This is a genomic window from Lachnospiraceae bacterium JLR.KK002 (genome assembly GCA_036941025.1).
GTDB lineage: Bacteria > Bacillota > Clostridia > Lachnospirales > Lachnospiraceae > Petralouisia.
In genome coordinates this window covers 1,940,172-1,997,842 of sequence record JAYMNP010000001.1, presented here as the reverse complement: position 1 = coordinate 1,997,842, position 57,671 = coordinate 1,940,172, and the positions used below count along the sequence as shown (strand labels likewise).

Genomic DNA, 57,671 nt, shown 5'->3' with positions numbered 1-57,671 from the left:
GGCAGATGTTATGGAGCAGACGTCATTTCAGCATGAACAGAGTTCGTCCTGAAATGACGACAATATCACAGATTGCGATGCAATCTGTAACGAGAAGAGAGGGATGGGAATGGGAAAAATATTTCAATATCTGGGCAGATACAAAAGAGCGGTACTGTGCATTATTTTGCTTCTGGTTGCACAGGCATACTGTGAACTTTCACTGCCTCAGTATATGTCCGACATTGTGGACGTGGGAATTCAGCAGGGCGGGATTGCCCATGTATCGCCGGATGAAATGAGAGAAGAGACACTGGAAAATATCGTTCTTTTTCTGGAAAAAGAGGATGAAAAGATTTTGCGGGATTCCTATACGAAACAGGAGAACGGAAATTACAGGAGAAATAACTTAAACCAGGAGGAACTGGAAGCGCTGGATGAAATGCTGGGAGTGCCCCTGGCAGTTATGCAGTCCATGATGGAGAACATGAACCTGGATGGAAAAACTCTGCAGAAAATGGCAGAACAGGGTCAGATTACCAGAGAACAGATTCTGAAACTGGAACAGCAGGCCATGGAAGGAATGGGAGAGGGAAACAGCAGCCTGATTGCTCAGCGGGCAGGTCTTGCAGTCAGAAACGAATATGAAGCACTGGGCTGGAACCTGGGCGATTATCAGAACCGCTATATGTTTCGTACCGGAGGAAAGATGCTTGCCATGGCAATTGTGATGATGGCAGCCTCTGTCTTTACAGGTCTGCTTGCCGCACGCATTTCAGCTCGGATTGGTATGAAACTGCGCGGCCAGGTATTTCAGAAAGTAGTATCTTTTTCCAACTGTGAGCTGGAACAGTTTTCCACAGCCTCCCTGATTACCAGATGTACCAATGATATTCAGCAGGTGCAGATGGTGGAATTTATTCTGCTGCGCATGGTAATTTATGCCCCGATTATCGGAATCGGAGGTATTCTGAAGGTGATGAACACCAGAACAGGAATGGGCTGGATTATCGGGGTTGCTGTGGGCAGTATTATTCTGCTGGTAGGAATTCTGATGTCTGTAACCATGCCGAAATTTAAGAAAATGCAGACACTGGTGGATCGTCTGAATCTGGTTTCCAGAGAAATTCTGACAGGAATTTCTGTGATACGTGCCTTTTCCAGAGAAAAGTTCGAGGAAAAACGATTTGAGGGCGCCAGCCGGGATTTGATGAAAACCCAGTTGTTTACCAGCCGGGTTATGTCCATGATGATGCCGGCGATGATGCTGATTATGAACTGTATTACCGTATTGATTGTATGGTTTGGTTCCGAAGGCGTGGATCTGGGAAATCTGCAGGTGGGAGATATGATGGCCTTCATTACCTATACCATGCAGATTGTTATGGCATTTCTGATGATTACCATGGTATCAGTGATGCTGCCAAGGGCCGGAGTCGCAGCCAGACGTATTGACGAAGTGCTCCGTACCGAAGAAACAGTGAACGACCCTGTCTGTCCGGCGGCAGAACCTGAAGGGGGATGGAAAGGTGCAGTGGCTTTTGAGGATGTGTCCTTCGTCTATCCGGGAGCAGAGGAACCGGCAGTTTCCCATATTTCTTTTAAAGCAGAGCCAGGAAAGACCACGGCCATTATTGGAAGCACCGGCTGCGGAAAATCCACACTGCTGAATCTGATTCCCAGGTTTTATGATGTAACGGAAGGCAGGATTACTCTGGATGGTGTGGATATCCGGGATTTGAGCCAGAAAGAACTGAGAAATACGATTGGTTATGTGCCGCAGCAGGGATTTCTTTTTTCCGGTACAATTGCTTCCAATCTGCAGTTTGCAGGAAATGTGACAGAAGCGGATATGAAGGAAGCGGCAGAGATTGCTCAGGCAGAATCTTTTATTCTGGAAAAAGAAGAACGGTATGGCAGCCCCATTGCTCAGGGCGGTACCAATGTATCCGGCGGGCAGAAGCAGCGGTTGTCCATTGCACGGGCCATTGCTAAAAATCCCGGAGTACTTTTATTTGATGACAGTTTTTCCGCATTGGATTATAAAACCGACGTGGCGCTGCGGAAAGCGCTGACAAAGAAAACAACAGAGGCGGCTGTCATTATCGTGGCACAGCGTATCAGTACGATTCTTCATGCGGATCAGATTATTGTGCTGGAAGACGGAAAGATTGCCGACATGGGAACACACGAAGAATTAATGAAAAACTGTGAGACTTATCAGGAAATTGCAGCATCCCAGTTGTCAGAACAGGAGCTGAAGAAAACAGGCAGAGAGGAAGGAGGCGCTGTGGAATGAGCGAGCCGGGACGTCGAGGGAGAATGGGCCGCGGCCATGGCCCAGGCGCAGGTATGATGCCGGGAGAAAAAGCAAAAAATTTTCGGGGAACGATTGGAAAACTGATACGGTATATGGGAAACTACAAAATAGCCATTGTAATCGTTATGATATTTGCGGTGGCTTCTACTGTATTTGGTATTGCAGGACCTAAAATTCTGGGTCAGGCCACTACAGAACTTTTTAACGGGCTGGTAGCCAAAATTACCGGGACCGGCGGAATTGATTTTGGGAAAATCGGGGAAATCCTCCTGTTTCTGGTCTGTGTTTATATTGTCAGTGCGGTCTGCTCTTTCATTCAGAGCTGGATTATGACGGGCATCACTCAGAAAATATGTTTTCGGTTCCGGGCAGATATTTCCCGGAAAATCAACCGGATGCCTGTGAAATATTTTGAATCCCGGACAGTGGGAGAGGTGTTATCCAGGATTACCAACGATGTGGATACACTGGGACAGGGGCTGAATCAGAGTGTAACGCAGCTTATCACTTCGGTTACCACATTAATAGGAATTCTTGTAATGATGCTCAGTATCAGCCCTCTGATGACGCTGATTGCAGTGGTGATTCTTCCGGTATCCGCAGTTCTGATTGGAATTGTAGTGAAAATTTCTCAGAAGTATTTCGTGGCCCAGCAGAAGTATCTGGGGGAAGTCAACGGACAGGCAGAAGAGGTATTCAGCGGTCACAATATTGTAAAAGCATTTAATAAGGAAGAGGATATGCTGGAAACATTTCATAAGACCAATGATATCCTGTTTCAGTCTGCGTGGAAAGCACAGTTTCTGTCCGGTATGATGCAGCCCATTATGGGATTTGTTGGAAATCTGGGTTATGTGGCAGTGGCAGTGGCGGGAGGAATGCTTGCCATCCGGGGAACCATAGAGGTGGGAGAAATCCAGTCTTTTATTCAGTATGTCCGTCAGTTTACCCAGCCAGTTACTCAGGTGGCTCAGGTGTCCAATATGCTGCAGTCCACAGCAGCGGCGGCAGAGCGTGTCTTCGAATTTCTGGATGAAGAAGAGGAAGAAGATATGGAGAGGGATGATTCCGTACATCTTTCGGATATGGAAGGCAGGGTGAGTTTTGAACATGTACAGTTTGGATATGACAGTAACAAAGTGATAATTCATGATTTTAACTGTCAGGTGGAACCAGGGCAGATGGTGGCAATCGTGGGGCCTACCGGAGCCGGGAAGACTACCATGGTAAAATTGCTGATGCGGTTTTATGATGTGCTGGAAGGAAGTATAAAAGTAGACGGTCATGACCTGAGAGAGTTTAACCGAAGTGAACTGCGGGAAAACTTTGGCATGGTGCTGCAGGATACCTGGCTGTTTAAAGGGACTATTATGGAAAATATACGTTACGGCAGGCTGGATGCCACGGACGAAGAAGTCATTGCCGCTGCAAAAGCTGCCCATGCCCATCATTTTATTTCCACTTTGCCCGGCGGGTATGAGATGGAATTAAACGAGGATGCCAGCAATGTGTCTCAGGGTCAGAAACAGCTTCTCACCATTGCGCGGGCGATTCTGGCCGATAATCCTGTACTGATTCTGGATGAGGCAACTTCATCCGTGGATACCCGTACGGAAGAACGGATTCAGAAGGCCATGAATAATCTGATGAAAGGCAGAACCAGTTTTGTAATAGCCCACAGGCTGTCCACAATCCGGGATGCAGATGTGATTCTGGTGATGAAAGACGGTGATATTATTGAGCAGGGAAATCATCAGGAACTTCTGGCAAAGAACGGATTTTATGCAGACCTGTATAATTCTCAGTTTGAAGCAGCATAAAATTTTCTGTATATCCAGGGAAAAGTGAAAGGGATTTTCATAAAAAGAATGTCTTCAGTTATCTTTTACTGTATCAGAAATTTTTGGGTTCCCGATACAGTAAAAGAATATTCTGTAATTCGGAAATTTGCAGTTTCCCGCTGAAAGGCGGGTTGCATATGATAACAGTTACATGAAAAAAGAAAGGTTACGATATGTTATATTCCTTAAGAACTGCTGTATTGCGGGAAATCTGCCGTGTATGCATGTCCAGGGTTCCGTGTATAACGCGGAACTCTGCCCGGAACTCCGCATTTGTTTCTTTCTGTGAAACATAGAATTCTTCTGTCATGGCATAATTTCTGCTCACAATGTGCTCTATTCTGTCCAGCCGACCGTCAATCTGTTCAAGATGTGTCTGCACATTCCGCATTTCCGATTTGAGGGTGTGTACCTCTGATTCAAGAGTGTGTACTTCTGATTTCAGAACCTGCACATCGTTTTTCAGAATCTGCACATCGTTTTTCAGAACCTGCACATCGTTTTTCAGAACCTGCACATCATCTTTTAAAACCTGCACATCATCTTTCAGTTCCCGTATGTCATTTTTCATTTCATGTAATTCGGACAGAATTAAATCCAGTTTTTCGCTTTCAGTCATTTGCTCACCTCCCTGATTTTAAGATAATATGATTGTATCATGTTCGGGACAAAAAGTCCATGCGTATCTATTGACTTCTTCAAAATCACATGGTAAGATATACACCGTAGCACAAGATATAGTGTTGAAAAGAGAAAAACAGAGAATAATTCACAAGATATATATGAAACTGCAGATACAGAACAGGAGGAGAAGGAATGGACAAAATGTTTAAGGTCATCAAAAAGGATGGGACAAAAGAGGATTTTAATGTGCAGAAAGTGGTAGTTGCTGTCAATAAATCTGCCTATCGCGCACTGATTACATTTACAGAGGAAGAATTAAAATTCATCTGCCAGTTTGTAGAGGAAAAAGTGGAGTCCATGGGTATAGAAGAAGTGAAAATAGCCCAGATGCATAATATTGTGGAAGGCGCGCTGGAAAAGGTAAATCCGGTGGTGGCAAAGAGTTATCGGGATTATCGAAATTATAAGCAGGATTTTGTGCAGATGCTGGACGAGGTTTATAAAAAGAGCCAGTCTATTATGTACATAGGGGATAAGGAAAATTCCAACACGGACAGCGCGCTGGTATCCACCAAGCGCAGCCTGATTTTCAATCAGTTAAATAAGGAGCTGTACCAGAAATTCTTTATGACGACAGAGGAGATTCAGGCATGTCGGGACGGTTACATTTATGTTCACGATATGTCCGCGAGAAGAGATACCATGAACTGCTGTCTGTTTGATGTGGAAAATGTGCTGCGGGGCGGTTTTGAAATGGGAAATCTCTGGTACAATGAGCCGAAAACTCTGGACGTGGCCTTTGATGTAATCGGAGATATTGTGTTAAGTGCCGCAAGTCAGCAGTACGGCGGATTTACTGTGCCCAGTGTGGAAAAAATTCTGGAGCCCTATGCAGAGAAATCCTATGTAAAATATAAAGAGAAGTATCTTGGCCTTGGGCTGAGTCAGGAACGGGCGGAAGAAGAAACCATGAAAGATATCGCGCGTGACCTGGAACAGGGGGTACAGGGCTGGGAGTACAAATTTAATTCCGTATCCTCCAGCCGCGGGGATTACCCGTTTATTACCATGACCTTTGGGACAGGGACAGGGAAATTTGCGAAGATGGCCTCCATCGCCATGCTGGAGGTGCGAAGAAAGGGGCAGGGGAAGGAAAGCTGTAAGAAGCCCGTGCTGTTTCCAAAGCTGGTATTTCTCTACGATGAAAATCTTCACGGGCCGGGAAAAGAACTGGAGGACGTATTTGAAGCGGGAATCGAATGTTCCCGGAAAACCATGTATCCCGACTGGCTGAGCCTTACGGGAAAAGGCTATATTTCCAGTATGTATAAGCAGTACGGGGAAATCATCAGCCCCATGGGCTGCCGTGCCTTTCTGTCGCCCTGGTATGTGAAAGGCGGTATGAATCCTGCAGACGATACAGACCATCCTGTATTTGTGGGACGGTTTAATATTGGGGTGGTCAGCCTTCATCTGCCCATGATTCTGGCAAAATCCAGACAGGAAAGCCGGGAGTTCTATGAAGTTCTGGATTATTACCTGGAGTTAATCCGGCAGCTTCACATCCGGACTTACGCCTATCTGGGAGAAATGCGGGCAAGTACAAATCCTCTGGCTTATTGTGAAGGAGGTTTTTACGGCGGACATCTCGGCATTCATGACAAAATCAAACCTCTGTTAAAGACAGCAACAGCTTCTTTCGGAATTACGGCATTTAACGAACTGCAGCGGCTGTACAACGGAAAATCACTGGTGGAAGATGGACAGTTTGCCATTGAAGTGCTGGAACATATCAATGAGAAGATTACGGAATTTAAAAAGGCAGACGGAAATCTCTATGCTATCTATGCGACTCCGGCAGAAAACCTCTGCGGGCTGCAGGTAAAGCAGTTCCGCAAGAAATACGGTATTGTGGAAAATGTATCTGACCGGGAGTATGTCAGCAATGGCTTCCACTGCCATGTGACAGAAGATATTACGCCCATACAGAAACAGGATCTGGAATATCGTTTCTGGGAACTGAGCAACGGCGGCAAAATCCAGTATGTGAAGTATCCCATTGATTATAATAAAGAAGCAGTGAAAACCCTGGTAAGGCGGGCGATGGATATGGGATTCTATGAAGGGGTGAATCTGTCCCTGGCCTATTGTGACGACTGCGGACATCAGGAGCTGGAAATGGATGTATGCCCCAAATGCGGCAGCCATAACCTGACTAAGATTGAGCGGATGAACGGATACCTGTCCTATTCCAGAGTAAAGGGCGACACCCGGCTGAACGACGCCAAAATGGCTGAAATCAAAGAGCGCAGAAGCATGTAAGGAGAAATCTATGAGATATCACGATATAACAAAAGACGATATGCTGAACGGTGACGGACTTCGTGTGGTCTTATGGGTATCCGGCTGTTCCCATTGCTGTAAGGAATGTCAGAATCCCATTACCTGGGATTCCAATGGAGGGCTGCTGTTTGATGAAAGTGCAAAACAGGAAATTTTTACGGAACTGGCCAGAGATTATATTTCGGGAATTACCTTCAGCGGCGGAGATCCTCTGTATTTCGGGAACCGTTCCGATGTGCTGAAGCTAGCCAGGGAAATTAAGGAGAGATTTCCGGAGAAAACCATCTGGATGTATACCGGATTTGTATGGGAGACCATAGCGAAGCTGGAAATTATGAAATATGTGGACGTACTGGTAGACGGAGAGTTTCAGGCGGAGCGGAAAGATACCAGGCTGTACTGGCGGGGAAGCTCCAATCAGCGGGTCATCAACGTTCCTGCCACCAGAGCGGAGGGGAAAGTTGTGCTGCACTGCGAATAGTATTAATTTCTTGACATTTTTCTGTCAAACTATTATAGTATTCCTGAATTTATATGACAGAAGATGAGTTCGGAAAGTATCCGGCCGGCAGGAAAAATTTCCCGGAAATGTGCGGTACGGGTTCCGGGACGAACCAGAGCGGAAAGCCGGAAATAAGGAGAGACAGAGCGTATGAAAAAAGAGCCGTTTGTAACAAAAGAACAGTTAGAGGAAATTGTGAAGAAATATCCTACCCCCTTTCATTTATACGATGAAAAAGGAATTCGCGCCAATGCGAAGGCACTGAAGGAGGCATTTTCCTGGAATCCGGGATTTAAAGAGTATTTTGCAGTAAAGGCGACGCCCAATCCTTTTCTGATTAACATTTTAAAAGAATATGGCTGCGGCTGCGACTGCTCCTCTATGACAGAGCTGATGCTGGCGGATGCACTGCATTTTGAAGGGCAGGACATTATGTTTTCCTCCAATGCCACACCGGCCGATGAGTTTCAGTTTGCCAGCGATATCGGAGCAGTTATCAATCTGGATGATTTTACCCATATTGATTTTCTGGAAAAAACCATCGGATATATTCCGGAAACCATAAGCTGCCGGTATAATCCGGGAGGTGTATTCCAGATCAGCAACAGTATTATGGACAATCCGGGAGACGCAAAATATGGATTTACCACGGAACAGTTGTTTGAAGGATTTAAAGTATTAAAAGAAAAAGGCGCGAAGCACTTCGGAATTCATGCGTTTCTGGCCAGCAATACGGTGACAAACGAATATTATCCCACGTTGGCAAAAACGTTGTTTGAGGTGGCAGTAAAATTAAAGGAAGAGACAGGAGCAGATATCCGTTTTATCAATTTATCCGGCGGAATCGGTATACCCTACCGGCCGGATCAGGAGCCAAATGATATTTATGCCATCGGTGCAGGAGTACGGGACGTGTATGAAGAAGTTCTTGTTCCGGCGGGCATGGGCGATGTGGCCATTTACACGGAGCTGGGCCGGTTTATGATGGGGCCTTACGGCTGTCTGGTGACCACTGCCATTCATGAGAAACATACTCACAAAGAATATATAGGCTGCGACGCCTGTGCGGTAAATCTGATGCGTCCGGCCATGTATGGGGCTTATCATCATATTACGGTTGCGGGGAAAGAAGAGCAGGTATGTGATCACAAATATGATATTACGGGCTCTCTCTGCGAGAATAATGATAAATTTGCCATCGACCGTATGCTTCCAAAAATTGACATGGGAGATCTTCTGGTAATTCACGATACCGGAGCTCATGGATTTTCCATGGGATACAATTATAATGGCAAACTGAAATCAGCAGAAGTGCTGCTGAAAGAGGATGGAAGTACGCAGCTGATTCGGCGGGCGGAAACACCGAAGGACTATTTTGCCACATTTGACTGTTTTGATATTCTGAAAGATATGAAATAACTGTTCAGGAGATATTATGATAGAGCGCAAAGATATTCTGTCCATTCCGTATCTGAAGAAGACAACATTTACCGGAAGCCATGAAGGACTGCGCTTCCGGTTTGCTGTTGTGAAAAAAGAACTTCCTCCGGAGGACGGAACAGAAAAAGGAAAAGAAATGCAAAAGCTGCAGGTGGTTGCCTGGGAGGCGCCTTATGGATTTGATGCAACACCGGAGGAAAAAAAGCAGTGGATGGAAACGGAGTTTTCGGAAGAAGGCATACAAAATGCCATTAACTGGCTGAACGGACTCTGGGAGGCGGAACCGGGAAAATGGCAGGCAGCAAAAAGCAACTGGCAGGAAAGGGAATACTGATAGCAGTTTCCAATCAGCCATCTCTTTCCACAGAAAGAATATCTTCCACTCCACAGTCCAGGTAAATGCATATTTTCTCCAGTGTATCAAAACCGATACGGGTGGTTCTGTTATGATTCAGATTTCTGAGCGTTGTCACAGATATTCCGGTGTCTTTTGCCATCTGATTCTGTGAGATTCCCCTGTCATCTAAAATCTGGTTAAGCATAATTTTCATATATCATCACTCCATATTGAATATAAGACAGAGTTTTTCCAAAACTGTCCGGAATATGCATGTGAAATCGTTTGCGTGCTGGTAATTACTGAATATTATGTATGATGGATGAAGAGGTTTATTGTCTGTATAATGGGGTTAAAACCCTCGCCTTTAGGCGAAACCTTTAGGTAAACCCCATAGCTTCAAGTTTAGAAAAGGTGAAAACAGAGATACTAAACTTGAGGTGAAAGAAATGGAAAATTACAGAAAGTCAGCACATTGCACATACGATATCAAGTACCATTTAGTCTGGATAACAAAATATCGAAAACCAGTGATAACAGGAAAAATAGCGATAAGAACAAGAGAACTCATCAGAATCATCTGCCAGAGCAATGAAGTAGAAATACTGGCAGGACATGTTGGAAATGACCATATCCATCTGTTGGTATCCGTTCCGCCGCATTTGTCAGCGAGTAAGTTGGTACAGTATATAAAAGGGAATACGTCGCGAAAATTGCAGATGGAATATAAAGAATTAAATAAGCAATTCTGGGGTCAACACTTGTGGGCAAGAGGCTATTTTGTAGCAAGCAGTGGAAATGTAACAGATGAAATCATCAAGGAGTATATCAAGAATCAAGATCTGCAAGAGAGGAGCAATTCTGATAACTTTGAGATAGGATAAAAGTAATGGGATACCGATAACTTGCAGCATGCACAACTTTAGGCTGCTTTAGCAGCATGTTGAACCTACCGGCTTTAGCCGGTAGTGGTTCAGTTAATCAATATTGAAAATACAGATAACCGAGGTGATTTGTATAAAAGATATCAAAATAAGGCATATCGGATGTAAAAGTTTGGTGTGCCTTATTTTTTTGAGGATTCAATCTCTGGATATATTACTGCTAAAATATTATAAAAATATTGTAGAAATGGAGCAATGTTGTTTTTTGAATCTTATGGAAATATTGAGATTGCTATTGAATACTGGTAGAAACAGTTATTTTTACAAAATATAAATTTAAGTTATCTGGATTTAGGCAATGCTAATTTAAGTTATTCTGATTTAACTGGAGCGAATTTGGCTGGAGCAAATTTAAGCAAAGTGAATTTAACGGGTACGTATTTAGATTCATCAATCTGGTTAAAGAGTGATATGCAAAATATATCATTGGAACAATTGGAAAAAGCGAATTTTAAGTAGTGTCTGCTGATTAGGTTTAAAACACTTGATTTTACCGACTTTTACCGCATTTTATGGTATAATACCTGCAAGGATTTTGATAAAATCAAACCGTTTTTCTTGCAGTTATTCTGCATATTTTATGTATAAAGGGGCTAAATCAATGTACAAACCTATTAACAAGTTACACCACTCGTTTCTCGATTTCAACCAGCCTATGGGACTCCACATGAACTCGGATAACCGCTGGATCAAACTGGCTGACCGAATCCCATGGGATGAATTTGAAGTAAAATATGCCAGACTGTTCCCGAGTGGTACGGGTAATGTTGCCAAGCCATTTCGGATGGCGTTAGGAGCCCTGATCATCCAGACCAAGTTCCAGTATTCTGATCGTGAACTCGTGGAACAGATCACAGAGAATCCATATCTGCAGTACTTTATCGGACTTCCCGGCTATCAGGAAGAAGCTCCGTTTGATGCAAGCACACTGGTTCTTTTTCGCAAACGCATTTCTGCTGAAATGCTGATGGAAGTAAATGAGTATCTTCTTGCTCACAAAGATGATGACAACAATACACCACCATCTTCCGGAAACTCCGGCGATAATGACGCTTTGAAAGAAGACACAAACAAAGGAACACTGACACTGGACGCAACCTGTGCACCGGCAGACATCCGTTATCCCCAGGATATTTCACTCCTGAACGAAGCAAGGGAGAAACTGGAAACCATCATTTACCGTTTTTGCAAATCCTATGGTCTTCCACTGCCAAGACGCTATAGAAGACGTGCCAGAAAAGATTATCTTTCATTTGCCAAAAGTAAAAAACATAGTGCAAAGAAAATCAGGAAGGCACTGCGCAAACAGCTTGGTTACGTTGCAAGAGACATCGGATATCTGGAAAAGTTCATGAGCGACGGATATGCGATGACAGATAAAGAAATTAGTTTGTATCTGACTATCATCACGCTGTACGAGCAGCAGAAGTACATGTACGATAACAAAGTACACTCAGTGGAACATCGTATCGTAAGCATCTCGCAGCCATGGCTTCGTCCTATTGTCAGGGGGAAAGTAAAAGCCCCAGTTGAATTTGGTGCAAAGTTTGATCTAAGCCTTGACAGTGAAGGATACGGACGCATCGAAAAAATATCGTTTGAAGCATATAACGAGAGCACCTGCCTGATTGAAGCGGTAGAACGCTTCAAGGAACGCACCGGTTATTATCCGAAACGTGTGCTGGCAGATCAGATATACCGGACCAGAGAAAACAGGAGTTATTGCAAAGAGCATGGGATCCGTCTGTCAGGACCAAAACTGGGCAGACCAAGTGCTGCAGTAAAAGTTGATAAAAAACAAGAGTATCAGGATAATACTGACAGAATCGAAGTGGAACGTACTTTTAGCTTAAGCAAACGCTGCTATGGCATGGACTGTATTACCACCAAGCTGGAGGAAACGCAGTTAACTTCTGTCGCATTATCTGTATTTGTGATGAATCTATTCAAGATTCAGAGGCGAATACTTTATGCTCTTTTGTATCTGATCCGATTTTGGTGTAACTGGAGCAGATGTAAGAGTTGGAAGTTGCAAATATTTGCTTAATCAGCAGACACTAAGTATATCATAATTGAAGAGCAGTCTGAAAGAATGAAAATATATAAAAGAGATTTGTTTTTGGATGCACAATAATTTAAGGTAGTGTGGGGGTAGTGTAAATAAATTGTGTTTTTATGCCAGTAGCAAAGGAACAGATTCGACAGATTATTTCAGAAAACAACTTAAACAGCGTCACTGATGTCTATGCCCTGCTCAGGGACAGTTTTAAGGACATCCTGCAGGAACTCATGGAGGCAGAGATGGACGCAACCTTCGGCTACGAGAAGAACCGTAAAGGGGATTTACAGACAGACAACAAGCGCAATGGGCATTCCCCAAAAAACTTGAAGAGCCAGTATGGGGAATTCCAGATTGACGTGCCCAGGGACCGGAACGGGGAATTTGAGCCGAAGCTGATATCAAAATACCAGCGTGACATCTCAGGGATTGAGGAAAAAATGTATGATTTCATATAGTTGTTCTTCAGCTTGTGAGGTGATTTTTACAACATAAGTTTTATCCATTATTGTAACTCCTGTCTTAAATCTGCAAATGCATCAGCAACAGAGCGTGACTGATCAGCTTTGGCTTGTGATAAGCCTGTTTCCATTATGGTGTTAAATTCTTCTGTAGTCATGGAATCCCGTGTTACAGGTTCTTTGGGTATTGAGAGTGAAAAAGGGATGCTTTTAGTCAGGATAATTTGCTTATATAATGCATTGATCACAACAGAAGCTGGTAATCCAAGTTGTGACATGATGGATTCTGCCTGTTCTTTTACTTCTGGTTCGACGCGAGCGAGTACATTTGCACTTTTTGTAGCCATAATTTTAATACCTTTCCTTTTGGATTGATATTATTATATACTATTGTACAACGATTAGCAATACAAATTTTTGTATGGATTGAGGTTAAACGCCGTGTATTTTGTTTTAGAACGTTGACAATGGAAAAATACATATGGTGCAGTGCCTGAATCTTATAATTGTGAAATTAAATTTAGCCAATTTAAACGAGAGATAACGGGTTGCTCAAATGAACTTGTAAAAACAGGGAAGCAGTATATTAACCAGGCAGATACTACAATGGTAACAGATGAAATAAATATGGTTGTGGTAAAAGTGAATGATATAATAAATGAGAGCATAAGATTACTGCTTAAAAAAATAAATATGTCATATTGATATAAGTATCATATCAGCCATCAAAAATAAAAACGATGGCTGGTATTTTTTTATACCTGACAACAGAACATATATTCTATACAATTTAAAGCAGCTCTGAAAATGGGATTGCTTTAAGTGTTATTTTTTTACGGATTTTTTTGTGTTTTTCGCAGTTTTGAGAAAAATGTAAAAGCGAATGGAGAAGTAAAGAGCAGAAAATAATTAAATGATGGGAGGATTGATTATGGTAGGTTTATTTGGACATAACCAAAAGATTTATGAAAATATTCACCGTATGTATAACGAAGGGATTCAGCGAGTGGCAGTTGTCCAGCCAACTGGCAGTGGCAAAAGTCTTTTAATGGCAAAACTGGTTGAGGATAATTCGGACAGCAGATATTTTAAAGAGTTGTTAAAGGAGTTAAAAGTTTTTAATCAAAAAATGCCAAACTCCTTATCTCATAAGGAATCTGACACCTGAAAGAACTGCCGGCAGCGGGACTTGAACCCGCACGTGGTTACCCACAACAGATTTTGAGTCTGCCTCGTCTGCCATTCCGACACGCCGGCCTGTGATTATATATAGAATATGACAGCATGAGTATCTGCCTCAAACAAAAATATATTATCATAGTTGTAAGAAAAAAGCAAGTAATTTTAAGATGTTTTTCTCCTTTTCGGTGGAGCTGTCGGGAAATTTTATTTTCCGACAGCCCTACCATTTTCGTTACACTTCGTCCGGAGGAGCCTGCTCGCCGGGGAATTCCGGATTTTCTCCGTCCGGAGGAGCCTGCCCGTCCGGGAGAGCCTGCCCGTCCGGAGGATTTGATTTTTGTCCGTCCGGAGCATTCGGTATCTGTCCGTCCGGAGCCTCCGGCCTTTCTCCCTCCGGGGATTCGGGAGGCTGGAATCTGCCGGGCATACCGGAAGTATTTCCATAGACAGTGGCGTCCATGGTGACTTCCGTATCCACAGTCCCACAGCGAACCGTATAGGTACTGCCGGACGTTACATCAGGGTGGCTGAAAACAATACTGTCATATTGTTTGGGCGGTGTATAGGAAATTAAGGTATCACTCTGAGTGCTTATCAGGGATATTTCAGTTCCGGCTTCCTGAGGGGCAAAGGTGACCAGCATGGTTCCCTGAGAGGAGGTATCACCGAAATTCTGAGCCATATTGGAAAATCCTGCAGCAGCCAGGGTTCCGCCTGTGATTTTACCCTCCCCGTTATAGTCCAGAGCGCTGTTTCCGCCGTTTTCCGAACCGGAGATGTAAAGTTCTCCCCCTTCCACGTACAGATTTCCATTGGAATCCAGGCCGTCTCCTCCGGCATCGACTGTGAGAGTGCCACCTGTAATCCGGAGAAAAACGGAACTGTCAGCCTCTGTACTGGGCGGGCCGGCAGGAGAGGATTTTGAACCGCTGCCGTCTGAAGCATTCAGACCATCATCGGAAGATGTGATATTGACGGTACCATCCTGAATGAGAATGGTTTTCCCTTCAATTCCTTCATAACTTTTGGATATGGTGACAAATCCGTCTGCAAGGGTAAAATCAGCGTCGGTGTGCATACCGTCATCCCCGGCAGTAATATGAAAAGTTCCTCCGGCAATGTAGAGAAATCCCAGAGCAGGATCGTCCTCATTTCCGCTGTGTATGCCATCTGTTCCGGCGTCAATGGTAAAATCTCCACCGGCAATACAGACGCTGTCTTTCCCGCTCAGACCATGGCGGGCAGCCTGAATATTACAGGTGCCGCCGGTAATGACAAGGTCATCTTTGGATACAATTCCATGTCCGGAACTGCTGTAAATATTCAGAATGCCGGAACCGTTTAAAGTTAAATCGTCCTTTGAGAAAATGGCTGCATCAATGTTATTGTCGTCAATCTGAACGAACTCACCGGAAGCTGTCAGAGTATTTTCACTTTCCGGAGCCAGAGTGAGAAATACTTTGTCAGCCTGCCTGACGTAAATGGGAGCACCGGAATCGCACTGTATGGAAGCATTGTCCAGTACAAGCTGAACTTTATCGGTATCTGCGGCGTCCACAATTACCATGCCCTGTTCCAGGGTACCGGAGAGCAGATAAGTGCCTTCCTGGGAAATGGTAATGGTTGAGCCGGAGATGGCAACCGCTTCCGAATTGCAGGCGGCAGAATTCCCATTCAGGGAAACGACAATGGCTTCTGTCTGGTTGTAATCTGCTTCCAGGTCGCGCTGGCTGAACAGTTCTTCCGGATTGCGGACAATGGCGGTTTCTTCTGAGAAAGCGGATGAGGCGCTGCTGTCAGAATCGGAGTGCCCGGAAGTTCCGGTATCTGACCGGGCAGCTTTGTGTTCTGCACAGCCTGTCAGGGTGAGCAGCAGTGCAAGGGCAAAGATATAAACTGTTTTTTTCATGGTTTTCTCCTTTTATGCCTGCTGATGTTCTGATGTTGCGATACGCAGAATCAGAAAATGGCTGAATTTTTACAGTTCGCAGGGGGCAGTCTCCTGACGGGAAATTACGATTTCCAGATTGCCGTTGCGGCACCGCAGGGCGTCGATGAAATTCTTTTCTTCTGCCGGCTCTTTCAGCGTAATCTGCCAGGTAAGTTTAAAAAGGCTGCCCATGTTGGTGGTTTTTACACTGATCATCTCATGGCGGGACGTATAGATTTCCAGCGGTTCATCAAATACCTGCGTGTAGTCCAGATTTTCCGGGATGGTAATATGTAATATTTTGTTCCGGTCCGGGCGCCGGGGAATTCCGAGGCCAAAACGGGTATAGAACAGGCTGCCGGAACCCAGAATCAGAGAAAACAGCACAGCGTATGTCAGGTATCCCATACCTGCGGTGAGACCGGCGCCCATGGCCAGAAAAATGGCACAGATTTCCCTGGCAGAGCCGGGAACAGAGCGGAAACGCACCAGGTTAAAAGCTCCGGCCACAGCCACTCCTGCGCCGATACTGCCGTGAACCAGCAGGATGACTACACATACAATGGCAGGAATCAATGCCAGCGTAATGACAAAGCTCTGGGTATAACGGGTTTTGTAAGTGTAAACCATGGCCAGAAAAATGCCCATGGCCAGAGATACCGCCAGACAGAGCAGAAAATCCGCAGGCTGAAGGGAAAGGGAGGTCCCTGTTTCAAAAATGCTTTTGAACATGTCAGGAAACATAGCGCAGACCTCCTTCCGGACAGAGATATCCCTGTAAAATTGCTTCCCAGGCTTTTCCGTATTTGGAAAAAGAAGTCCTGAAAATTCCGAATTCGGAGAGGGTTTCGGTCAGCCATAAAGGCATGGCTCCGGCAGTTTTGATTTCCATCAGCGCGGTGTCAGGCGAAAGGATGGGGCTGCCGTAAATGCCGCTGCAAAGGGAGAGCTGTTCCCGACGCCAGAGAATGTTTTCGTCGAAGGTAATGCGCAAATCCGGCGCACTGATACCGGTGAAGGATTTCCGCTCACAGGACAGAAAAACAGCCGGGGCCAGATTTTTGTAAAAATTACGAAAATAATCAATTTCCCGGATAATCTGCGAAGAATCTTTAAAAGGGCGGCCCGGACAGAGACAGCGTTCGGCCTGAGACAGCGTCATGGGAATCCGGCGCTTGTATACCACAGATTTGTACTTTTTCTTCAGTTCCACAAACACGGTGCTGTCAGAATGGGCGGGGCCATAACTGCGCAGCCGCAGTTTTTCCTTATAGGCGGTTTTTTCCAGAGAGCGGCGGATTAAAAGGAAATCCGGGGTATCGAAATAGAGGCTGCAGACGGTGCTGTCCGGGTAGGAGTCCCCTGTCATATAAGGTTTCATGGCAGAGAGGACAGCAGCTTTCTGACGGGAATTCAGTAAATATTTCAGTTCATAGCGCTGAAAGGTATGTTGATAGTCCATAAGTGTTCCTCCTGATTTTGAATATAATCAGATTTTAGCACCCATACCCTAAATGAACCTTAAAATATATATGAAGAGTCTGTGAAAGTCCTGACAGGCCGGAATTCACAGGATAACGCGGATACAGAGAGAATGTCCTTCTTCCGCAGAGGCAGAAATGCTTCCTTTATGGGCTTCCACAATGGCTTTTGCAATGGAAAGGCCGATGCCGTGTCCGCCGGTTTCGGAATTTCTGGAAGGGTCTGTCCGGTAAAACCGTTCGAACAGCCGGGACAGATCTTCTTCTGAAATATACTCCGCAGTGTTGCAGACCAGAAGGAGTATATTTTTGCCTTTTTTCTGCAGGGTGACTGCCACAGAGCCATGCTGCGTGGAATATTTCAGGGCATTGTCCAGCAGAATGGAGAATAACTGACGGATGGATGCCTGATGTGCGCGGCAGGAGAGCTGCGGGGAAATACGGGCGGTAAGGGATTTTCCCTGCGCGGCGGCCAGGGGCTGAAAGGACTGAACCATTTCTTCTGCCAGCTCCGAAATGGAGAAATCTTCTGCGGGAAAGGAATGGTTCGGTTCTTCCATGCGGGACAGACAGATGAGCTCGTCGGTGAGGGAGGAAAGGCGCAGTGTCTGACGACGGATACTTTGGAGCCATTCACTGTCTCCCTGTTCCAGTTCCAGAATTTCCGCATTTGCGTCAATGATGGTAAGCGGGGTTTTGATTTCATGGCCTGCGTCTGTAATGAAACGGCGCTGTTTTTCCTGGCTTTCCGAGACAGGTTTCAGAATAATTCCGGAAAAAATGAGAACCAGTATCAGGACGGAGCCAAGTCCCAGGAGAGAAACCAGAATACTGATAATCAGAAAAGAGCGGAAGGTGGACAGGTTTCTGCCGCAGTCCAGAAAAATCAGACGTGTCCGGCTGCCTGTGCTCTGACGGAGATAGCGGTAGTCGTTCAGAAATCCGGATGCGGCGCCCTGTTCCCATACCTGCATGGCAAAAGCAGAAGCAGCGTCCGTATCTACAGCGGCAATTTTACCGGTATCCACAGACAGGATGCTGCCTTTTTCGTCCAGAAGGACGGAGAAATACCGGGATTCGTAAGGAAGTTCCGGAGACATGGCTCCGGGAGCCGGAGTCCGGGGAAGGGGAGGCTTATGGGAAGGATTATTTTGCTCCGGAGTCGGTTGTTCCATGGGAAAGCGGCCCTCATGTTCAGACAGAATGAGAAGAATATGTTCTGCATCCCGGATAACCTTCCGGTAATTCAGGATATTGACAGTAGCGATAATAATGGTCAGAACCAGCAGAGTGGAAAGCATGGAGACCCCAATGAATTTTCTCCGCAGTTTTTTTATCATGGTTGTTCCTCCAGAGAATAGCCTGCGTTTCTGGCAGCTTTAATCTGTACATCTGCCTTAAGGGATTTGAGCTTTTTGCGCAGAGAAGAAATATAGACCCAGACCACGCTTATGTCCGTACTGCTGTCATACCCCCAGATGTGCTCCATAAACCGTTCGGTGGAAACCAGAGTTCCGGGATGTTTCATCAGCATTTCCATAATCTGAAATTCCTTGTTTGCCAGCCGGATGGTTCCGGCCGGTGAGGAAAGTTCAAAGGCGGCCGGATTCAGTGTCAGATTTCCCCTCTGCAGCGTGGTATTGACAGCAATGGTCTGTCTGCGGGTCATGGCCCGTATTCTGGCCAGAAGTTCCCGGAAGGAAAAGGGTTTGGTGAGATAGTCGTCCGCCCCTGCATCCAGCCCTGTTACCCGGTCGTCAATTTCTGATTTTGCAGTGAGCAGCAGGACAGGAATGGGATTGCCCTGGGCGCGGATGGTTTTAAGAACCGTCAGCCCGTCTTTTTCTGGCATCATAATATCCAGAATCAGCCCGTCATAATTGCTGCTTTCCAGATATTCCAGCGCCGCCTCTCCGTCGTATACGGCGTCAACGGAATAGTTGTTTCGCTCCAGTATGGTAACTAATGCTCTGGATAAGTCTTTTTCATCTTCAGCCAGTAATAAACGCATGAAATATCCTCCTTGAAAAATACACCCTGCCTTTCCGTACAGTCAGAAAAACAGGGTGCACCGGTCAGGAAACTGCGGGAGATGAATTTCCCTTTTCCTTAAATGCAATTTTAAGAAGTATGGGTGTCAGAATGGTGGTGACCACCACGGTGATTACAATAGGGGCGTACAGGGAGCCTGCAAGAAGACCCAGTGATTCGCCCTTGTTGGCCACAATCAGAGCAACCTCGCCGCGGGAAATCATACCGATTCCAATCTGGAAAGATTCTTTTCCGCTGTAGCCCATGGCCTTTGCACCCAGTCCGCAGCCCAGTACTTTGGTGAGGATAGCCACGAGCAGAAGCAGGCCGGTAAATAAAAGGACACCGGAGGACATGGAGCTCAGTTCCACTTTTAAACCAATGCTGGCAAAAAATACCGGGGCAACCAGCAGATAGGATACCGTATCAAATTCCCTATAAATAATCTCCCGTTTGGTACTGTGGCTCAGTACAAGGCCTGCCACATAGGCGCCGGTGATGTCAGCCACGCCGAAGAAATGTTCCGCACAGAACGACATCACAAGGCAGAACGCAAAAGTCATGATTACGTGGCGCCGGTTGGGCCTTGGGTCCAGGGAAACCCATTTCTGCATTACAAATCCGAATGCAATACCGAAAATTGCGGCAAATACAAAGAATCCCACGATTTTCAGCAGTACCAGGAGGATGTTGGTATTGGGGTCCGCCATGCTGGTAACCAGAGTCAGCGCCACAATACCCAGGATATCGTCGATAATGGCGGCGCCCAGAATGGCAGTTCCGGCTTTGGTGGAAACTTTTCCCATTTCCTTTAAAGTCTCTACCGTAATACTTACCGAGGTTGCGGTAAGGATAATACCGATAAATATATTCTGCAGCAGTTCACTGGAAGACAGATCAGGGGAAGATACGCCGCAGGCATAAGCAACGCCGAAACCGCCTGCCAGCGGAAGCAGCACACCCATAAGGGCAATCACAAAAGAGGCAAGACCGGAACGTTTCAGCTCATCCGTGTCTGTCTCAAGACCCGCCATAAACATCAGGACAATCACGCCGATTTCGGAAATCTGATTTAAAAAGGTGCTGCTCTCGATTAAGTCCAGACATGCAGGCCCAAGAATCAGCCCGGCCAGCAGCGCACCCACCACCTGAGGCATATGGGCCCGCCGGGTGATTAATCCCAGCAGCTTTGTGCTCATAAGAATAATAGCCAAATACAACAGATAATCATAACTCATAAAAATACCTCCGTCCAGCTTATGTAATTCTAAGGAATTATACATCCATAAATAAAAAAAAACAAGTTGAAAAATTACCGATATTTATGGAAAAAGTAATTGTATTTCAGGTAAAAATTTACTATGATAATCAGAGTATCCCAAATGTCCCGGTTCCTGCGGGCAGGCCGGCAGGAACCGGGACATCTGACCTGAGAAAGGAAACCATTATGAAGAAGAAAATTTTACTGATTGCCACGGGAGGGACCATTGCCTCCCAAAACTCCGGAAACGGGCTTATACCGCTGATTCGCGCCGAGGAAATCCTGTCGTATATTCCGGACGTATATGAGTTTTGCAACCCTTCTGCAGTACAAATCTGCAATATTGACAGCACCAATATGGAGCCCAGGCACTGGAACATGATAATGAAAGCGGTAAGGGACAATTACGAAGCATACGATGGGTTCGTGATAGCCCATGGAACCGACACCATGGCATATACGGCGGCAGCCCTGTCCTATATGATACAGAATTCCTCCAGACCCATTGTAATCACCGGCGCCCAGAAATCTGTTGATCTGGAAATCACAGACGCTAAAACCAATCTGCTGGACAGCTTCCGCTATGCGGCGGATGATGGCTCTCAGGGGGTTCAGATTGTGTTTGGAGGGAAAGTGATTGCCGGTACCAGAGCCAGGAAAATCCGCTCCAAAAGCTACAACGCCTTTGACAGTATTGATTTTCCGTTTCTGGCCACGATACAGGACGGACGAATTATGCGTTATATCCCTGCGGTTCCCTTTGAAGAACCGGTGGCTTTTTACGAGAAAATGAATGACAATATTTTTCTGATGAAGCTGATTCCCGGCATTTCGCCCAAAGGGCTGAAATTTCTGTTTAAACAGTATGACGCCATTATTGTGGAAAGTTTCGGTGTAGGAGGTATTCCTGCCTCTATTTCCGATATGTTCTATGAAATGTATGAAACCCATCCGGAAAAAGTGATTATCATGGCCACTCAGGTGACCCATGAAGGCAGCGATATGACTGTTTATGAAGTGGGGAATAAAATCAAAAAAGAATGCCGCTTCCTGGAATCCTATGATATGACTCTGGAAGCGGTGATTGCCAAAACCATGTGGCTGCTGGCCAACAGAGGAACAGAGAAATCCGATATTAACCAGTTGTTTTATAAAAAAATAAATTATGATTTAATATTTAACGGGTTTTCCGGTTGATGAATTCCGTCTTGTATTTGGAGTACACAATCTTCTGGCTGTGATACAGGCCATAGTAACCGGACAGCATATACCCCAGGGAAACGGACAGCAGATAATAGGGCATTCCTTCATAGCCGAACAGTTCAAAGCTGATTAACAGGGAGGTAATGGGACAGTTGGTTACGCCGCAGAATACGGCGCCCATGCCGGCCGCAGTACAGAGTTCCGGCGCAAAGCCCGTGAGATTCCCAAACAGGCAGCCTGCTGTAGCCCCCACAGCAAAGGAGGGCACAATTTCGCCGCCTTTGTAGCCGGCGCCCAGCGTAACAGCAGTAAACAGCATTTTCAGCAGAAAGCCGTAAGGCTGGTAATCATTTTCAAAACATTCCGCAATCAGCACCATACCGGAACCGTTATAATCCTGATTTCCAACCAGCAGAGTGAGAAGAATCAGGAAGATGCCTCCGGCAAAAATTCTGGCATAGGGGTTGGGAAAGTATTTTTTGTAAAGTTTTTCGCTGTTATGCAGAATTACGCAGAACAGTGTGCTGACTCCGGCGCACAGCATGGCCAGCACAGCGATGGCGGCTGCAGATGTAACGGAGAATTCCGGAAGGCCGGAAATGAGAAACTGTTCCGGGGCAATCTGGCAATAGCGGGCAATGCCCTGAGCCACCAGAGAAGAAATCACGCAGGGAACCAGGGCGGCATAGTGCATAATGCCCACGCTGACTACTTCCATGGAAAAAATAGCGGCAGCCATGGGAGTGCCGAAAAGCACGGAAAAGGCGGCGCTCATACCGCACATAATCATGATATGCCGGTCTTTTTCATCAAAACGGAACAAAGTCCCCAGGGAGTTGCCGATACTGCCGCCAAGCTGCAAAGCGGCTCCTTCCCGTCCGGCGGAACCGCCGAACAAATGGGTTATGACAGTGGAAATAAAAATCAGAGGCGCCATTTTCAGCGGAATGTGTTTGCCGGAATAGATGGCGGCAAGCACCAGATTGGTACCGGTATCTTTTTCATCGTGCATAATATGATAGGCTCCCACAATCAGGAGCCCTGCTCCGGGCAGAAAATAAATCAGCCATGGATAAGAAGCTCTTGCGCCGGTGGCAAAGGTAATACAGTAATGGAACAGAGCGCCGGCGCTTCCCACCAGAAGGCCGGATAATATGGAAAATACCATCCATTTGAGAAATACCAGGAAACGTCCGGAAAGATGCCTTATGTACTGTTCAAATTCTTCTTTTATCATAACAAAACTCCCAATGTATCAATTTTCAGGTCTGTGTCCATCTTATCATCCGCTGAAAAAAAAGACAAGACGATTTGTAAGGTTATTGTAAGAAAAAGGAATTTCTCTGTTAAGGCCGGAAGAGTATGATAAAGCCGGTAAAGGAACAGAGAAAAAGGAGGATATAACATGTGGTCGAGAAAAGAACTGAAGGAGAAAGCCAGAAGATGTGTCAGCCTGAATTACTGGAAGATGGTGCTGGCGGCGCTGCTGCTGGCAGTTGTATGCGGCGGAGGGAGTTCTGTCAGCTCGTTCGGCGGGGCGGCTGCCGGGCTGGACAGCGATGATGATTCCGAATATGAATACTCACAGGAACATAATCAGGAAGAATGGCATTACGAAAATGGGGTGTATTATGAAGATGAGGAACTGGCAGACATGATTCTGGAGGATGGTATTGGTGTATTTCTGATGGTATTTGTCATTGTAATACTGCTTGTCCTGCTTATTGTATTCCTGGTGGTGCTGCCTTTGGATATTTTCGTATTCAATCCCCTGTCTGTGGGAATCCGGCGGTTTTTTGTAAAAAATCTGAAAGAACCGGCACAGATGAAAGAAATATGCTATGCTTTTGATCATGGATATAAAAACTGCGTGAAAACAGAGTTTTTCCGGAAACTTTATATTTTTCTGTGGCTGTTGCTGCTGATTGTTCCCGGAATTATAAAAAGTTATGAATATCAGATGGTTCCCTATATTCTTGGGGAACAGCCGGATCTGGAAAAAGAACGTGTGTTTGAACTCAGCAAAACCATGATGTACGGAAATAAGTGGAAAGCATTTGTACTGGATTTGTCTTTCCTGGGCTGGTATCTGTTAAACGGTATCACACTGGGGATTCTGGGGATTTTTTATCTGAATCCTTATGTGGAACAGACCGGTGCGGCCCTGTATCAGACGCTGAAAGTGCAGTATCTGCAAAACAATCCGTGAAAAGCAGAGGAGGGAGAAACTTATGGCATACAGGATTCTGGTGGCGGACGATGAAAAGGAAATTCGGGATTTGCTGCGGCTGTACCTGGAGAAAGACGGATATCAGGTAGCGGAGGCCTCAGATGGCAGGGAAGCATTGTCTCTCCTGGAACAGGGGGAGACAGATATGGCGCTTCTGGATATTATGATGCCCCGGATGGACGGCTATAATGTACTGAAAAAGCTGCGGGAGACCAGCAATATTCCGGTGATGATTCTCTCGGCGAAAGACCGGGACACAGACAAGATTCTGGGACTGGACTTAGGCGCGGACGATTATCTGGCCAAACCCTTTAATCCCATGGAAGCCATGGCCAGAATCAATTCCAATATCCGGAGATTTTATTCGCTGGGAGCCAGAAGCGGAGATTTGAAACAGCTTGTAGTCCGGGACCTGAGGCTTGATACGGAAGCCTGCCTGGTGTACCGAGGGGAAGAACCGATTAATCTTACTTCCGTGGAATACAAACTGTTGCGGCTTTTTATGGAACATCCGGGCAAAGTGTATACAAAGCAGCAGGTGTATGAAAATGTGTGGGGCGAGGAATACGCCATTGCAGACAACAATATTATGGTGTGTATCAGCCGCCTTCGGGCAAAGCTGTCAGAGGACAGCGGAGCATATATTAAGACCATACGGGGGCTGGGATATCGGATGGAGAAATAAACATGAAACATGAAACATGGAAATGGTTTTTAATCCGGCGCTTTCTGATGATTCTGATTCTTCTGGCCCTCAGCGAGCAGATGCTGAATCTTCTGTACGAAGGGATTATTTATCCCTGGCTGGGAGAGACGCTGCATTTCCGGTTTTTTATGATGGAGCTGGAAAGAGGCCAGACGGTGGGATTGCTAATCCGGGGAGCAGCCTATCTGGCGGCTATGGGAATCTGCGGCCTGCTTCCGGATCCGCTGAAGACCGGACTGCAGGGGATGGCGGAGCAGTTTGCCGGAGACCGCCTGACTACCTGGATTGTAACTCAGACGAGAAATATGACGGGCCGGGAAGCCAGACTCTATCTGCTGGGAACCGCAGCCCTGACGATTTTTGTCATCATTACCCTGATACTCCCTTATGTTATTGCGGCCTTTGCATTCAGCCGGATGGCAGAACAGCATGTAAAGGAGCTGGAAGCACAGGAGCGGCAGCAGCGGGAGGAATATGACAGGCGGAGAAGTCTGCTGCTGTCAGATGTGGCCCATGACCTGAAAACACCCATGACGGCCGTGGCAGGCTATGCCAGGGCCCTGCTGGAGGAATCCGGCGGGGAGGAAGATTCGGATTTTACAGGAAAAGAAGGGAAGACGGTACTGCCCCGGAAAGAATATCTGGAAACCATATACGGAAAATCCATGCAGATGAGCAGTCTTTTGAATCTGCTGTTTGAATATGTGAAGCTGGACAGCGAAGGATATCAGCTAAAGAAAACAGAAGAAAATCTGTGGGAACTGCTGCGGGAAACTGTTGCAAACCTGTATATGGATTTTGAGGAAAAGGAAATGGAAATTCTGCCGGAAATCCCGGAAGAGGAAATCCGGATGCAGGTGGACAGAGTGCAGTTTCAGCGTGTGGTTTCCAATCTGCTGAACAATGCCATCCGCCATAATCCGAAAGGGACGCGGGTTTGGGTAAAGGCTGAGTATGAAGAAGAACAGGTGACTGTCAGGGTATGTGACGATGGCGTCAAAATTCCCCGGGAAACAGCAAAATATATGTTTGACCCCTTTGTGCTGGGAGATGAATCCCGCAAAAGCAGAGGAGGCAGCGGCCTGGGCCTGAGCATTGCCTGGAAAATCATTGACATGCACGGAGGGAGCCTTACACTGGATCAGGAGGAAGGAGAATTATATACCAAAACCTTTCTGATACGTCTGCCCTGCAGCATGTCGGAACCTGAAAAATTTCACGCTTTAAATCAGTAAAATACTGCCGAAAACACCGGAAAATTCAGGATAAATTTCCTATTGAAATGGAGAAAAAACACGCGTTTTGCAGGAAAAAACATGCAAAATGCGTGTTTTCTTTTGGGGCAGGGGCCTTGTTTATATGATAGGTGCAGAAAAAAGAAAAGGGGAAGACGTATATGGCTTATTACACAGTCGGCGAATTAATAAGGGACGCCAGAGAACGCCAGGGATATTCTCAGGAAGAACTCGGTTATGGAATCTGCACAACCTCCACTCTGTCACGGATTGAGAACGGACTTCAGGTGCCGGGAAGAAAAATACTGGAAGGACTGCTGCAGCGGCTTGGAATGACAGAGCGGGCAGAAGGCATGTATTTTAGCCAGAGGGAACGGGAGCAGTGGGAGCTGGAGCAGAAGCTGGCGCGCAGTCTCAGGAAAGAAGATTTTGAGCAGGCAGAAAAAATTGCAGACTGCATGGAGCGGAATATCAGAAAAAGTTCCGGGAAAACATACCGGCTGAAAACAGAGGAGCAGTACCTGAGTTTTGCCAGAGTAATGATTGGGAAACACAGGGGAGAGCCTTTGGAATGGGTGCTGCAGGAACTGCTGCATACAATCCATATGACCATGCCGGAATTTGACGGCCATATTCATGACAGGCTCCTGACCTGCCATGAAATTGCCATTCTGTACAGTATCGGGTGTATCTGCCACAGTATGGGCAGGCTCTGGGACAGTCTGCAGCTGCTGTCGGAGCTGAAAGAATATATGGAACGACGTAATCCGGACAGCGAGGAAATGTCTGTCAGATATCTGATGGTGATACAGAAAATGTCATCCTGGCTGTATCAGGCCGGGATGTTTGAAGACGCCCTGGCTTGCTGCCAGACAGGAATTGAGCACTGCATGGAATACGGAAAGCTGCATACGCTTCCCGCGCTGCTGCACTGCAAGGCCTGCGGACTGGCAGAGCTGGGACAATACGACAGGTCAGAGCAATATTTTTTCCAGAGTATTGCCCTGTTTCAGATGATGAATCAGCGTGAACGCGCTGAAGAAGTGAGGGAATATGCCCGTCTGCATTACGGGCTGGCTTCTGCCGGGTGCTATATGGTGGAATAAAAGTCTGTGAGCATTTCCGGAAAACACCTCTCCCACAGACCATAGTATAGCAGAGGGACAGAAGAAACCCCATATGGAAATCCGCGAATTTATTTTTGCGGATTTCCATATGGGGAAAAGGAAAGTTCTGTGATAAAATAATACCGGCTGTGCCATGATAGAATAACTAATCAAGATTTAATTTCCGCCTCATAAGCAGGACAGATACCATATAGAATATGAAGGACAGGATTAGCTGGCTGAAAACAGCAGCCGGAAGCATATTTTTGTAATAGCTGTTCAGGAAACTGCCCATCGTGGAAACGGATTTGTATAAGGTGGGTGAGAGAATCAGCACAGAGCTGATAATCTGATTTCCGATATAAAGGGCGATGTAAAATCCAATGGCGCAGGCCAGACGGTATTTTTCCATAAGCTGTCCCAGCAGGATACTCACATATCCCATCAGAAGGCTGGCCAGGCTGCCGGAGAGCTGCAAGAGAATCATAAGTCCCAGAATCTGCAGAGGCGTATAGCCAAAGAGATTGCGGAAAGATATGGTCCAGTCACCGTTTCCGGTGGAGATTACCATGTCCAGATCCTGCAGCAAATCCTGAACGTTTTCCGCGCCGTAGGTATCTACATAATGATACCCGGCAACGAAGGACAGCAGTATTACGGACAGGATGGTGAGCAGGGCATTTACGGAAGACCAGAAATATCCCACCAGCAGTTTGGAATGAAACAGCTGCAGAGGAGTGACAGGCAGGGTGTGCATCAGGTAACCCTGAGAAGTAAACAGATTCCGGTAAAAGCGGGCGTAGAGATAAATCCCGGTTATGATACTGAAGGCTGCCAGGGAAAGGGCATAAAAAATAATCAGAAAAACAGCCAGCAGCGCAGACTCCTGGCTGTCAAATATATCCGTGTTTAAAATGCAGCAGCCGGTCAGTGTCAGCAGCAGCAGCGTAAGATTTGCGGCCGTCATTATTTTGCAGGTGGATTTCCATTCATGTTTTAAGAGTTTTCCTAACATCTGAATACCTCCCGGAATAAAGTGTCGATGGATTTGCGGCTCTGTTCCCGCAGTTCATCTACGGAAGCGTGGGTGTGGATTCTGCCGTTCTGAAGAAAAATAACCTGGTCCAGGATATTTTCAATATCAGAAATCAAATGGGTGGAAATGATTATGGTGGCATGTTCGTCATAATTTCCCAGAATGGTCTGTAAAATGTAGTCTCTTGCGGCAGGGTCCACGCCGGCAATGGGTTCGTCCAGTATATAGAGCCCTGCCCGTCGGCTCATAACCAGAATCAGCTGTACCTTCTCCCTGGTTCCTTTGGAAAGGGTTTTTAATTTGCAGCCTGGGTCTATGTCCAGTTTTTCCAGCATGTCATAAGCCCGTTCTGATGCAAAGTCCCTGTAAAAATCCTGAAAAAATGCAATGATTTCCCGTATCTTCATGGACTGGTTCAGGTAACAGTGGTCCGGAAGATAGGAAATAAGATTTTTACTGGCAGTGCCCACAGGCTCGCCCTGAATGCGTATGGTTCCGGAGGTGGGCTGCAGCAGCCCCGCAATCAGTTTGAGCAGTGTGGTTTTGCCGCTTCCGTTGGGCCCCAGCAGGCCGATGATGTGACCTCCTTCAATCGTAAGGGAGACGTCTGTAAGGGCCGGGATGGTTTCGTAGGTTTTCATGAGGGCATTACATTCCAGCAGTGTCATCGCTGCCTCCTTCCTGTTCTGTGAGTTCCGTAAGAAGTGAAATAGCGTCTTCTTTCTGAAATCCCAGTTTCAGCATGTTTTCCAGAAATTGGGTCACCATTTCTTTTGCAAGTTCTGATTTTAATTTTTCAATCATGGTCATATCCTCCGTAATAAATCGTCCACTGGTGCGCTGGGAGTAGACAAGCCCTGTCCGTTCCAGTTCGGAAAGAGCTTTCTGCATGGTGTTGGGATTTACAGACGCTTCCTGAGCGAGCTCCCGGACAGAAGGCAGTTTATCGCCGGGCCGATACAGCCCCGATATAATGTCCATCTGGATTTTTTCTATAATCTGAATGAAAATGGGCCGGTCAGAATTCAAGTTCCATGGCATTCAATCACCTCGTTTCTCTATGTATGATTGTACTACATTAATAATACAATAAGACGTTTTGGACAAAAAGTCAAGTGTTACGTTTTAGATTGAAGAAATATTCGGAACGTGATAGAATAAAAACGTTAAAATAATGTAACTGTTTATCAGGAAAAGAGGAAGCAGAATATGAAGAAATCAATCAATGCGCCAAAGGCGCCGGCAGCAGTGGGACCTTATGTACATGCAGTGGAAGCAAACGGGCTGATTTTTACTTCCGGGCAGCTTGGACTGATTCCGGAGAGCGGAACGCTGCCGGGAGGCGTGGAAGCACAGACACACCAGAGCCTGAAGAACCTTGCTGCAGTACTGGAAGCAGCCGGGAGCGATATGGAACATGTGGTAAAGACCAACGTATTTTTAAATGATATCAACGATTTTGCAAAAGTAAATGAAATTTATGCACAGTATTTTCCGGGGGATGCACCGGCACGCTCCTGCGTACAGGCCGCAAGGCTGCCCAAAGAGGGGCTGGTGGAAATTGAGGCCATTGCTGTGAAAAAAGAAGCATAATATGGGAATGCAGAGATGATGAACCATACATTAAATTTTGAAGGAGAGAACAGATTGGTAGCAGAGAGAATCGAAGCGCTCCGGGCAGAAATGCAGAAAAGGAACGTGGATATATACATTGTGCCTACGTCTGATTTCCACGAATCAGAGTATGTGGGCGATTATTTCAAAGCCAGAAAATTTATTACAGGATTTACCGGTTCTGCCGGAACCGCAGTGATTACCAGGACAGAAGCGGGGTTATGGACCGACGGAAGATATTTTATACAGGCGGAAAAGCAGCTTATGGGAACTCCGGTGACGCTGTTTCCCATGGGAGAAGAGGGCGTGCCCACCGTAAAGGAATATGTGGAAATAAATCTGCCCGAAGGCGGCTGCCTGGGATTTGACGGCCGGGTGATGAATGCAAAATCGGGGGCCGATTATGAGAAAATTGTAACGGATAAAAAAGGCAGCCTGTCCGTGGACGAAGATCTGGTGGGAATCATCTGGAAAGAACGTCCGCAGCTTCCCAAACATCCGGTATTTATATTAGAAGAAAAGTATGCGGGAGAAAGTACTGAAAACAAGCTGAAACGGGTACGGGAAAAGATGCGGGAGCAGAATGCAGGCGTCCACATCCTCACCTCACTGTACGACATTGCCTGGCTGTTTAACATCCGGGGCGGAGACATTGACCATGTGCCGGTGGTACTGTCTTTTGCAGCGGTTACCATGGAAGAAAGTTACTGGTTCCTCCATGAAGAAGTACTGAATGATACTCTGCGGGAATACTGCGGGAAAAACGGAATTATCCTGAAACCCTATGAGGAAATCTACGACTATGCAGGCGGGATTCCGGCGGGAGAAACGGTTCTGCTGGATGAAAATATTGTCAATTACCGCATCGTCCACAGCCTGAAGGATGATGTTAAGACGGTGAGAAAGCCGAATCCCACAGAATGGATGAAAGCCGTAAAGAATGAGACAGAGCTTTCCAATATCCGAAACGCCCATATCAAAGACGGTGTGGCTTTTACAAAATTTATGTACTGGTTAAAGACCAATATCGGCAAACAGAAAATTACGGAGATTTCTGCTTCAGATTATCTGGAAACATGCAGACGGGAGCAGAAATTATTTGTAGATTTAAGTTTTGATACGATTAGCGCCTATGGCCCGAATGCAGCCATGATGCATTATACCGCCACACCTGAATCCGACGCGGAACTGAAACCGGAGGGATTTCTGCTGGTGGACTCCGGCGGACATTACCTGGACGGAAGCACGGATATTACCAGGACGATGGCCCTTGGAACCCTCACAGAGGAGGAAAAATTCCACTTTACTACGGTGTGCCGTTCCAATCTGAATCTTGCGGCGGCAAAATTCCTCCACGGATGCCGGGGACTGAATCTGGATATTCTGTCCAGAGGCCCTCTGTGGAACCTGGGGCTGGATTATAAATGCGGCACGGGCCATGGAATCGGATACCTGCTGAATGTGCATGAAGGCCCCAACGGGTTCCGCTGGAAAATAGTGCCGGAACGTGATGACAGCTGCGTGCTGGAAGAAGGGATGGTTACCACAGACGAACCTGGGGTTTATCTGGAAGGAAAGTACGGAATCCGTACCGAGAACGAACTGATTTGCAGGAAGGCAGAAAAAAATGAATACGGACAGTTTATGGAATTTGAAATCATCACATATGCGCCCATAGATCTGGACGCCATTCTGCCGGAAGAAATGACTGCTTCCGAGCGGAAGCTGCTGAATGATTACCATAAGATGGTCTATGAAAAGATTGCACCTTTCCTGACTCAGGAAGAGCAGGACTGGCTGAAAGTGTATACCAGGGAAATCTGACAGTTGATTAGATTGCCGGAACAGACGATATATAAAGAAATACAGGAATTATGTTCACGGAGTAACAGGAAACGAAACAGCCAGGGAGGGTACGGAAATGAAAGTCAGCGGAGCAAAAGAATCAGGTATATCAGCAGGAACATGGAATATAACGCAGGGGGAGGATGCCGTGAGCAAAAGTATCCGCAAGCAGATTGCAAATGCGCAGAAAGCCCTGCAGGAATTATCCGGGAACAAAGAGCTGACCGCGGAAGAAAAAATGAAAAAACGTCAGGAATTGCAGCAGCAGATTACCGATTTGAATCAACAGCTCCGCCAGCATCAGATGGAGCAGCGCAGAGAAAAGCAGAAGGCACAGAAAGAGGCGGCAGAGCAGCAGAACAATGGAAATCGGCAGGAGCAGAAAAAGCAGCAGGAACAGGGATTTTCCAGGGCCGGTATGGAGGCCCTGGTTTCGGCGGATACTGCCATGAAACAGGCAAAATCCTACGGAAGCGTAGCCTCCCGTCTGGAAGGGGAAGCCAGAACCATACAGTCAGATATTAAGCTGGACCAGAAACGGGATCAGGATGTGGAGGGTAAATTAAGCAGGCTTGCCGAACTGGAAGAACGCGTGGAAAAGGCAAAGGCTTCTCAGATTGGCGTACTGGAAGAGGCTGGAGAAGAAATCAGAAAGACAGAAGAAAAAGAGCGGGAGAAAAAGGCGGAACATACTTCTGAACAGGAGAAAATCAGGGAAGAAGAGGAGTTACAGGATAAAAAAGATAAGAAAGAGAACGAACAGCAGGAGAAGGAAAAGCAGGAAGATGGAAAGTTTGTGGATATCCGCCTCTGATTCCCTTTTGATTCCCCGGTTCATTCAGATGGAAGAAAAAGGTTAAGGAATCCGGCGAATGTGACGAAATATACCCTGAAAACATGGGAAAAAAAGACAGGAAAGCGCAGGTGTTTTTATGAATATAGGTATGGCAGGCGCCGGATTCCATGCGCCGGGAAATTATCAGTCAAAAAGTGTATTTGCGGGAAATCTGCCAGGCCTGCATAACAGTATGCTGAAAAGCACCCAGGATAAAATGGAGCGTCAGCAGAAGGCAGGAAATCAGATTGCATTCTGGGAAAATCAGAAAGAAAAGCTGAAGGAAATGGAATGCGGTACGGTGGAAGAAATTGCCAGAAAGCTGGAAATGTTTCACAATTATGAGGACGAGATTGCCGCGGTGAAAGCGGCTTATAATAACGAGCAGATGGCCCATATTCTGGACGAAGCCCAGGAACAGGGCGAGAAGAACGCCGAGGCAGCCGAAAAACTGGAGCCGAAGACACCGGAAGAAAGACGGGAAGAACTGGCAGAAGAAGCAGCCGGAACGGAAGAAAACGAAGGTGTTCTGGAAGAAATGCTGGAAGAAGTTACAGACTCCATGGAAGAAGTACTGGAGGAAACTGCGGAAGCGTTGGAAGAAACACAGGAACAGCTTCTGGAAGAACAGCTTGCGGCGGAGAATCCGGATGGGGCAGACAGTGTTTCAGAGCAGCTTGACCGTCAGATGGAGAAAATAAAGGAAGAAGCCGGGGCTCTGAGAGAACCCTATGCTTATTTCAAAGAAGAAAACCAGAGAAAATATTACCGTGGTCTGGATGTGAGAGTGTAAACCGGATACAGTCTCAGCGGATTGGTGCAGGAGAGTTGAGTAATGAGAAAAGTGTTGGATGTTATACTGGTACTTTTTTCGCTGGCAGCGGCAGTTCTTGTATTCAGCAATTTTAATATGGAAGGAATTTTGTGGAGCGGGAACAAACCGGATGCTGTCAGCAGTCAGGAGATGGAGGGAAATCCAGGAACGGTTTATACCGGAAAACCTGCGGGAGAAGGTATACCGGAAGTAAAGACGCAGGAAGAATGGAAAGAAGTGCTGAACGATGTGGATTATATCACCGTGACGCCGGAGAAGATTTATAAAACCAATGTATACAGCCTGGCGGAATGGGCAGATTATTTTCAGAGACGCCGCAACGGAGCCGTTGGACGGAAAAAAACAACGGTCAGAACGTCCCCGCTGGATGTTTCCCAGGACTATACGCCTTACTATATCATTGAGCTGGAAGACGGCAGTCATATTCTGGCTCAGATGAACCGCTGTCTGGCCAAAAATATTGCAAAGGGTAAGGAAACAACCCTTCCCATCGGCAGAAAGCAGGGATTTTCTCAGGGGGCCAAAACGGCGCTGGCGTCCGTTTGTGAGGAATACCAGGCGCCCACGGATTATGTGCTCTATACCATTGACAATGAATGGCAGGAGAAGCATTCCTTTGAAATCCTCATTGGAAAAGCGGTGGTGGCCATTGTTGTCTTTTTTGTTCTGGCAGTGGTGCTGGAACTGATTGCAGACCGGATTCTTCCATCCGGAAAGCACCGGAATTCGTAAAAGTCCGTAACAGGGAAGCCACAGGCTAAACTGTTACCAGAATTCTTATTGATTTTGGAAAAAGACTTGACAGAATCACTAAGAGAAAGCTATAATGTGTAATTGCTAAACAACATCAGCAGCCAGGGGTTGTACTGGTTTCGACGGGGGTTGTGAAGCTATGGAAGCCATTGGCGGCTCCTGACCGCCTCAACAACGGGAATTATAAATATAAACGCTGAAGATAATTTAGCAATCGCTGCCTAGTTGCAGCAGTCGGCCTTAGACCACCCACAGTTTAAGAACCCGGCTTCGACTATGTGGGAAACGACGTATCCAAAGCTTTGCGGATACGGGCGTATTATGAAGCTACTGAAACCGGAAGCCTGTCATTAGGCGTCCGGCAGAGGGAATGTTAAACTAATGACTGTAATGGGAGATGCCATAGTGAATTGGCTTTCGGACAGGGGTTCGATTCCCCTCAGCTCCACTTAAACGCATTAAGTCGAACCCTGCATATGAAATTGTCATATACAGGAATATGTTCTGCTTAGTGTATTGGCGAAAATAAAGACAGAATAGGTTGTCTACAGTCTGAAACAAACATGACCCACGATACTCTGTACCGTGGGTCATGTTTGTTCTTAACGACTTATGCTGAAAAATCATAATCTGTATTTGTGCCGATAATGTCAATAATATTCAGACTGTTGTCTGTCGTGCTGTCTGCATTGGAATTTCTGTTTCTCAAACGCTCATTCCTAGCCCGGTTTCCCGATTCCAATAATTCTTTCGTCTTATAATCGAAATCAAATAAATCAGATAAACCGTTCGTGTGTTTCTTTTTGCGTTCGTTCTGAAATCTCTTGAACCAATTCACTACAGCATCATGTGTATGTCTGCCTGTCCGTTCGTCCTCACGTTTTAAAAACTCCAAGAACTTAGCATTTAAGTGTTTTTCCTCTGAAAGAATCTGATTACAGATTTCAGTAATAGAAGCGGCTTTTTCAAACATTTCCTCTGCTTCTCTTTTTGTATTTTCTGCATTTTCTTCCATTCTCTGTACTTTCATTTCTTTAATCAAAAGGTCATATTCTTTACTCTGTAAAGTTGCCCTGTCATTCTCAAGTGCGGTCTGTTGCGTAGATAAAGATTCACGCTCTTTTTCAAATCTTCTTTCCATTTCTTCCTCTCTGGCTTTTTCCTGCTCTTTCATTTCACGGATATTTTTCTCAAGAATATCTAAATCCTTTTCTCTGATTCTCATTCTAATCATCTCCATTCTAAGTTGAATTTCTTTGTTACTAAGTCGCTTTAACATATCGGGAGTAAGCCCCTGCTGATGGAACTTTTCGTCTTTATCGTAATAACATGCCAGAACTTCTTCAATCGGCTTGTTTTCTAATTCAAGGTCATATCCTTTATCCAATAATTTTTTACGGAATTTCCTATGTAACCCGGCTAATTGTTTTGGGTTATGAAAAAATTTCGTTTGTGAAATCGTGCATTTCAATTTTCCGTTTTTTTCTGATTCGTGGCAAGGGACAAAGCAAACATGAATATGTGGGTTTGTTTCGTCCTTATGGATGGAAAAACCAGTGATATTGTCTGTCCCAAATTCTTCTTCAAGAATCCCAATTAAATCCCACGTCCATGTATTTTCATGTCCTGTAATTGAATCGTTACCCATTTGCAGGACAAGCGGACGGACAATCACTGTATCATTTTTCCCTTTTGTGGAAATCCTTGCCCCATGCTCTTTTGCGTATTCAATACGTCTGTTAATTGCATTTACCATATCTTTAGAGTGGCTTGTTCTCTGCCATTCTCCGTTAGAATCTTTATAATAAGATTCGTTTTCTAATGTGAGGTCAGAATTTATATCAGGGTTACTATGCTGTACCTCACAGCCATTCATTTTGTCCGCACTCCTGTCAATATGCCGGATATATCCGGCAATCCCCATGTTTCCAGATTTACCTGTTTTTGTGCTTGTGTATTTGCCGGAATAATGAATTTTTACACTGGCGTCAAATGATAAATAACCAATTTTAACCACCTCATTTCTTATTATCATACCTTAATGATAATCGAAAAACTTCAGAATACAACCCCTCTGTCAAGTGTTTTTTTAATTTTTTTCTGTATTTTTTGTCCGGTTATTTTCTGGCTTTTGCCAGGTTGTGCTGTCTATGGCGGTAAGTTATTTCTTTCCCAAAAAAGTATCTCGTTCCGTTCGTTGTAGCAAAATACATCTAAATTCACAAGTGTATTTAGATAATTTTGCAAGGAGTTGCACTCCCTTGACCCTTGCTTTTCCCCACCTCTGCGGTGGGGAATTATTGCCCCCGGTTCTGTATCTCTTTTCACTTATTCTGTATCTATGCGTTAGGCTATAATTAAGGGAGCGAGTGCAAAAGCAAAAAAGAAAGGAACTGATTTTGAAATGGACAAAACTGATAAAAGAGAGTATAATTTTTAATTAAGCAAACACATGTCGAAAAATGACGAATTTTTTCACAAAAATGAATATTTAGCATATACCAAAGAAAGGGGATTCATTATGAAGAACATCATCAGAAAATCAATCGCAACTATCGTTATTATTGCTATGGCTTTAACACTGGCTATGCCCATGCAAGCAGAGGCAAAGGCAAAAGTGAAATTGAATAAAACTGAAATTGCGCTGAACGTCAAGAAATCATACAATCTTAAAGTATCTGAAACGACTGAGAAAGTCACATGGTCTACATCCAAAAAATCTGTTGCCACAGTAAATTCCAAAGGAAAAATAACCGCTAAGAAAAAGGGCACAGCTACAATTACCGCTAAGGTATCTGGCAAGAAATACACCTGCAAGGTGACTGTAAAACAGCCTGTTACCTCTGTAACACTGAATAAAAAGACCGCCACTCTTACTAAGAAAGGTGCTACGGTTACTCTGAAAGCTACAGCAAAGCCGACCAATGCTAATCAGCGTAAGGTCACATGGAAATCAAGTAATACTAAAGTTGCCAAAGTAGACAGTAACGGTAAAGTTTCGGCTGTTTCTAACGGGACAGCTACCATTACTGCTACCGCCGCAGATGGCTCTAAGAAGAAAGCTACTTGTAAGGTAACTGTTAAGAATGTTGGTACAGAGTGTAAGCATGACTGGGTCAGAGTGTTTACCACAGACAGCGGTCCAATGTATTGCCAATGTGCATGTGGTCAGATATTTGCTAATGCAAAGGAGTGGCAGGCCCACAGCATAGAAGCAGCTCTCAACCGTGAATATGGCCATGGCAGCTGGTCGGGATGTACTCCCTATGCAAAACCCTACAACTACGAAGAATGCTCCAAATGCGGGAAGAGAAGACCGTTACAGTAGTTGCAAAAAAGGTAACATTCAATTTGAGTGTTACCTTTTGTTTTTATAGATATGTGAGCATATGGGGGACTGGAATACTGCCCACATATCCCTGTTACGATAAAATAAAAATAGCACTTAACAAAATGTTGTGTCTATTTCTGTCCCAAACGCTCCTGATAATTAGGAGTATTCAACAGCTTTTGTTGTTTAATAGCCTTTTCTCTTGCATTTATTGCTGTGTCAATTCTGGATGAATTGATAATATAGACTTTCATCCATTCTTCATTGCTTACAATATTGTCAAACGTGATTGCACCGTCAGCAATGCCATTGATTAAGAAGTCAACAAGTTCTTTTGTGCTGGCTACGCTTTTTTTCGCTCTGCCCCTCATCCATGATTCGTACCTTTCCCGATAATGTTCAATGTATTTCTTCCCGGCAAATGTATAAACCGTATGGACATCATACTGGTACTTCTTATCGTATTTGATATGGATTAAATAGGAAAGCATATTGTCAAAAGCGTAACGCCCGGATTTTGGCTTTTCAATGTAACTCTCTTCAACGCCAACAATTTTGGCGAGTTCCGGCAGTGTCTTTCCTTTGCCTTTTTTAAACTTTGCAATAAAGTGGGCATGGTTGGATTGGAAATTAATGTCGTAATCCATTTTGTACTCGTTCCAGATTTTATTCTCGTCTTTGTCATGCCTGATACCATGCATTTCAAGGATTTCACATCCGGCATTTTCTAACCGGGATTTGATGATTTTCCCCATTTCACCTAAATTTCCAAGCTGTTTCTTTTCATCATCTGTCCAGTTCCAATGTTGGGGCTGGAAGTCCTGTACTAACATCATAGTTTCCAAATCCGCTAATTTTCTAGCCATATTTATTCACCCCTTATATATTTGATATAGATATTATAGCACATACTTTCCTGAAAGTGAATAGTTAAATTAAATTAATTTAATTATATACTTAACTATTCCCCTTTGTCGGAATCCTGTCAGGATGGAAAGTTGTCGCAAAAATACCCGTGTAGTATCGACAAGCCCTACTACACGGGTATATATATGCGTTAGGGTGGTAATAGTTAAAATATGGTAGCATTTTTTATTATCCCTTGAAAAATAAGAATTTATAAAGGGATATTTAAAATATTTTTTTGTGTTTTTTTTGTTATAGTAAAATCCTGTGGAAAAAGTGGTACTGTGGTACCGGCACCCTCTAGCCCTTGTATTTACTGGGTTTCCCCGGTACCATATTTTTGGGGAAAAGTGGTACCGCAAAAATGGAGGATGAAAAACCGCATAAACACTGGATTTTCCCGGTACCATTTTTTGGGAAAAGTGGTACCGCAAAAATGGTACCGGGAATACGGAAGATGAATTAGAAATTTATCGTAATAAATATTACGGGTGCTATGTAGGATTAAAAGTATGTTTTCGCTCATATATTTTGTTTCTATATTGATAAATGAGCATATTTCAAGTATAATTCAAATTCTAAGGAATCAGTAAAGGAGAGGGCATATATGGCAAATAATGTATTCAAACAAAATAATAATAATTATGCCATTGCGTATTACCGTTTTAGTTCCCATTCTCAAAATGAAGCGTCTATCGACCAGCAAAGGGAACAGGCGCAATTTTATGCGGAAAAACATGATTTGAATATAATTAAAGAATATACTGACAGGGCAATATCAGGAACGACGGACGACAGACCGGGATTCCAACAAATGTTAGCGGAAGTGGCAAAATTAAAACCCGCTGTCTTGATTCTTTGGAAAACGGATAGACTTGGCAGGGACAGATATACCCTAGCCCTTGCAAAGAAAACAATCCGGGACGCTGGTTGTTCCATACAGTACATAGCAGAAGCGATTCCAGATGATTCACCAGAATCTGTTCTGATGGAGGGAATGTTGGAATCTATGGCGGAATTTTATTCAAAACAGTTGCGTCAAAATGTTGTGCGCGGAATGCGTTATAATGCGGAGAATGCACTTTATAATGGTCATAAGATGTTAGGGTATAAAGTGGACGATACAAAGCATTATATTAAAGATGAAGCAACTGCTCCTGTGGTACAGTATATTTTTAAACAGTATGCAGATGGCAAGCCATTGACTGAAATTGCAGACGAATTAAATGTGCAAGGAGTACGGACAATGCTTGGGCGTGAATTTAAGGTGAATAGCCTTAGGCATATTTTGAAAAATAAGGCTTATACAGGCGTATATGAGTATTCAGACATTAAAATTAAAGATGGTATGCCAAGACTTGTATCGGATGAGCTTTTTGAAGAAGTACAGAAGCGGTTTGAAAGAAATAAGCACAAGGCAAAAACGCCATCTATTGAGGAGGACGCTCCTCGTTACTGGCTGACCGGGAAATTATATTGCGGTGAGTGCGGTGCAACAATGCATGGAATGTCCGGCACTTCAAAGACTGGTAAAATCCATTATTATTATGCCTGTAAAAATCATCGCAAACATAAATGTAAATTGCGGAACATACCTCAACTTCAATTAGAAGTCCATGTGGTGTGGGTTTTGCGTCAACTTCTTGAAAATTCAGAAAATCTGGCAAGCCTTGCTGTGGATGTAGCCACATATTACAAAGAGTTAAATGCTGATAATGGTTATATAGGTGGTTTAGAAGCCGAATTAAAAGAAACTGAGAAAGGTATCAATAATTTAATAAAGGCTATTGAAAAAGGCGTGTTGTCTGATACTGTTACGAATCGCCTTGCCGAATTAGAGAATCGGAAAACAGCTATTAAAGAAGCCATCGAAACAGAGAGGTTAAAACAGGCTATTGTAGATGATGGACACAGCATACAGCAGTATTTTGACAAGTATGCCAATGCAGACTTTGATGATACAGAAACAAGAAATACGATTTTAGAATATTTCGTTGATAAAATTTATGTTTATGATGACAGGCTTGTTATTACATGGTATTATATAAATAATGAAACAGTGATTGATTTAGACACGCTTACAGAAATTACTGATACTAAAAATTCTGACGGTGATAAGGGTGTGGAGAGTTCGACATTGAAACAGTCAGCTCCATAATTTGTGGTAAGAAGGGAGCCGCGAAGCGGGAGGATGCCTTATCGCGAATATATTTAACTGACACCCGAATCATGAACGTAAAATAAAGACAGTCTGCACTGTCTTTATTTTTATGTCATATTGTAACTTTAATTGCAGTGAGCAGCCACAGTATGGTATAATACGTCTGAACAGGCAATACATTTACAGCGCAGCGGTTGGATAAATGAAAAACAGCGAGGAAAAAAATGGGAAAGAATGGAATCATAGTAGAAGGATTTGCTTTCGCAGAACAGGAAGAAGGGCAGAAGGCCCGGAAGGAAGCGGAAAGTATAAAATATATAAAGGGAAACCTGGATATGGAGAATCCACGGATGGTGCTGGAAATGTACCGTAAGCTCACTGCAGAGAAAGTATTTGAGACGCCGGTAGGCTTTATGTATCTGAAACAGCTTCGGGATTATCTTTCCAGAGTACCGGAACTGAAAAACAGAGGGCTGGAGCCCATACAGGTAAAAAGTTCTGCAGGCAGAAAAAATTCTGTACAGAAAACGGGAAGTCAGAAGCAGGAACAGCAGACACCGGGTACGGATGTGGAGGAACTGACGGTCTGGTATGAGGAACAGTTAGACCAGGAGAAACAGAAACGCCGGGAAGCGGAACTGAAACAGAGGCGGACGGAAGAAAGGTGCAAAAGCAGAAAAGGATTTTTCCATACCAGTATAGCAATCAATGTATTCCTGATGCTTGTGGTAATCGGCATGGTGGTCATTACGATGATGGACAGCAATCCTAATATTCTCAATTATGAAAATAAAATTGTTGACAAATATGCACAATGGGAACAGGAACTGGAAGAGCGTGAGCAGAATATCAGAGAGCGTGAACAGGAACTGAATCCGTAACATCAGATGTGCGGCGGGAATCGGATGTGCTGTTATGCTATGGTATTTTCACAGATTTGCCATAATCCTGTGGTAATATGGACGTCAGAGATAAATCTGGAAAAGCGAAAGGTGTAGATGATATGGAGAAGCTGAAGATACTGGTGGTAGATGACGAGAGCAGGATGCGGAAACTGGTGCGGGATTTTCTGGTAAAACAGGACTTTGAAGTGGTGGAAGCAGAGGACGGAGAGGACGCCCTGAATAAATTTTATGCACAGAAGGATATTTCGCTGATTATCCTGGATGTTATGATGCCCAAAATTAATGGCTGGGAAGTGTGCAGAGAGATACGGGAGAACTCCAAAGTACCCATTATCATGCTGACGGCAAAAGGAGAAGAAAGCGATGAACTGATGGGATTCGATATCGGAGCAGATGAATATATTTCCAAGCCTTTCAGCCCCAAAATTCTGGTGGCCAGAGTGGAGGCAATCCTGCGGCGTACCGGGAAAAAGGAAGAGGGAACGCTGGATATCGGCGGAATTACCATAGATAAGCCAGGCCATCAGGTTATGGTGGATGGAAAAGTCATGGAGCTGAGTTATAAGGAATTTGAACTGCTCAGCTATTTTGTGGAAAACAGGGGGATTGCCCTTTCCAGAGAAAAGATTCTGAATCATGTGTGGAATTATGATTATTTCGGCGACGCCAGAACCATAGATACCCATGTAAAGAAACTGCGCAGCAAGCTGGGCAGCCGGGGAGATTACATTAAAACTATCTGGGGTATGGGCTATAAATTCGAGGTAGAAGAATGAAGCATTCCATAACAGGCAAGATAACAGCTATCATGATAAGTATTGTGGCGGGGACTGTGCTGCTGTGCTGGTTTGCCAATAATTCCCTTCTGGAAACCTACTATGTGGAGCACAAGCAGAAAAAGCTGCTGGATACGTTTGAAATGACGAACAGAGCCATCCGGGAAGAAAGGGAGAATGAAGAAAGTTTTCAGATTGAACTGGAAAAGCAGTGCGCCAACAGCAATATTACCATGATGATTATCAGTTCGGACCGTACCATCATGCATTCCAATGTGGGAGATGATGAGGAACTGTTGCTGCAGTTTATGGAGCTTATTTTCCATGTGGACAGGCACAAAGCAAAGATTCTGGAAAATACGGAACAGTATATGGTGGAAAAAACCAAGGACAGCAGACTGAATACGGATTATCTGGTACTGTGGGGCAACCTTCAGAACGGGAACCTGATTCTGATGCGTACAGCGGTGGAAAGTATTAAGGAAAGTGTGGAAATTGCCAATCGTTTTCTGGCTTATGTGGGAATTACGGCAGTGATTGTCTGCGCTGTAATTATTTATGTGGTTACACGGAGAATTACCAATCCCATTCTGCAGCTTACGGATATATCCCGCAGGATGACAAACCTGGACTTTGACGCCAAGTTCCGAAGCCGGGGGCAGAATGAGGTCGATTTGCTGGGAGAACATATGAACCAGTTGTCGGAGACGCTGGAGCAGACTATTTCCGAGCTGAAAAGCGCCAATAACGAACTGAAAACAGATATTGAGAAGCGAATGGAAATAGATGAGATGCGCAAAGATTTTATTTCCAATGTTTCCCATGAATTCAAAACCCCCATTGCGCTGATTCAGGGCTATGCGGAAGGACTGCAGGAGTGTATCAATGACGATGCAGACAGCCGTGAGTTTTACTGTGAAGTGATTATGGATGAAGCAGATAAGATGAATCAGCTTGTGAAAAATCTGCTGACGCTGAATCAGCTGGAATCCGGCAGCGAGCAGGTGGTATTTGAGCGGTTTGATTTGATGGAAGTGGTGGAAGGCGTAGTCCATGCTACTGCCATTTTGCGGGAACAGGACGGAATTACTCTGAACCTTCATGGCGTTGGCCCCCTGTATGTGTGGGCGGATGAATTTAAAACGGAACAGGTACTGACCAATTACATCAGTAACGCAATTCATTATGCATCGGGAGAAAAGCGGATTGAGGTGTCTGTGGTGCCCGGCGCGGAAGTGGTGCGGGTGGAAGTTTTCAATACCGGAAAACATATACCGGAAGAAGAGCTGGAGCATATCTGGGATAAATTTTATAAAGTGGATAAGGCCAGAACCAGAGAATACGGCGGAAACGGAATCGGCCTGTCTATTGTAAAAGCCATTATGGACTCCTTTCACCGGGAATGCGGTGTGAATAACGTGGACCAGGGCGTACAGTTCTGGTTTGAACTGGACAGTCGAAGCCAGTAGTTGTGGTAAGGAGGGGCCCACGAAGTGGGAGGATACCTTATCACCTGCGGTAAGGGGGCCCACGAAGTGGAAATAAAAATACTGGTTGCTCTGCGGCATAAATAATGGTAGAATATAAGATAAAAGAACAGGAATATGTGACAGTACGGAAAGGAAGACAGACTTATGAAGAAATTCATAAAAAAGGGAATGCCGCTGATGCTTGCAGCACTGTTTCTGACCGGGTGTGGAGATGAGCTGGCAGTAATGACAGAAAGCGAAGAATTTATTGTCGTTAATTATTCTGCCGGCACCCTTGCAAAACACAACAGCTATCAGCAGGAAGGACTGACCATGGTTTATCCCAAAGAGGATGAGGACGTTTTTTCTGAGGAAGAAGAAAAAGAAACGGAAGAAACGAAAGAGCCGGAAGCAGAGACGGAAGGCGGGGGAGAAAGCCAGGGAGAGCAGGCAGGAGGAGAGGAAGCATCCGCAGCAGTCAGCTTTACAGAGGCACTGGCGGTTCCGGGAGTAGAATTTTCCTATAAAGATTATTCTGTCAGCAACAGCTATCAGCAGGGCGGATATTTTTCGCTGGATGCGGCAGAGGGAAATACATTCGTAATTCTGAATGTGAATATGACGAATACGGGAACGGAAGCATCTGCCTGTAATTTGCTGGATTTGCAGCCGGTTTTTGCATTGAGCATAAATGGAGAAGCTGGCGTTAAGAATGAGATTACCATGCTGGAAAACGACCTTTCCACCTATATGGGCACACTGGAAGCAGGACAGACAACGGCAGGTATCCTGTTATTTGAAGTTCCGGCAGCTTCGGCAGAGAGTATCGCTGACCTTGGACTAAGCGTACAGATGAATGGTACGATAAGCGAGATTAATATGAAATAAATTGAAAAATGTTCTATATTTTTCAGAAAATATATGCTATAATGTAAACAGATATTATGTTGCCACCAAATGGGCGTCAGAGAACCTTTTGTCTGTCCGGAGCGGACGGGGCCTTCGGGTGCCGCAGGACGGCAGGTATACCCAGGCATACTTGAAATTTACGGAAATATCCCGGAGAGGAGAGAGTTACTATTATGGATACAAATATTCTTTTGGAGAATGGCACAAATGAGCTGGAGGTACTGGAATTTACATTAGCTGGAAATCATTACGGTATTAATGTGGCGAAAATTCGGGAGATTTTAACTTATCAGCCGGTTACTCCGATTCCTAATGCACATCCAAGTGTGGAAGGTATATTTATGCCGAGAGATACCATGATTACAGTTATTAATCTGCGTAATTGTCTGGGGCTTCCAGATATTGACAGGAACGGATTATTTATTATTACCAATTTTAACAAGCTGAATATTGCTTTTCATGTGGATGAGGTGTGCGGAATACACAGACTTTCCTGGGCAGATATTATCAAGCCGGATTCTACCATTAACGTGGAAGAAAGCGGTGTATCCACAGGTGTGATTAAACTGGAAGACCGTCTGGTTGTTATTCTTGACTTTGAGAAGATTGTAACAGATATCAGTCCGGAGACCGGTTTACAGGTATCTGACATTGATGCACTGGAAGAACGGAACAGAAGCGATTCCCCGATTATGGTGGCAGAGGATTCGCCGCTGCTGTCCAAACTGATTACAGACTGTCTGAAGAAATCCGGTTATACCAAACTGATTGTCAACAGCAATGGTCAGGAACTGTGGGATCGGCTGAGTGAGTTCCGCAAATCCGGTGACCTGGATGATAAGGTACATATGGTAATTACCGATATTGAGATGCCTCTGATGGACGGACACCGTCTGACGAAGCTGATTAAGGAAGATGATGAATTAAAGCACATTCCGGTTGTTATTTTCTCATCTCTGGTAAATGAAGAAATGCGGCGTAAGGGCGAGATGCTGGGAGCGGACGCTCAGTTGACCAAACCGGAGATTGGCAAACTGGTAAGCGCGATTGATGACCTTCTGGATAAGAGAAAAGAAGCGCTGGCTCAGAAGGCGAACGGATAACAGAATTACAGAGGGTGCTGCGGAATGAATGGTTTTGCAGAACCCTCTTTTTGTTGTGTTCTTTTTACTTGTAACAGAAAACAGGCCATGGTAGAATAGACAAAGATATTAGGATAAGGAGGATATCAGGAATGAACATATTATCATTGGAAACAGAATTAAAGAATAATTCATATCCGGGAAGGGGAATTGTAATCGGCAGGTCCAAAGATGGCAGGTATGCGGTCGCTGCTTATTTCATAATGGGAAGAAGTGAGAACAGCAGAAACCGCATTTTCGTAGAAGAAGGGGAAGGAATTCGCACCCAGGCTTTCGATTCGTCGAAATTAAGCGACCCCAGCCTGATTATTTATGTACCGGTAAGAGTGCTGGGCAATAAGACCATTGTAACGAACGGTGACCAGACAGATACCATTTATGAACTGATGGACAAACAGCAGACCTTTGAGCAGGCATTGCGTACCAGGGAATTTGAGCCGGATGCCCCCAATTATACCCCGCGTATTTCCGGCATCATGCATGTGGAGAAGGGAAGTTATAACTATGCCATGTCAATTCTGAAAAGTAATCATGGCAGTCCCGATTCCTGTAACCGCTATACCTTTGCTTATGAAAATCCTGCAAAAGGAGAAGGACATTTTATACATACCTATCAGGGGGACGGCAACCCTCTGCCCAGCTTTGAAGGAGAACCCAAACTGGTGAAGATAGAAGGCAGTCCGGATGAGTTTGCAGAGAGAATATGGGTTAGTCTGAATGAGGAGAACAAAGTCTCTCTGTTTGTGCGCTACATTGATTTGGAAACAGGAACTTATGAGTCCAGAATTATTAATAAGAACAGATAAGTCTATTTATGGAGGATATTATGCAGGAATTAGAACTGAAATACGGATGTAACCCCAATCAGAAACCGTCCAGAATTTATATGGAAAAAGGCGAGCTTCCCATTAAGGTATTAAATGGAAAGCCGGGCTATATTAATTTTCTGGATGCCTTTAACGGATGGCAGCTTGTAAAAGAACTGAAGGAAGCAACGGGACTTCCGGCAGCCGCATCTTTTAAACATGTTTCTCCGGCGGGAGCGGCAGCAGGGCTTCCTCTCACAGAGGTAGAGAAGAAAATTTACTGGGTGGACGATATGGAGATGGAATTCACCCCTCTTGCAAATGCCTATGCCAGGGCCAGAGGTGCAGACCGTATGTCTTCCTTTGGTGATTTTATTTCTCTGTCCGATGTGTGCGATGAGGCTACTGCGAAAATTATTAAGCGTGAGGTTTCCGATGGAGTAATTGCCCCAGGATATGAGCCGGAGGCACTGGAAATTTTGAAAGCCAAGAAAAAGGGAAATTACAATGTAATTGAGATTGATGCGGATTATGTGCCTGATCCGGTGGAACATAAGGAAGTCTTTGGCATTACCTTTGAACAGGGAAGAAATGAACTGAAAATTGACAGTGACTTTTTCAGCAATGTGGTGACCGAGAATCAGGAAATTCCGGAATCAGCTAAAATAGATCTGGCTATTGCAATGATTACTCTGAAATATACCCAGTCTAATTCCGTATGTTATGCAAAGGGCGGACAGGCGATTGGGATTGGGGCCGGTCAGCAATCCAGAATCCACTGTACCAGACTGGCCGGACAGAAGGCGGATAACTGGTTCCTGCGCCAGGCTCCGAAAGTGCTGGAACTGCAGTTTGCAGACGGCATAGGCCGGGCGGACAGAGATAACGCCATAGATTTGTACATTGGGGAAGATTACATGGACGTTCTGGCAGAGGGCGCCTGGGAAAAGATTTTCAAAGTGAAGCCGGAAGTATTCACCCAGGAGGAAAAGCGCCGGTGGCTGGATGAGATGACGGATGTATCACTTGGCTCGGATGCCTTTTTCCCCTTTGGCGATAATATTGAGCGGGCTCACAGGAGCGGTGTGGTTTATGTGGCAGAGCCAGGGGGCTCTATCCGTGATGACCATGTGATTGCGACCTGTAATAAATACCATATGGCCATGTGCTTCACCGGAATCCGCCTGTTCCATCATTAAACAGTAATCACGGGCTGCCGGTAATCGTTTTTCAGGCTGTTGTCTCCTCTGGAGGCAAGTCCGATACGATACAGTTCCGAAGATTTTAAATCATATGCCAGAAGGCGGCGGGCGGAGACCGGGAGCGTCTGCTCCATCCGGGCAGGACTGGTAACCAGAGGAAGGAAACTGCTGTTTTCTATGGCGGCGAGCAGGGGAGCGGCGTTTTTGCGAAAGCCAAGTACCCGCAGAAAGGAAGGTTCCGGGAATGACCGGTAATCTTCCTGATAAATTTCCAGCAGTATATGCAGAAACAGGCGGCTCAGGCGGCTGAATGTGATATTTTTTGTTTTCATGATTTCACAGAAACTGCTCCAGGAGCGAAATTCGCTGATTTCCTTCTTTATCCGGCGGACAAGGTTCGGAGAAGCATCTGCATAGCGGGCCAGATGTTCCTCAGATTCTGTGAGCAGTTTGTAGTGAAGAAGCATGGAGAAATCATCTTCCCATAAAAAGGGGTGGGGATACTGTCTCAATACTTCCAGTGCAGGTTCCGGTATGGAGCCTGGCGGCAGTTTTTCCAAAAAGCTGCCGCCAGGAGAAGAAGATGGGGCGTCGTTTTTGAAACAGGCACGGATGGCGGAAGCAGAGCAGAAACCTCCCCTCAGAGACGTGTCGTGGTAGCCGGCGCCCCGGCGCAGAACGGGACAGGGAAGGATTGGAGAATGATAATATTCCAGGGCTCTCAGGTATTCAACTGCCAGAATGTTGTTTGGGGAAGAAAGAATCTGTTCCGCATTTTCAGGAAGATAATAATTTTGAGTATCAAAATAATGCTTTATAGCAGCAGTCCGGGCAGCAGGGAAGGAAAGGCCCTTTTTTAATTCCAGCTGCAGGGCCAGCCGAAATGCTTCCGGCTGGCAGTTCAGGCCGGAGGCAGCTTTTTGCAGAAAGCCTGTCTGTTCCGTTTCTGTTCCGAAGCCCAGATGAGTAACCACACCGGTGCTGTTCAGAAGAGAGACGCCGCCCCTGGCGAAGTATTCAGCGCTGGAGGCGGCATAGAGAACCGGAAGTTCCAGAACCAGGTCTGCACCGCAGTTTAAAGCCATTTGGGCCCGGCTGAATTTATCAGTTATTGCGGGGACGCCCCGCTGTACGAAATTTCCGCTCATGGCGATAATGATATAATCTGCCTGCAGCTTTTTTTTCAAAGTCTGAATCTGCCAGGCATGTCCCTGATGAAAAGGATTGTATTCTGCAATAATTCCCGGAATAATCATAAGTGTTCCCCCTGTTTTTCTGTCTGTATAGATTATATGCTTTTCAGGGGGAATTATCAATGTTTTCGGAAAATCTCCTTGTATACCGGATTGGATTGGTTTATAATGAAAAAAGACAGTGAAGCAATATGCAGAAGTCAGGAAACAGAACAGGAAATGAAATATAGTCAGAAAGAAGAGGGAAAATTATGAATGTACTGGTAATTAACTGCGGCAGTTCTTCTCTGAAATATCAGGTTATCAATTCTGATACGGAAGAAGTGCTGGCAAAAGGTCTGTGTGAGAGAATTGGTCTGGACGGAAGACTGGTATACCAGAAGGCAGGCGGGGAAAAAGAAATCACAGATGCGGATATGCCTACCCACAAACAGGCAATCCAGATGGTGCTGGAAGCACTGGTTAATCCCGGAACAGGGGCCTTAAAGAGCCTTGGAGAAATCGGGGCAGTGGGCCACCGGATGGTGCATGGCGGAGAGAAATTTGCATGTTCCACAATTTTAAATGAAGAAGTGCTGAACGTGGTGGAAGAATGCAACGATCTGGCGCCCCTTCACAATCCGGCAAATTTAATCGGAGTCCGTGCATGTCGGGACCTGATGCCGGGTGTACCTATGGTTGGAGTATTTGATACCGCATTTCATCAGACCATGCCGGAAAAAGCATATCTCTATGGGATTGATTACGATTATTACGAAAAATACGGTGTGCGGAAGTATGGATTCCATGGAACCTCCCACAGCTATGTTTCCAAAAGAGCAGCGGAGATTCTCGGCAGACCATATGGGGAACTGAAAACCATTGTCTGTCATCTTGGAAACGGTGCTTCCATCTGTGCGGTAAAAAATGGTAAATCAGTGGATACTTCCATGGGGCTGACCCCGCTGGAAGGTCTGATTATGGGTACCCGTTCCGGTGATATCGACCCAGGGGCCATGGAATATCTGGCCAAGAAAGAGAAGATTGATCTGGAAGGCGTTATGACCGTTTTGAATAAAAAATCCGGCGTACAGGGACTTTCCCATATTTCCAGTGATTTCCGGGATTTGGAGGCAGCGGCTGCAAAAAATGACCGGGGAGGAATCCGGGCACTGGAGACCTATATTTACCGGGTGGCTAAATACGTAGGCTCTTACGTGGCAGCCATGAACGGGGTAGATGTTATCTGCTTTACTGCCGGAGTGGGAGAAAACGGACCGGACACCAGAAAAGGCGTCTGTGATTACCTGGGATATCTTGGCGTTAAACTGGACGACGAGGCAAATCAGATACGTGGAGAAGAAAAGGTTATTTCCGCTCCGGATTCTAAAGTAACCGTGCTCTGCCTGCCCACCAATGAGGAACTGGCCATTGCACGTGAAACGGTGGCACTGGTGAAATAGAGAACTGCTGCGGTGACAGTTCAGTCTGTAACAGTTCAGTCTGCGCCCCTCAGACTGCAGACCGCCTGCCGGATGAAAATAATGATTGACAAACCAGGATTTGGCAGTTATAATATACTACGATTGTTGCGCAGTCCATGGTATGGTAATCTATGCGCACTTCGGCGCGTATAATGGCAACATTATACCGGGTGTGGATGAGGAGACTGCCATGAAAGTAGAATTAACGGACGTTATTTCCTGTGAGAACAGGGAAATGTCAGAACAGGTGGAAATTGAATTACGATCCTTTGATTCAAAACTGGGACAATTTCCCATTGTACGAAAAGCACCTTTTGTAATGAAGTTTACCAATGAGGAAAACAGAAGAATGTTGATTCAGGGAGAAACGGAAATTACAGTTGCGATTCCCTGCGACCGATGTCTGGAGCAGGTAGAGAGAAGGTTTTCTCTGGTCATAGAGAAGGAACTGGATCTTACCGAAGACAGTCCGGGAACTGGCATGGATGAGTCCGACTATATGACAGGAACAAGTCTGGATGTGGATCAACTTATTTTTGGAGAAATTTTGGTGAGCTGGCCAATGAAGGTTCTGTGCAGGGAAGATTGCAGAGGCATCTGTAAACGGTGCGGAGTTAATCTGAACCTGAGAGAATGTCAGTGCCAGAAAACAGAACCGGATCCAAGAATGGCAGCAATCCAGGATATTTTTAACAAATTTAAGGAGGTGTGACCATGTCTATATGTCCAAAAAATAAATCTTCCAAAGGAAGAAGAGACAGAAGAAGAGCAAACTGGAAAATGACTGCTCCGACTTTAGTAAAATGCAGCAAGTGCGGTGAATTAATGATGCCTCACAGAGTTTGCAAGAGCTGTGGAAGTTATAATAAGAAAGAGATTATTCCTCAGGACTGATATTCAGCAGGGCCTTTCCGGATGGAAAGGCTCTTTTTGTCTTATAGGAAGTTTTCTGATTTTATGAAAAGGAGGAATTTGAAATGAAATTATTTAATCTGGACAGCGGTATCATGAGGTCTTTATCCAAATTTACGGACTGTCTCTGCCTGAGCCTGCTGTTTTTGGTAAGCTGTATCCCTGTAATTACCATAGGAACTGCGTCCACAGCCATGTACTATACGACGCATAAGGTGCTGCGCCACGACCGGGGATATCTGTTCCGGGATTATATCAGCGCTTTTAAGGATAATTTCAAAAAGACCACCATTGTATGGATTCTTGCCCTGATTATCGGAGGCGTGCTGTGGGTGGATTTGTATATCATGAATTTTTACGCAAAAGAAGGAAGCCCTCTGGGGCCTCTGGCAGTATTTTTCGTAGTGGGAATGGCCATCTGGTTTGCATGGGTTTCTTATCTCTTCCCCTATATGGCCCGTTTTGAAAATTCCGTAAAGCAGTCCATGAAAAATGCCATTCTGATGGTGATTGTACATTTGCCCATGACGGTTCTGATGCTGATTCTGGCTGTGGTGACAGGGCTGGTTTTCTATATGGTGCCGATACTGATTTTTCTGCTTCCCGCAGTTTATACCTGGATTCAGAGCTATATTCTGGAGCGGATTTTCCGGAAATATATGAGCGAGGAAGACCGAATGGCAGAAGATGAAAAATATAAAGAAGATTTATATTGATTTCTCCTAATACTTATAGTATATTCTTAAATAGGCATTCGGCAGACAGGAAAAATATAGCAAAGATTCTGCCTGCAGACCGTAAGGAGGAAATTTCATGCAGGAAATGATAAAGGTAGCAGTAGACGCCATGGGCGGGGATCACGCGCCCGCGGAAATCGTCAGAGGGGCGGTAAATGCTGTTGCAATGCGGAAAAATATCAAAATATATCTGACAGGCCAGCAGGATGTGATAAAGCAGGAACTTGCCAGGTATTCTTATTCCGGCTCACAGATTGAAGTGATTCATGCCGAAGAGGTAATTGAGACCGCAGAACCTCCGGTGATGGCCATTCGGAAGAAGAAACAGTCTTCCATCGTAGTGGGAATGAATATGGTAAAGGAAAAGAAAGCGGACGCATTTATTTCGGCAGGCAGTTCCGGCGCCGTTCTGGTGGGCGGACAGGTAATTGTCGGAAGAATCAAAGGCGTGGAGCGTCCTCCTCTGGCTCCGCTGATTCCCACGGAACAGGGTGTATCATTGCTGATTGACTGCGGTGCAAATGTGGATGCCAGAGCTTCACATCTGGTTCAGTTTGCGAAGATGGGTTCCATTTATATGGAAAATGTGCTGGGAGTGAACAGGCCCAGGGTAGCCATTGTCAATATCGGTGCGGAAGAAGAAAAGGGAAATGCACTGGTGAAAGAAACCTTTCCGCTGCTGAAAAACTGTCCGGATATCAATTTTGTGGGAAGCATTGAGGCAAGGGATATTCCTCACGGGGAAGCGGATGTCATCGTCTGCGAGGCATTTGTGGGAAACGTTATTCTGAAACTGTATGAAGGCGTAAGCAATGCGCTGACAGGCGTGATTAAAAAGGGAATGATGGAGAATTTCCGAAGCAAAATCGGTGCCCTTCTGGTGAAACCTTCCCTGAAAAAGACATTGAAGGCTTTTGACGCCACGGAGTACGGCGGCGCGCCCCTGCTGGGACTGAACGGGCTGGTAGTCAAGACTCACGGAAGTTCCAAAGCCAAAGAAATAACCAATGCCATTATTCAGTGCGTGACTTTTAAGGAACAGGAAATCAATGAGAAAATCAGGAAGAATATTGGAACATCTCCTATGGAGGAGTAGAAAGGAAGTATCATGGAGTTTGAAAAATTAAAAAAAATCATTGCGGAAGTATTAAACGTTGACGTGGAAGAAATCACAATGGACACTACCTTTGTAGACGACCTGGGAGCGGATTCCCTGGATATTTTCCAGATTATTATGGGACTGGAAGAAGAATTTGACATTGAGATTGCCAATGAAGAAGCAGAAAAAATAGTAACGGTTGGAGATGCAGTAGAGCAGATTAAAAATGCCACAAACTGACAGAAAATCGTATCGTGAGTATAAAGAGACAACCACTTTCACATGTTGCGCGAAAGTGGTTGTATTTGAATCAAAGGGCTTTATGCGAGAACAGAAGTAAGGAAGAAAGGCATAATTATGAAATTACTACGGGAATTTGAAGAAAAAATCGGGTATCATTTTGAAAATGAAAAGCTGCTCCTCCAGGCCCTGACCCACAGCTCCTATGCCAATGAGCGCCATCTGGGCAGACTTGCAGACAATGAGCGCCTGGAATTTCTGGGAGATGCGGTACTGGAAATTACAGCCAGTGAATTTCTGTTCCACCGATACCCCGGACATCCGGAAGGGGAACTGACCAGGCTGCGGGCCAGTATGGTCTGTGAACCGGCTCTGGCATTCTGTACCAGAGAGCTGAAACTTGGCAGATATCTGCTGCTGGGAAAGGGAGAGGACCAGACGGGAGGAAGGGAGCGCAAATCCATTCTGTCCGATGCACTGGAAGCAGTGATTGGAGCCATCTATCTGGATGGTGGTTTTGCTAACGCGAAAGAGTTTATACACCGGTTTGTACTGAACGACATAGAGCATAAACAGCTCTTTTTCGATAGCAAAACTATCCTGCAGGAACTGGTACAGGGAAATCACGAGGGGGAACTGAGTTATTTCCTGCTGAAAGAGGAAGGGCCGGACCACAATAAGAAATTCGTTGTGGAGGCCCGGATTGGAAATGTGTCCTATGGGACAGGCTGCGGAAGAACCAAAAAAAGCGCGGAACAGGAAGCGGCCTATCACACCCTGCTGCAGTTAAAAGAGCAGGAAAAGAAACCACAATAACCAAAGCAGCGGAGGAATGCATGTATTTAAAAAGTATAGAAGTTCATGGATTTAAATCCTTTGCCAATAAGATTCTGTTTGAATTCCATAACGGAATTACAGGAATCGTAGGTCCCAACGGAAGCGGCAAAAGCAATGTGGCGGACGCGGTGCGCTGGGTGCTGGGAGAACAGCGGGTGAAGCAGCTTCGCGGGGCCAGTATGCAGGACGTTATTTTTTCCGGTACGGAAAACCGCAGGCCCTTAAGTTATGCCTGGGTGGCCATTACCCTGGACAACGGGGACCGGCAGTTGAATGTGGATTACAACGAGGTGACAGTGGCGCGGCGTGTATACCGCTCCGGAGAAAGCGAATACCTGATTAATGGCACAACCTGCCGGCTGAAAGACGTAAACGAACTGTTCTATGATACGGGGATTGGAAAAGAGGGATATTCCATTATCGGTCAGGGACAGATTGAGCGGATTCTCAGCGGGAAACCGGAAGAACGCCGGGAACTGTTTGATGAAGCGGCAGGTATTGTAAAATTCAAACGGAGAAAGGCCACGGCCCAGAAAAAATTAGAAGATGAGCGTCAGAATCTGGTGCGCGTCAATGATATCCTGACAGAACTGGAAAAGCAGGTGGGCCCTCTGGAACGCCAGGCAGAGAAAGCCAGGCTCTATCTGAAGAAACGGGAAGAATTAAAAACATATGATGTGAACATGTTCCTCCTGGATATGGAACGGATGGAGGAGCAGCTGAAATCTCTGGAAGAAAAGCTGAAGATTACGGACCAGGACTGGAAAGAATCGGACGACGCCTACGAAAACATCCGGACAGAATATGCCAGAATTGAACAGAGCATGAAGGAAGCCGATGAAAATCTGGAAATTCTGCGGGGAAGACTCAGCGAGACCACCGTACAGAGCGGGAAGCTGGAAGGCCGGATCAATGTGTTAAGAGAGCAGATTCGCGCTGCCCGGCAGAGCGAGGAGCATTTTAAATCCCGGCAGGAAGCGGTGGAGCAGGAACGTCTGGAAAAGATGGAGCAGAAAGCAGCCTGCGAAAAAGAAAGGCTTCAACTGGACAATCAGGTCAGATCCATGGAGGAACAGAAAAGCCAGGTTATGGCCAGATATCAGGAAATTCAGGAAGAAATTGCCCGATGCAGCAGAAGAATTGAAGACGGAAAAAGCGAAATTATCGAGCTTCTGAACAGCAGAGCTTCCACGAAAGCCAGACAGCAGCGTTACGATACCATGCAGGAGCAGATGAATATCCGAAAGGCTCAGCTAAGCAAGCGATTTCTGGAGCAGAAAAGCCAGGAGGAAGAACTTAAGGTTCTGGAGCAGGAATGCGAAGAAAAATATGCGCAGGCGAAATCTGCCTGCCAGAAGCTGGAAGAGGAAGGAAAACGTCTGGAAGAAAAGAACAGAGCCTGGCAGGCAAAGCGGACGGAAACCCTGAATCTTCTGGAGCAGGACACGGCCCGTTACCACAGAGAACAGTCCAGGCTGGAATCTCTGATTAATATTGCAGAGCGGTATGACGGATACGGCAATTCCATCCGCCGGGTTATGGAGCAAAAGGAAAGAGAACCTGGCCTGCTGGGCGTGGTGGCAGATCTGATTCAGGTGGAAAAAAAGTACGAAGCTGCCATAGAGACTGCCCTGGGCGGCAGCATCCAGAATATTGTCACTGCAGACGAGGCCACTGCAAAAAAAATGATTGGATTTCTGAAGCAGAACCGCTATGGCCGGGCCACCTTTCTGCCCCTGACCAGCGTGGGAAAAAAAGCGGCTTATGTAAACCAGGAAGCATTGCGGGAGCCCGGCGTGATTGGGCTGGCCAGCGAACTGGTACAGGCTGACAGCAGGTTTCAGGGACTGAAAACATACCTGCTGGGCAGAACTTATGTGGTGGATACCATCGACCATGCCATTGGGCTGGCACGGAATTATCAGTACAGTCTGCGGATTGTGACCCTGGAAGGAGAATCTTTAAATCCGGGAGGCTCCATGACAGGAGGAGCTTTTAAAAATACCAGCAATCTGCTGGGACGGAAACGTGAAATCGAAGATTTGCAGAAAGAAACGGAAAAGCTGCAGAACACATTGCAGGAGCACCGGAACCGTCTGGAAGACATCAATACGGCACGGGAACTGTTAAAAGAGGATATCCGAAATCTTCAGGAAGAACTGAATCAGGCCATGATTCTGCGGAACACCGAAGAACTGAACCTGGAACATGCCAGGGAACAGAAAGCAGAGAATGACAGCCAGTTCAGGACACTGCAGATGGAAAGCCGGGAAATTGAAGAACAGTTACTGGAAATCAGCGAGAACCAGGCCGGTATTCAGGAAGAAATCCAGGCGGCAGACCGGCGGGAAAAAGAAATCGAAGAAGAGACCGGGGAATTCCGGCAGATGCTGGAGAACCAGAACCGTCTGGCAGAAGAAAGCCAGAGCGCTGTTTCCAGGGTGCAGCTGGAAGAAGCCAATTTTCAGCAGAAAGCGGAATTTGTTCAGGAAAATATTTCCCGTATTTTAGCAGAAATCCGTAAACTGGATGAAGATTTGCAGGCTGCGGAACAGGAAAAAAACCAGTCACAGGAAGATATTCAGCAAAAACAGCAGGAGATTGAGGAGCTTAAGGCTTCCATGGAACAGTCCGGACGGGACAAAGGCGCTCTGGAAGAACAGATTTCAGAAAAGCAGAAGCAGCGGGAAGACATGTCCGAACAGTACAAAGGATTTTTCCAGAAACAGGAAGAACTGTCAAAACGTATCAACGATCTGGATAAAGAGTTGTATCGTCTGAACAGCCAGAAAGAAAAACTGAATGAATCCATGGAGAATCAGACCAATTATATGTGGGAAGAATATGAACTGACATTCCACAATGCCATGGAGCTGCGAAAAGAAGAACTGGACAGTCCCGCAGAACTGAAAAAGCAGATTTCTCAGATAAAGGAAGAAATCCGTAAACTGGGCGATGTGAACGTAAATGCCATCGAAGATTACCGGAATCTGTCGGAGCGGTATGTGTTCCTGAAAACTCAGCATGACGATCTGGTGGAGGCGGAGAAAACTCTGCTGGACATTATCGAAGAACTGGATACGGGAATGCGCAGGCAGTTTATGGAAAAATTCGGGCAGATTCAGAAAGAATTTGACAAAGTATTTAAAGAACTGTTCGGCGGAGGAAAAGGAACACTGGAGCTGGTGGAGGATGAGGACATTCTGGAATGCGGCATTCGTATTATCGCCCAGCCTCCAGGCAAAAAACTGCAGAACATGATGCAGTTATCCGGCGGGGAGAAATCCCTGACTGCCATTTCCCTGCTGTTTGCCATTCAGAACCTGAAGCCGTCCCCTTTCTGTCTGCTGGATGAAATAGAGGCGGCGCTGGACGATTCCAATGTGGGACGGTTTGCAAAATATTTACATAAGCTGACCCGCCATACCCAGTTTATTGTCATTACCCACA

General features: G+C 45.4%; 53 protein-coding genes, 1 tRNA gene, 1 other RNA gene and 1 pseudogene (2 of these 56 cut by a window edge). 39 read left to right on the top strand and 17 right to left on the bottom strand.

Translation table 11 applies throughout. The annotated features are described in order from the left end of the window. The 3 genes in view from VSQ32_09585 to VSQ32_09575 are tightly spaced (at most 57 nt apart) and all read left to right on the top strand, a layout consistent with a single transcriptional unit that may run on beyond the window. A protein-coding gene (locus tag VSQ32_09585; protein ID MEH2943107.1) for a MarR family transcriptional regulator crosses the window boundary here: on the top strand, positions 1-52 show its final stretch. It extends 410 nt beyond the left edge of the window; 52 of the gene's 462 nt are visible here — the last part of the coding sequence; its start codon lies beyond the left edge, outside the window; it ends in the stop codon at positions 50-52. 57 nt (positions 53-109) lie between these two features. Then, a complete protein-coding gene (locus tag VSQ32_09580; GenBank protein MEH2943106.1) occupies positions 110-2,278 on the top strand; it encodes an ABC transporter ATP-binding protein in 2,169 nt (722 codons plus the stop codon). Then, entirely contained in the window at positions 2,275-4,119 is a 1,845-nt protein-coding gene (locus tag VSQ32_09575; protein ID MEH2943105.1) for an ABC transporter ATP-binding protein, read from the top strand. The genes VSQ32_09580 and VSQ32_09575 overlap by 4 nt, the downstream gene beginning before the upstream one ends. A gap of 187 nt (positions 4,120-4,306) precedes the next feature. On the opposite strand, the gene VSQ32_09570 is transcribed toward VSQ32_09575, so the two are convergent. Continuing rightward, positions 4,307-4,759, bottom strand: coding sequence for a hypothetical protein (locus VSQ32_09570; GenBank protein MEH2943104.1), 453 nt, complete (start codon positions 4,757-4,759; stop codon positions 4,307-4,309). Between the two features lie 206 nt (positions 4,760-4,965). On the opposite strand from VSQ32_09570, the gene nrdD reads away from it, so the two are divergent. The 4 genes from nrdD to VSQ32_09550 all read left to right on the top strand — a co-directional run bounded on the left by nrdD (position 4,966) and on the right by VSQ32_09550 (position 9,383). Next, a complete protein-coding gene (nrdD, locus tag VSQ32_09565) occupies positions 4,966-7,086 on the top strand; it encodes an anaerobic ribonucleoside-triphosphate reductase (GenBank protein ID MEH2943103.1) in 2,121 nt (706 codons plus the stop codon). Between the two features lie 10 nt (positions 7,087-7,096). Continuing rightward, positions 7,097-7,588, top strand: coding sequence for an anaerobic ribonucleoside-triphosphate reductase activating protein (gene nrdG / locus VSQ32_09560; GenBank protein MEH2943102.1), 492 nt, complete (start codon positions 7,097-7,099; stop codon positions 7,586-7,588). A gap of 171 nt (positions 7,589-7,759) precedes the next feature. Next, a complete protein-coding gene (locus VSQ32_09555) occupies positions 7,760-9,028 on the top strand; it encodes a diaminopimelate decarboxylase (protein ID MEH2943101.1) in 1,269 nt (422 codons plus the stop codon). A 16-nt stretch (positions 9,029-9,044) separates the two neighbouring features. After that, positions 9,045-9,383, top strand: coding sequence for a hypothetical protein (locus tag VSQ32_09550; protein MEH2943100.1), 339 nt, complete (start codon positions 9,045-9,047; stop codon positions 9,381-9,383). Positions 9,384-9,396: 13 nt separating this feature from the next. Here VSQ32_09550 and VSQ32_09545 read toward each other — a convergent pair whose 3' ends face one another. Further along, a complete protein-coding gene (locus VSQ32_09545) occupies positions 9,397-9,600 on the bottom strand; it encodes a helix-turn-helix transcriptional regulator (GenBank protein ID MEH2943099.1) in 204 nt (67 codons plus the stop codon). A 235-nt stretch (positions 9,601-9,835) separates the two neighbouring features. On the opposite strand from VSQ32_09545, the gene tnpA reads away from it, so the two are divergent. The 3 genes and pseudogenes from tnpA (at position 9,836) to VSQ32_09530 (ending at position 12,832) form a co-directional block, all read left to right on the top strand. Beyond that, on the top strand, positions 9,836-10,270 hold the full coding sequence (gene tnpA / locus VSQ32_09540) for an IS200/IS605 family transposase (GenBank protein MEH2943098.1): 435 nt from the start codon (positions 9,836-9,838) through the stop codon (positions 10,268-10,270). Between the two features lie 661 nt (positions 10,271-10,931). Further along, on the top strand, positions 10,932-12,377 hold the full coding sequence (locus tag VSQ32_09535; protein ID MEH2943097.1) for an IS5 family transposase: 1,446 nt from the start codon (positions 10,932-10,934) through the stop codon (positions 12,375-12,377). A gap of 128 nt (positions 12,378-12,505) precedes the next feature. Then, positions 12,506-12,832: pseudogene (locus VSQ32_09530) on the top strand (transposase). Between the two features lie 62 nt (positions 12,833-12,894). On the opposite strand, the gene VSQ32_09525 reads toward VSQ32_09530, so the two are convergent. Then, the gene (locus VSQ32_09525) at positions 12,895-13,197 is read right to left on the bottom strand and encodes a type II toxin-antitoxin system RelB/DinJ family antitoxin (GenBank protein ID MEH2943096.1); all 303 of its coding nucleotides are present in this window, start codon (positions 13,195-13,197) and stop codon (positions 12,895-12,897) included. A 584-nt stretch (positions 13,198-13,781) separates the two neighbouring features. Between VSQ32_09525 and VSQ32_09520 the strand changes: the two genes are divergently transcribed. Continuing rightward, a complete protein-coding gene (locus tag VSQ32_09520) occupies positions 13,782-14,018 on the top strand; it encodes a DEAD/DEAH box helicase family protein (GenBank protein MEH2943095.1) in 237 nt (78 codons plus the stop codon). Positions 14,019-14,024: 6 nt separating this feature from the next. Here the strand turns inward: VSQ32_09520 and VSQ32_09515 are convergent. The 7 genes from VSQ32_09515 to VSQ32_09485 all read right to left on the bottom strand — a co-directional run bounded on the left by VSQ32_09515 (position 14,025) and on the right by VSQ32_09485 (position 20,712). Further along, a tRNA-Leu gene (locus VSQ32_09515) sits at positions 14,025-14,107 on the bottom strand. 157 nt (positions 14,108-14,264) lie between these two features. Continuing rightward, positions 14,265-15,941 (bottom strand): carbohydrate-binding domain-containing protein, encoded by a 1,677-nt coding sequence (locus VSQ32_09510; protein MEH2943094.1) that lies wholly within the window; start codon positions 15,939-15,941, stop codon positions 14,265-14,267. A 69-nt stretch (positions 15,942-16,010) separates the two neighbouring features. Next, positions 16,011-16,706 (bottom strand): DUF4956 domain-containing protein, encoded by a 696-nt coding sequence (locus VSQ32_09505; protein ID MEH2943093.1) that lies wholly within the window; start codon positions 16,704-16,706, stop codon positions 16,011-16,013. Then, on the bottom strand, positions 16,696-17,424 hold the full coding sequence (locus VSQ32_09500; protein ID MEH2943092.1) for a polyphosphate polymerase domain-containing protein: 729 nt from the start codon (positions 17,422-17,424) through the stop codon (positions 16,696-16,698). The genes VSQ32_09505 and VSQ32_09500 overlap by 11 nt, the downstream gene beginning before the upstream one ends. A 105-nt stretch (positions 17,425-17,529) precedes the next feature. Beyond that, the gene (locus tag VSQ32_09495) at positions 17,530-18,783 is read right to left on the bottom strand and encodes a HAMP domain-containing sensor histidine kinase (GenBank protein ID MEH2943091.1); all 1,254 of its coding nucleotides are present in this window, start codon (positions 18,781-18,783) and stop codon (positions 17,530-17,532) included. After that, the gene (locus VSQ32_09490) at positions 18,780-19,454 is read right to left on the bottom strand and encodes a response regulator transcription factor (protein ID MEH2943090.1); all 675 of its coding nucleotides are present in this window, start codon (positions 19,452-19,454) and stop codon (positions 18,780-18,782) included. Before VSQ32_09490 ends, VSQ32_09495 begins: the two co-directional genes overlap by 4 nt. Positions 19,455-19,518: 64 nt before the next feature. Further along, a complete protein-coding gene (locus tag VSQ32_09485; GenBank protein MEH2943089.1) occupies positions 19,519-20,712 on the bottom strand; it encodes a cation:proton antiporter in 1,194 nt (397 codons plus the stop codon). A gap of 209 nt (positions 20,713-20,921) precedes the next feature. On the opposite strand from VSQ32_09485, the gene VSQ32_09480 reads away from it, so the two are divergent. After that, positions 20,922-21,932 carry an asparaginase gene (locus VSQ32_09480; GenBank protein MEH2943088.1) on the top strand — a complete coding sequence of 337 codons (1,011 nt, stop codon included), beginning with the start codon at positions 20,922-20,924 and terminating at the stop codon, positions 21,930-21,932. Here VSQ32_09480 and VSQ32_09475 read toward each other — a convergent pair. Then, complete coding sequence (locus VSQ32_09475) at positions 21,913-23,175, bottom strand: chloride channel protein (protein ID MEH2943087.1); 1,263 nt, start codon at positions 23,173-23,175, stop codon at positions 21,913-21,915. The two genes, VSQ32_09480 and VSQ32_09475, sit on opposite strands and share 20 nt — an antisense overlap. Before the next feature lie 168 nt (positions 23,176-23,343). Here VSQ32_09475 and VSQ32_09470 point away from each other — a divergent pair, with 168 nt between their 5' ends. The 4 genes from VSQ32_09470 (at position 23,344) to VSQ32_09455 (ending at position 27,215) form a co-directional block, all read left to right on the top strand. Then, positions 23,344-24,147: a DUF975 family protein gene (locus VSQ32_09470; GenBank protein ID MEH2943086.1), complete on the top strand. Its 804-nt coding sequence runs from the start codon at positions 23,344-23,346 to the stop codon at positions 24,145-24,147. 22 nt (positions 24,148-24,169) lie between these two features. Next, positions 24,170-24,853, top strand: coding sequence for a response regulator transcription factor (locus VSQ32_09465; protein ID MEH2943085.1), 684 nt, complete (start codon positions 24,170-24,172; stop codon positions 24,851-24,853). A gap of 2 nt (positions 24,854-24,855) precedes the next feature. Then, positions 24,856-26,109 (top strand): HAMP domain-containing sensor histidine kinase, encoded by a 1,254-nt coding sequence (locus VSQ32_09460; GenBank protein ID MEH2943084.1) that lies wholly within the window; start codon positions 24,856-24,858, stop codon positions 26,107-26,109. 161 nt (positions 26,110-26,270) lie between these two features. Next, the gene (locus VSQ32_09455; GenBank protein ID MEH2943083.1) at positions 26,271-27,215 is read left to right on the top strand and encodes a helix-turn-helix transcriptional regulator; all 945 of its coding nucleotides are present in this window, start codon (positions 26,271-26,273) and stop codon (positions 27,213-27,215) included. Positions 27,216-27,381: 166 nt separating this feature from the next. On the opposite strand, the gene VSQ32_09450 is transcribed toward VSQ32_09455, so the two are convergent. From VSQ32_09450 to VSQ32_09440, 3 genes are read right to left on the bottom strand one after another with little or no spacing between them, the layout of a single operon-like run. Continuing rightward, positions 27,382-28,230, bottom strand: a complete 849-nt coding sequence (locus tag VSQ32_09450) for a hypothetical protein (GenBank protein MEH2943082.1) — start codon at positions 28,228-28,230, stop codon at positions 27,382-27,384. Beyond that, positions 28,224-28,919, bottom strand: a complete 696-nt coding sequence (locus VSQ32_09445; GenBank protein ID MEH2943081.1) for an ABC transporter ATP-binding protein — start codon at positions 28,917-28,919, stop codon at positions 28,224-28,226. The genes VSQ32_09450 and VSQ32_09445 overlap by 7 nt, the downstream gene beginning before the upstream one ends. Continuing rightward, the gene (locus tag VSQ32_09440; protein ID MEH2943080.1) at positions 28,900-29,292 is read right to left on the bottom strand and encodes a GntR family transcriptional regulator; all 393 of its coding nucleotides are present in this window, start codon (positions 29,290-29,292) and stop codon (positions 28,900-28,902) included. Before VSQ32_09440 ends, VSQ32_09445 begins: the two co-directional genes overlap by 20 nt. Before the next feature lie 168 nt (positions 29,293-29,460). Here VSQ32_09440 and VSQ32_09435 point away from each other — a divergent pair, with 168 nt between their 5' ends. The 6 genes from VSQ32_09435 to ssrA all read left to right on the top strand — a co-directional run bounded on the left by VSQ32_09435 (position 29,461) and on the right by ssrA (position 34,584). Then, positions 29,461-29,844: a RidA family protein gene (locus tag VSQ32_09435; GenBank protein ID MEH2943079.1), complete on the top strand. Its 384-nt coding sequence runs from the start codon at positions 29,461-29,463 to the stop codon at positions 29,842-29,844. Between the two features lie 54 nt (positions 29,845-29,898). Then, entirely contained in the window at positions 29,899-31,689 is a 1,791-nt protein-coding gene (locus tag VSQ32_09430) for an aminopeptidase P family protein (protein MEH2943078.1), read from the top strand. Positions 31,690-31,786: 97 nt separating this feature from the next. Further along, positions 31,787-32,524, top strand: coding sequence for a FlxA-like family protein (locus VSQ32_09425; GenBank protein ID MEH2943077.1), 738 nt, complete (start codon positions 31,787-31,789; stop codon positions 32,522-32,524). Between the two features lie 118 nt (positions 32,525-32,642). Beyond that, positions 32,643-33,338 carry a hypothetical protein gene (locus tag VSQ32_09420; protein MEH2943076.1) on the top strand — a complete coding sequence of 232 codons (696 nt, stop codon included), beginning with the start codon at positions 32,643-32,645 and terminating at the stop codon, positions 33,336-33,338. Between the two features lie 42 nt (positions 33,339-33,380). Then, positions 33,381-34,112, top strand: coding sequence for a hypothetical protein (locus tag VSQ32_09415; protein ID MEH2943075.1), 732 nt, complete (start codon positions 33,381-33,383; stop codon positions 34,110-34,112). 125 nt (positions 34,113-34,237) lie between these two features. Further along, positions 34,238-34,584: a transfer-messenger RNA gene (gene ssrA / locus VSQ32_09410) on the top strand. A gap of 159 nt (positions 34,585-34,743) precedes the next feature. Here ssrA and VSQ32_09405 read toward each other — a convergent pair. Next, complete coding sequence (locus VSQ32_09405; protein ID MEH2943074.1) at positions 34,744-36,150, bottom strand: plasmid recombination protein; 1,407 nt, start codon at positions 36,148-36,150, stop codon at positions 34,744-34,746. Between the two features lie 504 nt (positions 36,151-36,654). On the opposite strand from VSQ32_09405, the gene VSQ32_09400 reads away from it, so the two are divergent. Further along, complete coding sequence (locus VSQ32_09400) at positions 36,655-37,461, top strand: Ig-like domain-containing protein (protein ID MEH2943073.1); 807 nt, start codon at positions 36,655-36,657, stop codon at positions 37,459-37,461. A gap of 134 nt (positions 37,462-37,595) precedes the next feature. On the opposite strand, the gene VSQ32_09395 is transcribed toward VSQ32_09400, so the two are convergent. After that, entirely contained in the window at positions 37,596-38,330 is a 735-nt protein-coding gene (locus VSQ32_09395) for a Rep family protein (protein ID MEH2943072.1), read from the bottom strand. Between the two features lie 647 nt (positions 38,331-38,977). On the opposite strand from VSQ32_09395, the gene VSQ32_09390 reads away from it, so the two are divergent. From VSQ32_09390 to VSQ32_09355, 8 genes are all read left to right on the top strand, one after another. Continuing rightward, positions 38,978-40,528, top strand: coding sequence for a recombinase family protein (locus VSQ32_09390; protein MEH2943071.1), 1,551 nt, complete (start codon positions 38,978-38,980; stop codon positions 40,526-40,528). 227 nt (positions 40,529-40,755) lie between these two features. Next, positions 40,756-41,412 carry a hypothetical protein gene (locus VSQ32_09385; GenBank protein ID MEH2943070.1) on the top strand — a complete coding sequence of 219 codons (657 nt, stop codon included), beginning with the start codon at positions 40,756-40,758 and terminating at the stop codon, positions 41,410-41,412. A gap of 122 nt (positions 41,413-41,534) precedes the next feature. Next, positions 41,535-42,212 (top strand): response regulator transcription factor, encoded by a 678-nt coding sequence (locus tag VSQ32_09380; protein ID MEH2943069.1) that lies wholly within the window; start codon positions 41,535-41,537, stop codon positions 42,210-42,212. Beyond that, entirely contained in the window at positions 42,209-43,681 is a 1,473-nt protein-coding gene (locus tag VSQ32_09375; GenBank protein MEH2943068.1) for a HAMP domain-containing sensor histidine kinase, read from the top strand. Before VSQ32_09380 ends, VSQ32_09375 begins: the two co-directional genes overlap by 4 nt. Positions 43,682-43,846: 165 nt before the next feature. Next, on the top strand, positions 43,847-44,569 hold the full coding sequence (locus VSQ32_09370) for a DUF4352 domain-containing protein (GenBank protein ID MEH2943067.1): 723 nt from the start codon (positions 43,847-43,849) through the stop codon (positions 44,567-44,569). 194 nt (positions 44,570-44,763) lie between these two features. After that, entirely contained in the window at positions 44,764-45,693 is a 930-nt protein-coding gene (locus tag VSQ32_09365; protein ID MEH2943066.1) for a chemotaxis protein, read from the top strand. Positions 45,694-45,824: 131 nt separating this feature from the next. Continuing rightward, complete coding sequence (locus tag VSQ32_09360) at positions 45,825-46,538, top strand: IMP cyclohydrolase (protein MEH2943065.1); 714 nt, start codon at positions 45,825-45,827, stop codon at positions 46,536-46,538. A 20-nt stretch (positions 46,539-46,558) separates the two neighbouring features. Beyond that, positions 46,559-47,737, top strand: coding sequence for a phosphoribosylaminoimidazolecarboxamide formyltransferase (locus tag VSQ32_09355; GenBank protein MEH2943064.1), 1,179 nt, complete (start codon positions 46,559-46,561; stop codon positions 47,735-47,737). Here VSQ32_09355 and VSQ32_09350 read toward each other — a convergent pair. Beyond that, positions 47,734-48,996 (bottom strand): nucleotidyltransferase family protein, encoded by a 1,263-nt coding sequence (locus tag VSQ32_09350; GenBank protein ID MEH2943063.1) that lies wholly within the window; start codon positions 48,994-48,996, stop codon positions 47,734-47,736. The genes VSQ32_09355 and VSQ32_09350 overlap by 4 nt on opposite strands. A 188-nt stretch (positions 48,997-49,184) precedes the next feature. Here VSQ32_09350 and VSQ32_09345 point away from each other — a divergent pair, with 188 nt between their 5' ends. The 8 genes from VSQ32_09345 to smc form a co-directional block, all read left to right on the top strand. Beyond that, a complete protein-coding gene (locus VSQ32_09345; protein MEH2943062.1) occupies positions 49,185-50,375 on the top strand; it encodes an acetate kinase in 1,191 nt (396 codons plus the stop codon). A gap of 211 nt (positions 50,376-50,586) precedes the next feature. Further along, a complete protein-coding gene (locus VSQ32_09340) occupies positions 50,587-51,108 on the top strand; it encodes a DUF177 domain-containing protein (GenBank protein MEH2943061.1) in 522 nt (173 codons plus the stop codon). A 2-nt stretch (positions 51,109-51,110) separates the two neighbouring features. Beyond that, entirely contained in the window at positions 51,111-51,290 is a 180-nt protein-coding gene (gene rpmF, locus VSQ32_09335) for a 50S ribosomal protein L32 (GenBank protein ID MEH2943060.1), read from the top strand. An 83-nt stretch (positions 51,291-51,373) separates the two neighbouring features. Then, on the top strand, positions 51,374-52,024 hold the full coding sequence (locus VSQ32_09330) for a YesL family protein (protein ID MEH2943059.1): 651 nt from the start codon (positions 51,374-51,376) through the stop codon (positions 52,022-52,024). Between the two features lie 97 nt (positions 52,025-52,121). Beyond that, positions 52,122-53,141, top strand: a complete 1,020-nt coding sequence (gene plsX, locus VSQ32_09325; protein ID MEH2943058.1) for a phosphate acyltransferase PlsX — start codon at positions 52,122-52,124, stop codon at positions 53,139-53,141. A 12-nt stretch (positions 53,142-53,153) separates the two neighbouring features. Beyond that, positions 53,154-53,384 carry an acyl carrier protein gene (acpP, locus tag VSQ32_09320; protein ID MEH2943057.1) on the top strand — a complete coding sequence of 77 codons (231 nt, stop codon included), beginning with the start codon at positions 53,154-53,156 and terminating at the stop codon, positions 53,382-53,384. 114 nt (positions 53,385-53,498) lie between these two features. Then, positions 53,499-54,200, top strand: coding sequence for a ribonuclease III (gene rnc / locus VSQ32_09315; GenBank protein ID MEH2943056.1), 702 nt, complete (start codon positions 53,499-53,501; stop codon positions 54,198-54,200). A 20-nt stretch (positions 54,201-54,220) separates the two neighbouring features. Continuing rightward, positions 54,221-57,671 carry the 5' portion of a chromosome segregation protein SMC gene (gene smc, locus VSQ32_09310; GenBank protein ID MEH2943055.1) on the top strand. 110 nt of this gene lie beyond the right edge of the window, so only the first 3,451 of its 3,561 coding nucleotides appear in the window; the start codon lies at positions 54,221-54,223; its stop codon lies beyond the right edge, outside the window.

Bases quoted from the DNA above. Each gene is read 5' to 3' on its own strand.
- VSQ32_09500 (MEH2943092.1), bottom strand. From the start codon at position 17,424: ATGGACTATCAACATACCTTTCAGCGCTATGAACTGAAATATTTACTG.
- VSQ32_09435 (MEH2943079.1), top strand. From the start codon at position 29,461: ATGAAGAAATCAATCAATGCGCCAAAGGCGCCGGCAGCAGTGGGACCT.
- VSQ32_09370 (MEH2943067.1), top strand. From the start codon at position 43,847: ATGAAGAAATTCATAAAAAAGGGAATGCCGCTGATGCTTGCAGCACTG.
- VSQ32_09400 (MEH2943073.1), top strand. From the start codon at position 36,655: ATGAAGAACATCATCAGAAAATCAATCGCAACTATCGTTATTATTGCT.
- VSQ32_09545 (MEH2943099.1), bottom strand. From the start codon at position 9,600: ATGAAAATTATGCTTAACCAGATTTTAGATGACAGGGGAATCTCACAG.
- VSQ32_09465 (MEH2943085.1), top strand. From the start codon at position 24,170: ATGGCATACAGGATTCTGGTGGCGGACGATGAAAAGGAAATTCGGGAT.
- VSQ32_09490 (MEH2943090.1), bottom strand. From the start codon at position 19,454: ATGCGTTTATTACTGGCTGAAGATGAAAAAGACTTATCCAGAGCATTA.
- acpP (MEH2943057.1), top strand. From the start codon at position 53,154: ATGGAGTTTGAAAAATTAAAAAAAATCATTGCGGAAGTATTAAACGTT.
- VSQ32_09580 (MEH2943106.1), top strand. From the start codon at position 110: ATGGGAAAAATATTTCAATATCTGGGCAGATACAAAAGAGCGGTACTG.
- VSQ32_09510 (MEH2943094.1), bottom strand. From the start codon at position 15,941: ATGAAAAAAACAGTTTATATCTTTGCCCTTGCACTGCTGCTCACCCTG.
- VSQ32_09355 (MEH2943064.1), top strand. From the start codon at position 46,559: ATGCAGGAATTAGAACTGAAATACGGATGTAACCCCAATCAGAAACCG.
- VSQ32_09350 (MEH2943063.1), bottom strand. From the start codon at position 48,996: ATGATTATTCCGGGAATTATTGCAGAATACAATCCTTTTCATCAGGGA.
- rpmF (MEH2943060.1), top strand. From the start codon at position 51,111: ATGTCTATATGTCCAAAAAATAAATCTTCCAAAGGAAGAAGAGACAGA.
- VSQ32_09450 (MEH2943082.1), bottom strand. From the start codon at position 28,230: ATGTTAGGAAAACTCTTAAAACATGAATGGAAATCCACCTGCAAAATA.
- VSQ32_09480 (MEH2943088.1), top strand. From the start codon at position 20,922: ATGAAGAAGAAAATTTTACTGATTGCCACGGGAGGGACCATTGCCTCC.
- plsX (MEH2943058.1), top strand. From the start codon at position 52,122: ATGCAGGAAATGATAAAGGTAGCAGTAGACGCCATGGGCGGGGATCAC.
- VSQ32_09365 (MEH2943066.1), top strand. From the start codon at position 44,764: ATGGATACAAATATTCTTTTGGAGAATGGCACAAATGAGCTGGAGGTA.
- VSQ32_09475 (MEH2943087.1), bottom strand. From the start codon at position 23,175: ATGATAAAAGAAGAATTTGAACAGTACATAAGGCATCTTTCCGGACGT.
- VSQ32_09345 (MEH2943062.1), top strand. From the start codon at position 49,185: ATGAATGTACTGGTAATTAACTGCGGCAGTTCTTCTCTGAAATATCAG.
- VSQ32_09535 (MEH2943097.1), top strand. From the start codon at position 10,932: ATGTACAAACCTATTAACAAGTTACACCACTCGTTTCTCGATTTCAAC.
- VSQ32_09460 (MEH2943084.1), top strand. From the start codon at position 24,856: ATGAAACATGAAACATGGAAATGGTTTTTAATCCGGCGCTTTCTGATG.
- VSQ32_09425 (MEH2943077.1), top strand. From the start codon at position 31,787: ATGAAAGTCAGCGGAGCAAAAGAATCAGGTATATCAGCAGGAACATGG.
- VSQ32_09420 (MEH2943076.1), top strand. From the start codon at position 32,643: ATGAATATAGGTATGGCAGGCGCCGGATTCCATGCGCCGGGAAATTAT.
- nrdD (MEH2943103.1), top strand. From the start codon at position 4,966: ATGTTTAAGGTCATCAAAAAGGATGGGACAAAAGAGGATTTTAATGTG.
- VSQ32_09525 (MEH2943096.1), bottom strand. From the start codon at position 13,197: ATGGCTACAAAAAGTGCAAATGTACTCGCTCGCGTCGAACCAGAAGTA.
- VSQ32_09360 (MEH2943065.1), top strand. From the start codon at position 45,825: ATGAACATATTATCATTGGAAACAGAATTAAAGAATAATTCATATCCG.
- VSQ32_09570 (MEH2943104.1), bottom strand. From the start codon at position 4,759: ATGACTGAAAGCGAAAAACTGGATTTAATTCTGTCCGAATTACATGAA.
- VSQ32_09470 (MEH2943086.1), top strand. From the start codon at position 23,344: ATGTGGTCGAGAAAAGAACTGAAGGAGAAAGCCAGAAGATGTGTCAGC.
- nrdG (MEH2943102.1), top strand. From the start codon at position 7,097: ATGAGATATCACGATATAACAAAAGACGATATGCTGAACGGTGACGGA.
- VSQ32_09340 (MEH2943061.1), top strand. From the start codon at position 50,587: ATGAAAGTAGAATTAACGGACGTTATTTCCTGTGAGAACAGGGAAATG.
- tnpA (MEH2943098.1), top strand. From the start codon at position 9,836: ATGGAAAATTACAGAAAGTCAGCACATTGCACATACGATATCAAGTAC.
- VSQ32_09415 (MEH2943075.1), top strand. From the start codon at position 33,381: ATGAGAAAAGTGTTGGATGTTATACTGGTACTTTTTTCGCTGGCAGCG.
- VSQ32_09505 (MEH2943093.1), bottom strand. From the start codon at position 16,706: ATGTTTCCTGACATGTTCAAAAGCATTTTTGAAACAGGGACCTCCCTT.
- VSQ32_09455 (MEH2943083.1), top strand. From the start codon at position 26,271: ATGGCTTATTACACAGTCGGCGAATTAATAAGGGACGCCAGAGAACGC.
- VSQ32_09555 (MEH2943101.1), top strand. From the start codon at position 7,760: ATGAAAAAAGAGCCGTTTGTAACAAAAGAACAGTTAGAGGAAATTGTG.
- VSQ32_09485 (MEH2943089.1), bottom strand. From the start codon at position 20,712: ATGAGTTATGATTATCTGTTGTATTTGGCTATTATTCTTATGAGCACA.
- VSQ32_09380 (MEH2943069.1), top strand. From the start codon at position 41,535: ATGGAGAAGCTGAAGATACTGGTGGTAGATGACGAGAGCAGGATGCGG.
- VSQ32_09445 (MEH2943081.1), bottom strand. From the start codon at position 28,919: ATGACACTGCTGGAATGTAATGCCCTCATGAAAACCTACGAAACCATC.
- VSQ32_09440 (MEH2943080.1), bottom strand. From the start codon at position 29,292: ATGCCATGGAACTTGAATTCTGACCGGCCCATTTTCATTCAGATTATA.
- VSQ32_09330 (MEH2943059.1), top strand. From the start codon at position 51,374: ATGAAATTATTTAATCTGGACAGCGGTATCATGAGGTCTTTATCCAAA.
- VSQ32_09550 (MEH2943100.1), top strand. From the start codon at position 9,045: ATGATAGAGCGCAAAGATATTCTGTCCATTCCGTATCTGAAGAAGACA.
- VSQ32_09575 (MEH2943105.1), top strand. From the start codon at position 2,275: ATGAGCGAGCCGGGACGTCGAGGGAGAATGGGCCGCGGCCATGGCCCA.
- VSQ32_09375 (MEH2943068.1), top strand. From the start codon at position 42,209: ATGAAGCATTCCATAACAGGCAAGATAACAGCTATCATGATAAGTATT.
- VSQ32_09390 (MEH2943071.1), top strand. From the start codon at position 38,978: ATGGCAAATAATGTATTCAAACAAAATAATAATAATTATGCCATTGCG.
- VSQ32_09385 (MEH2943070.1), top strand. From the start codon at position 40,756: ATGGGAAAGAATGGAATCATAGTAGAAGGATTTGCTTTCGCAGAACAG.
- VSQ32_09495 (MEH2943091.1), bottom strand. From the start codon at position 18,783: ATGATAAAAAAACTGCGGAGAAAATTCATTGGGGTCTCCATGCTTTCC.
- VSQ32_09520 (MEH2943095.1), top strand. From the start codon at position 13,782: ATGGTAGGTTTATTTGGACATAACCAAAAGATTTATGAAAATATTCAC.
- VSQ32_09395 (MEH2943072.1), bottom strand. From the start codon at position 38,330: ATGGCTAGAAAATTAGCGGATTTGGAAACTATGATGTTAGTACAGGAC.